Annotated in this window: 47 protein-coding genes and 1 tRNA gene (1 of these 48 cut by a window edge); 32 read left to right on the top strand and 16 right to left on the bottom strand. The window is 64.4% G+C overall.

Annotation, left to right across the window (positions count from 1 at the left end; genetic code table 11):
• Positions 1 to 345 precede the first annotated feature (345 nt).
• From BMI86_RS04025 to BMI86_RS03965, 13 genes are all read left to right on the top strand, one after another.
• Positions 346 to 1965, top strand: a complete 1620-nt coding sequence (locus tag BMI86_RS04025) for a peptide ABC transporter substrate-binding protein (RefSeq protein WP_348638946.1) — start codon at positions 346 to 348, stop codon at positions 1963 to 1965.
• Positions 1966 to 2030: 65 nt separating this feature from the next.
• Positions 2031 to 2954, top strand: a complete 924-nt coding sequence (oppB, locus tag BMI86_RS04020) for an oligopeptide ABC transporter permease OppB (protein ID WP_078519800.1) — start codon at positions 2031 to 2033, stop codon at positions 2952 to 2954.
• A 1-nt stretch (position 2955) separates the two neighbouring features.
• A complete protein-coding gene (locus tag BMI86_RS04015; protein ID WP_078539851.1) occupies positions 2956 to 3879 on the top strand; it encodes an ABC transporter permease subunit in 924 nt (307 codons plus the stop codon).
• Between the two features lies 1 nt (position 3880).
• Positions 3881 to 4858: an oligopeptide/dipeptide ABC transporter ATP-binding protein gene (locus BMI86_RS04010; protein WP_078539850.1), complete on the top strand. Its 978-nt coding sequence runs from the start codon at positions 3881 to 3883 to the stop codon at positions 4856 to 4858.
• Positions 4855 to 5868, top strand: a complete 1014-nt coding sequence (locus tag BMI86_RS04005) for an oligopeptide/dipeptide ABC transporter ATP-binding protein (protein ID WP_078539849.1) — start codon at positions 4855 to 4857, stop codon at positions 5866 to 5868. Before BMI86_RS04010 ends, BMI86_RS04005 begins: the two co-directional genes overlap by 4 nt.
• Positions 5869 to 6018: 150 nt before the next feature.
• Positions 6019 to 7986, top strand: a complete 1968-nt coding sequence (locus BMI86_RS04000; RefSeq protein WP_078539848.1) for a bifunctional 2',3'-cyclic-nucleotide 2'-phosphodiesterase/3'-nucleotidase — start codon at positions 6019 to 6021, stop codon at positions 7984 to 7986.
• 339 nt (positions 7987 to 8325) lie between these two features.
• The gene (locus tag BMI86_RS03995; protein ID WP_078539847.1) at positions 8326 to 9522 is read left to right on the top strand and encodes an efflux RND transporter periplasmic adaptor subunit; all 1197 of its coding nucleotides are present in this window, start codon (positions 8326 to 8328) and stop codon (positions 9520 to 9522) included.
• A 7-nt stretch (positions 9523 to 9529) separates the two neighbouring features.
• Positions 9530 to 12616: an efflux RND transporter permease subunit gene (locus BMI86_RS03990; RefSeq protein WP_078539846.1), complete on the top strand. Its 3087-nt coding sequence runs from the start codon at positions 9530 to 9532 to the stop codon at positions 12614 to 12616.
• 172 nt (positions 12617 to 12788) lie between these two features.
• Positions 12789 to 12974, top strand: a complete 186-nt coding sequence (locus tag BMI86_RS03985; protein WP_078519794.1) for a PLDc N-terminal domain-containing protein — start codon at positions 12789 to 12791, stop codon at positions 12972 to 12974.
• 25 nt (positions 12975 to 12999) lie between these two features.
• A complete protein-coding gene (locus tag BMI86_RS03980) occupies positions 13000 to 14655 on the top strand; it encodes an FMN-binding glutamate synthase family protein (RefSeq protein ID WP_078539845.1) in 1656 nt (551 codons plus the stop codon).
• Position 14656: 1 nt separating this feature from the next.
• The gene (locus tag BMI86_RS03975) at positions 14657 to 16372 is read left to right on the top strand and encodes a thiamine pyrophosphate-dependent enzyme (RefSeq protein WP_078539844.1); all 1716 of its coding nucleotides are present in this window, start codon (positions 14657 to 14659) and stop codon (positions 16370 to 16372) included.
• Between the two features lie 346 nt (positions 16373 to 16718).
• Positions 16719 to 17549 (top strand): fructosamine kinase family protein, encoded by an 831-nt coding sequence (locus BMI86_RS03970; RefSeq protein ID WP_078539843.1) that lies wholly within the window; start codon positions 16719 to 16721, stop codon positions 17547 to 17549.
• Between the two features lie 63 nt (positions 17550 to 17612).
• A complete protein-coding gene (locus tag BMI86_RS03965; RefSeq protein WP_143594674.1) occupies positions 17613 to 18671 on the top strand; it encodes an FUSC family protein in 1059 nt (352 codons plus the stop codon).
• A gap of 52 nt (positions 18672 to 18723) precedes the next feature.
• Here BMI86_RS03965 and ilvD read toward each other — a convergent pair whose 3' ends face one another.
• Positions 18724 to 20559, bottom strand: coding sequence for a dihydroxy-acid dehydratase (ilvD, locus tag BMI86_RS03960; RefSeq protein ID WP_078519789.1), 1836 nt, complete (start codon positions 20557 to 20559; stop codon positions 18724 to 18726).
• 259 nt (positions 20560 to 20818) lie between these two features.
• Between ilvD and BMI86_RS03955 the strand changes: the two genes are divergently transcribed.
• Positions 20819 to 23224, top strand: a complete 2406-nt coding sequence (locus BMI86_RS03955; RefSeq protein ID WP_078539841.1) for a ligase-associated DNA damage response DEXH box helicase — start codon at positions 20819 to 20821, stop codon at positions 23222 to 23224.
• On the top strand, positions 23221 to 23868 hold the full coding sequence (gene pdeM, locus BMI86_RS03950; protein WP_078539840.1) for a ligase-associated DNA damage response endonuclease PdeM: 648 nt from the start codon (positions 23221 to 23223) through the stop codon (positions 23866 to 23868). The genes BMI86_RS03955 and pdeM overlap by 4 nt, the downstream gene beginning before the upstream one ends.
• On the opposite strand, the gene BMI86_RS03945 is transcribed toward pdeM, so the two are convergent.
• The 6 genes from BMI86_RS03945 to BMI86_RS03920 all read right to left on the bottom strand — a co-directional run bounded on the left by BMI86_RS03945 (position 23841) and on the right by BMI86_RS03920 (position 29404).
• Positions 23841 to 24344 (bottom strand): gamma-glutamylcyclotransferase family protein, encoded by a 504-nt coding sequence (locus BMI86_RS03945; RefSeq protein ID WP_078539839.1) that lies wholly within the window; start codon positions 24342 to 24344, stop codon positions 23841 to 23843. The genes pdeM and BMI86_RS03945 overlap by 28 nt on opposite strands.
• Complete coding sequence (locus tag BMI86_RS03940) at positions 24341 to 25192, bottom strand: aldose 1-epimerase family protein (RefSeq protein ID WP_078539838.1); 852 nt, start codon at positions 25190 to 25192, stop codon at positions 24341 to 24343. Before BMI86_RS03940 ends, BMI86_RS03945 begins: the two co-directional genes overlap by 4 nt.
• Positions 25193 to 25609: 417 nt before the next feature.
• Positions 25610 to 26119 (bottom strand): super-infection exclusion protein B, encoded by a 510-nt coding sequence (locus BMI86_RS03935; protein ID WP_078539837.1) that lies wholly within the window; start codon positions 26117 to 26119, stop codon positions 25610 to 25612.
• Positions 26112 to 28067 (bottom strand): DNA topoisomerase IV subunit B, encoded by a 1956-nt coding sequence (gene parE / locus BMI86_RS03930; RefSeq protein ID WP_078539836.1) that lies wholly within the window; start codon positions 28065 to 28067, stop codon positions 26112 to 26114. Before parE ends, BMI86_RS03935 begins: the two co-directional genes overlap by 8 nt.
• A 122-nt stretch (positions 28068 to 28189) precedes the next feature.
• Entirely contained in the window at positions 28190 to 28525 is a 336-nt protein-coding gene (locus tag BMI86_RS03925) for a hypothetical protein (RefSeq protein WP_078539835.1), read from the bottom strand.
• A gap of 219 nt (positions 28526 to 28744) precedes the next feature.
• Complete coding sequence (locus BMI86_RS03920) at positions 28745 to 29404, bottom strand: glutathione S-transferase family protein (RefSeq protein WP_078539834.1); 660 nt, start codon at positions 29402 to 29404, stop codon at positions 28745 to 28747.
• Positions 29405 to 29543: 139 nt separating this feature from the next.
• Between BMI86_RS03920 and ppk2 the strand changes: the two genes are divergently transcribed.
• The 5 genes from ppk2 (at position 29544) to BMI86_RS03895 (ending at position 34020) form a co-directional block, all read left to right on the top strand.
• Positions 29544 to 30557 (top strand): polyphosphate kinase 2, encoded by a 1014-nt coding sequence (gene ppk2 / locus BMI86_RS03915; RefSeq protein ID WP_078539833.1) that lies wholly within the window; start codon positions 29544 to 29546, stop codon positions 30555 to 30557.
• A gap of 92 nt (positions 30558 to 30649) precedes the next feature.
• Positions 30650 to 31252, top strand: a complete 603-nt coding sequence (locus BMI86_RS03910) for a class I SAM-dependent methyltransferase (protein ID WP_078519780.1) — start codon at positions 30650 to 30652, stop codon at positions 31250 to 31252.
• Between the two features lie 262 nt (positions 31253 to 31514).
• On the top strand, positions 31515 to 31958 hold the full coding sequence (locus tag BMI86_RS03905) for a cytochrome c (protein ID WP_078519779.1): 444 nt from the start codon (positions 31515 to 31517) through the stop codon (positions 31956 to 31958).
• Positions 31959 to 31964: 6 nt separating this feature from the next.
• On the top strand, positions 31965 to 32561 hold the full coding sequence (locus BMI86_RS03900; protein ID WP_078539832.1) for a cytochrome b/b6 domain-containing protein: 597 nt from the start codon (positions 31965 to 31967) through the stop codon (positions 32559 to 32561).
• Between the two features lie 100 nt (positions 32562 to 32661).
• Entirely contained in the window at positions 32662 to 34020 is a 1359-nt protein-coding gene (locus tag BMI86_RS03895; RefSeq protein ID WP_078539831.1) for an MATE family efflux transporter, read from the top strand.
• Here the strand turns inward: BMI86_RS03895 and BMI86_RS03890 are convergent.
• The 3 genes from BMI86_RS03890 to BMI86_RS03880 form a co-directional block, all read right to left on the bottom strand.
• Positions 34017 to 35228, bottom strand: coding sequence for a UbiH/UbiF family hydroxylase (locus tag BMI86_RS03890; protein WP_078539830.1), 1212 nt, complete (start codon positions 35226 to 35228; stop codon positions 34017 to 34019). The two genes, BMI86_RS03895 and BMI86_RS03890, sit on opposite strands and share 4 nt — an antisense overlap.
• 204 nt (positions 35229 to 35432) lie before the next feature.
• Positions 35433 to 35660 (bottom strand): hypothetical protein, encoded by a 228-nt coding sequence (locus BMI86_RS03885; protein ID WP_078539829.1) that lies wholly within the window; start codon positions 35658 to 35660, stop codon positions 35433 to 35435.
• 114 nt (positions 35661 to 35774) lie between these two features.
• Positions 35775 to 36476, bottom strand: a complete 702-nt coding sequence (locus BMI86_RS03880; RefSeq protein WP_078539828.1) for a pyrimidine 5'-nucleotidase — start codon at positions 36474 to 36476, stop codon at positions 35775 to 35777.
• A 96-nt stretch (positions 36477 to 36572) separates the two neighbouring features.
• Between BMI86_RS03880 and BMI86_RS03875 the strand changes: the two genes are divergently transcribed.
• Positions 36573 to 37226 carry a GntR family transcriptional regulator gene (locus tag BMI86_RS03875; protein ID WP_078519773.1) on the top strand — a complete coding sequence of 218 codons (654 nt, stop codon included), beginning with the start codon at positions 36573 to 36575 and terminating at the stop codon, positions 37224 to 37226.
• Here BMI86_RS03875 and BMI86_RS03870 read toward each other — a convergent pair whose 3' ends face one another.
• Together BMI86_RS03870 and carA are read right to left on the bottom strand one after the other, a co-directional pair.
• Positions 37227 to 39203 carry a glycosyltransferase family 2 protein gene (locus tag BMI86_RS03870; protein ID WP_246831618.1) on the bottom strand — a complete coding sequence of 659 codons (1977 nt, stop codon included), beginning with the start codon at positions 39201 to 39203 and terminating at the stop codon, positions 37227 to 37229.
• A 214-nt stretch (positions 39204 to 39417) separates the two neighbouring features.
• The gene (carA, locus tag BMI86_RS03865) at positions 39418 to 40581 is read right to left on the bottom strand and encodes a glutamine-hydrolyzing carbamoyl-phosphate synthase small subunit (protein ID WP_078539826.1); all 1164 of its coding nucleotides are present in this window, start codon (positions 40579 to 40581) and stop codon (positions 39418 to 39420) included.
• A gap of 170 nt (positions 40582 to 40751) precedes the next feature.
• Here carA and BMI86_RS03860 point away from each other — a divergent pair, with 170 nt between their 5' ends.
• From BMI86_RS03860 to BMI86_RS03850, 3 genes are all read left to right on the top strand, one after another.
• Positions 40752 to 41216 (top strand): GatB/YqeY domain-containing protein, encoded by a 465-nt coding sequence (locus BMI86_RS03860; protein ID WP_078519770.1) that lies wholly within the window; start codon positions 40752 to 40754, stop codon positions 41214 to 41216.
• A gap of 81 nt (positions 41217 to 41297) precedes the next feature.
• The gene (locus tag BMI86_RS03855; RefSeq protein WP_078539825.1) at positions 41298 to 41483 is read left to right on the top strand and encodes a DUF3008 family protein; all 186 of its coding nucleotides are present in this window, start codon (positions 41298 to 41300) and stop codon (positions 41481 to 41483) included.
• 59 nt (positions 41484 to 41542) lie between these two features.
• Entirely contained in the window at positions 41543 to 41959 is a 417-nt protein-coding gene (locus BMI86_RS03850) for a hypothetical protein (RefSeq protein WP_078539824.1), read from the top strand.
• Between the two features lie 12 nt (positions 41960 to 41971).
• Here the strand turns inward: BMI86_RS03850 and BMI86_RS03845 are convergent, their stop codons facing one another.
• From BMI86_RS03845 to lipB, 4 genes are all read right to left on the bottom strand, one after another.
• Positions 41972 to 42508, bottom strand: a complete 537-nt coding sequence (locus BMI86_RS03845) for a DUF2244 domain-containing protein (protein ID WP_078539823.1) — start codon at positions 42506 to 42508, stop codon at positions 41972 to 41974.
• A 92-nt stretch (positions 42509 to 42600) separates the two neighbouring features.
• Positions 42601 to 44271, bottom strand: coding sequence for a cytochrome c oxidase subunit I (gene ctaD / locus BMI86_RS03840; protein ID WP_078539822.1), 1671 nt, complete (start codon positions 44269 to 44271; stop codon positions 42601 to 42603).
• A gap of 286 nt (positions 44272 to 44557) precedes the next feature.
• On the bottom strand, positions 44558 to 44989 hold the full coding sequence (locus tag BMI86_RS03835) for a c-type cytochrome (RefSeq protein ID WP_078520032.1): 432 nt from the start codon (positions 44987 to 44989) through the stop codon (positions 44558 to 44560).
• Between the two features lie 114 nt (positions 44990 to 45103).
• Positions 45104 to 45778, bottom strand: a complete 675-nt coding sequence (lipB, locus tag BMI86_RS03830; protein WP_078539821.1) for a lipoyl(octanoyl) transferase LipB — start codon at positions 45776 to 45778, stop codon at positions 45104 to 45106.
• 201 nt (positions 45779 to 45979) lie between these two features.
• Here lipB and BMI86_RS03825 point away from each other — a divergent pair, with 201 nt between their 5' ends.
• The 8 genes from BMI86_RS03825 to BMI86_RS03790 form a co-directional block, all read left to right on the top strand.
• Complete coding sequence (locus tag BMI86_RS03825; RefSeq protein ID WP_078539820.1) at positions 45980 to 47644, top strand: peptidoglycan-binding domain-containing protein; 1665 nt, start codon at positions 45980 to 45982, stop codon at positions 47642 to 47644.
• Between the two features lie 142 nt (positions 47645 to 47786).
• A tRNA-Leu gene (locus tag BMI86_RS03820) sits at positions 47787 to 47873 on the top strand.
• Positions 47874 to 48106: 233 nt separating this feature from the next.
• Positions 48107 to 50671, top strand: coding sequence for a hypothetical protein (locus BMI86_RS03815; RefSeq protein ID WP_078539819.1), 2565 nt, complete (start codon positions 48107 to 48109; stop codon positions 50669 to 50671).
• A gap of 121 nt (positions 50672 to 50792) precedes the next feature.
• Positions 50793 to 53525: a Hint domain-containing protein gene (locus BMI86_RS03810; protein ID WP_078539818.1), complete on the top strand. Its 2733-nt coding sequence runs from the start codon at positions 50793 to 50795 to the stop codon at positions 53523 to 53525.
• Between the two features lie 109 nt (positions 53526 to 53634).
• Positions 53635 to 54735 carry an ABC transporter ATP-binding protein gene (locus tag BMI86_RS03805; RefSeq protein ID WP_078519761.1) on the top strand — a complete coding sequence of 367 codons (1101 nt, stop codon included), beginning with the start codon at positions 53635 to 53637 and terminating at the stop codon, positions 54733 to 54735.
• Between the two features lie 115 nt (positions 54736 to 54850).
• Complete coding sequence (locus tag BMI86_RS03800) at positions 54851 to 55927, top strand: ABC transporter substrate-binding protein (RefSeq protein ID WP_078539817.1); 1077 nt, start codon at positions 54851 to 54853, stop codon at positions 55925 to 55927.
• A gap of 68 nt (positions 55928 to 55995) precedes the next feature.
• Positions 55996 to 56487 (top strand): DUF2314 domain-containing protein, encoded by a 492-nt coding sequence (locus tag BMI86_RS03795; protein ID WP_168173772.1) that lies wholly within the window; start codon positions 55996 to 55998, stop codon positions 56485 to 56487.
• Between the two features lie 17 nt (positions 56488 to 56504).
• A protein-coding gene (locus BMI86_RS03790; protein WP_078539815.1) for an ABC transporter permease crosses the window boundary here: on the top strand, positions 56505 to 57671 show its 5' portion. 114 nt of this gene lie beyond the right edge of the window; 1167 of the gene's 1281 nt are visible here — the first part of the coding sequence; its start codon is at positions 56505 to 56507; its stop codon lies off the right edge, out of view.

Genomic DNA, 57671 nt, shown 5'->3' with positions numbered 1-57671 from the left:
CAAAACCGCGCATAACAACTTCCGGGTGTGTCAAAATACATACGTCAGGAGGCGCGAAAGTGGATCCTTCGCGGGAGAAGAGATTCGACGCGGAAGGGTCGTGAGCATGCCTCGGCTCACGCGACGGAGCTTGGCGTTCGTTGCAAATTTCAAGGGCGCCACGCAAGTTTCAGAAAGATTTCGCCGAGGTCCGAGAAATGCGCTCTCACATGGGTGTGAGCACCGTGACGTCAGACTTGCGCCGCGCCGCGATCCTGCCCTTGATGCCCCATCAACGAAAAATCGGGGCCCCGCGCTCACCCCTGCGTTGCGCGCGACCGGACCCCGGAAAACTGGAGGTATCCCTTGAAGTCGATTGCCGCGATTTCCGCTTTCGCCCTTATGCTGGGCAGCGCCGCACCCGTTCTCGCTCAGTCGAGCAAAGTGCCCGAAGGCACCAAGCTCGCCGCTGACCAGACCTTTACCTACTGGCTGCAGGACGATCTGAAGACGCTCGATCCCGATCTGAGCACCTCGAAGGACGGCAACGACGTTCTTCAGCAGATGTTCGAAGGTCTCTACCAGCAGGACGATCACGGTAAACTCGTGCCCGCGCTCGCGACGAGCTACGAGGTGTCCGACGACAAGAAGACCTACACCTTCCACCTGCGCAACGAGAAGTGGTCGAACGGCGACCCCGTCACCGCGCAGGACTTCGTCTATGCATGGCGTCGTCTCGCCGATCCGGCGACCGCCTCGCAATACTCGTGGTATATCGAGCTGATGCAGGTGAAGAACGCCCATGACGTGATCGCGGGCGACAAGAAGCCGAGCGAACTGGGCGTGAAGGCGCTCGACGACCACACGCTGCAGGTGACGCTCGACAGCGCGATACCCTATTTCCGCCAGATGCTCGTGCTGTCGTCGACCTTCCCGGTGCCGCAGAAAGTCGTCGAGGAACACGGTTCCGACTGGACCAAGCCCGAGAACATCGTCGTCAACGGTCCCTACAAGCTGAAAAGCTGGAAGATCGGCAACTCGATCGAGCTGACGAAGAACGACGCCTATTACGACGCCGCGAACGTCACGCTGACCGATCTGAAGTTCATCCCGATGCAGGATAACGACCAGGCGCTGACGCGCTACGAGGCGGGCGAGCTGGACTTCGTGCAGACCCCGGCCGGTCAATATCCGCGCCTGAAGAAGGAATACCCGGATGCGGCCCACGCTCCGCCGCGCTCCTGTGTCTATGCCTACCGCTTCAACGTCGGCCCGAACGGCCCCGAGGCGCTCAAGGACGTGAAGGTCCGCAAGGCGCTGTCCTATGCGATCAACCGCGACATCATCGTCGACAAGATCCTCAAGGGCGGCCAGAAACCGGCCTATACTTGGACCCACTGGGCGACCGCGAACTTCAAGGCGCCGGACGTCGCGTATGCCGACATGACGCAGCAGGAGCGGATGGACAAAGCCAAGGAGCTTCTGAAGGAAGCCGGCTACGGTCCCGATCACCCGCTGAACCTGCGGATCATGTACAACACCTCGGCCGACCACAAGAAAATCGCAATCGCGGTGCAGCAGTTCTGGAAGCAGCTCGGCGTGAAGTCGACCCTCGAGAACTTCGAGTGGAAGGTCTATCTCGACAAGCTCAACGGTCAGCATGACTTCGACGTGGCGCGCACCGCCTGGTGTGCCGACTACAACGAGGCGTCGACCTATCTCGACGTGAACACCTCGTGGTCGGATCAGAACTCGGGTCAGTGGTCGAATGCCGACTACGACAAGCTGATGAAGGACTCGAAGACAGCGGCCGATCCGCAGGAGGACTACACCAAGGCGGAGAAGATCCTCGCGGAGGACATGCCGCTTGCGCCGATCTACGCCTACTCGCTGCCGATGCTGCTGAACCCGCAGATCAAAGGCTACCCGTTCGATAACGTCCAGCTGAACTGGTACGCGAAGAACATGTACAAGGTCGCGAAGTAAGCCGGCTGAAACAATAACGGGCGGGCCGCACGATCGGCCCGCCCGACTTATTTCGGGACACTCTTATGATCGTCTACATTCTCAAGCGTCTCGCCATCGCGATCCCGACGCTTCTGGTGCTCATCATCGCGAGCTTCTTGCTGATGCACACGGCGCCCGGCGGGCCGTTCACCTCCGAACGTGCCGTGCCTCCCGAGGTGCTCGCCAATCTCAACGCGAAATACGGGCTCGACCAGCCGCTATGGAAGCAGATCGCGACCTATCTGTGGAACGTGGTCGCCCATTTCGATTTCGGGCCTTCGTTCTCGTACAAGGACCGCTCGGTGAACGACATCATCGCGCAGGGCTTCCCGGTCACGCTGACATATGGCTTCCTCAGCTTCATCGCCGCGGTTCTGGTCGGCGTCACCCTTGGCGTGACCGCGGCGATCAAGCGCAACTCGTGGCTCGACTATCTCGCCGTGGGTATCTCCATCGGCGCGCAGGTGCTGCCGAACTTCGTGATGGCGCCGATCCTCGTGCTGATCTTCACGCTGTCGCTGCACTGGCTGCCCGGTGGCGGCTGGAGCTTCGACGATCCGCGCTTCTGGATCATGCCGGTGATCGCGCTCTCGACCTCCTACATGGCGTCGATCGCGCGGATCACGCGCTCGTCGATGCTGGAGACGCTGAGCTCGAACCACATCCGCACCGCGCGGGCCAAGGGCCTACCGAAGCGCAAGATCATCATGCGCCACGCGCTGAAACCCGCGCTGCTGCCGGTGATCTCCTATCTCGGTCCGGCGTTCGTTTCGATGATCACCGGCTCGGTGATCGTGGACGTGTATTTCACCACCGGTGGGATCGGCAAAAGCTTCGTGGATAGCGCGCTCAACCGCGACTACGCGGTGATGATGGGGATCACCATCCTGCTGGGCACGCTGACCATCCTGTTCAACCTTGTCGTCGATATCGTCTACGGATGGATCGACCCGAAAATCCGGTACTGACATGGTCATAGATGAATCCAAGATGACCTCGCTCGCCGAGGCAACGAGCCGCGAAGACGTGGCGGGCCGCTCGCTCTGGGCGGATGCGCGCCGGCGGTTCTTCAACAACAAGGCCGCGATCTTCGGGCTAGGGCTGCTGGCCTTCGTCGTGGCCTTTGCGCTGTTCGGCAATCTGATCGCGGCGTGGAACAATTCCGACATCGATTACAACGTGATGGGCGATGCCACGGCCTCTGCGCCGTCCTTCGCCAACGGCCACTATTTCGGTGCCGACGATCTGGGCCGCGACCTGTTCGCGCGCACCGTGCAGGGCACGCAGATCTCGTTGCTGGTCGGCGTGATCGGCACGCTGATCGCGGTTTCGGTGGGCACGGTCTACGGTGCGATCTCGGGCTATTTCGGGGGCCGCGTCGATGGCTTCATGATGCGCCTCGTCGATATCCTACTGGCGATCCCCTACATGTTCGTGCTGATCCTGCTGCTGGTCATGTATGGCCGCTCGATCGGGATGCTGTTCGTGGGCGTCGGGTTGATCTCGTGGCTGGAGATGGCGCGGATCGTGCGGGGGCAGACACTGACCCTGAAGAACCGCGACTACGTGGAGGCCGCGCGCGCCATCGGGGTGCCTGCGCCGACGATCATCCGGCGTCACATCCTGCCCAACCTCGTGGGCGTGGTCGTGGTCTTCGCGACGCTGCTGGTGCCACTGATGATCCTGACGGAGAGCTTCATCTCCTTCCTCGGGCTCGGCGTGCAAGAGCCGCAGACCTCGCTGGGGGCGCTGATCTCGGAAGGGGCGGGGACGATGAGCTACGGCACGCTGTGGCAGCTGGCCTTCCCGCTGTTCTTCTTCGTCACCACCCTGTTCGGTTTCTATTTCGTAGGGGACGGGCTGCGTGACGCGCTCGACCCGAAGGAGCGCTGATATGCCATTGTTGGAAGTCAACGACCTCAATGTTCGTTTCGGAACGCAGGAGGGCGAGGTTCACGCCGTCAATGGCGTCAGCTTCGCATTGGAGCGTGGCGAGGCGCTGGGCATCGTGGGTGAGTCTGGTTCGGGCAAGTCGCAGCTCAGCTTCTCGATCCTCGGGCTACTGGCCGCGAACGGTAAGGCCTCGGGCTCGGTAAAATTCGACGGGCGGGAGATTTTGAACCTGCCCGAGCCCGAGCTGAACAAGCTGCGCGCAGACCGGATATCGATGGTCTTTCAGGACCCGATGACCGCGCTCAACCCCTATATGCGCATCTCGGACCAGATGGCCGAAGTGCTGATGCTGCATAAGGGGCTGAGCAAGCGCGCCGCCGTGGCCGAAGCTGCGCAAATGCTCGAACTGGTGAAGATCCCGGACGCGAAGAACCGCGTGCGACTCTTCCCGCATGAATTCTCGGGCGGGATGCGCCAGCGCGTGATGATCGCGATGGCGCTTCTGTGCAAGCCCGACGTGCTGATCGCGGACGAGCCGACCACCGCGCTCGACGTGACCGTGCAGGCGCAGATCATGGACCTGCTGGGCGAGCTGCGCCGCGAGCTGGGCATGGCGACCGTGCTGATCACCCATGACCTTGGCGTCGTCGCGGGCTTCTGCGAGCGCGCGATCGTCATGTATGGCGGTCAGGTGATGGAGCAGTCGCCCGTCGATCCCCTGTTCGCCAACCCGACCCATCCCTACACCAAGGGCTTGCTGGCCGCGCTGCCGCGTCTGGATGCGGATCGCGCGATGACCCCGATCCGGGGCAATCCGCCGAACATGACCGGCGCGCCGAAGGGCTGCCCGTTCTGTCCGCGCTGCGATTTCGTCGAAGAAAAATGCGCCGACGTGATGCCGCCGCTGGCGGAGTTTGCGCCGGGCCGCGCCCGCGCCTGTCACCGTTCCATTGAAACGATCGAGGAGGCCGCCGCATGACGACCCCGCTGATCGAGGCCCGCGACGTTCGGGTCACCTTCGACATCCGCCGCGCCTCGGACCTGCCTTGGACCGAGCCGCCGAAGCTGCGCGCGGTCAATGGCGTGAGCTTCAAGCTCGAGCAGGGCAAGACGCTCGGCATCGTGGGCGAGTCCGGCTGTGGCAAGTCCACGCTGGCCCGCGCGCTGATCCAGATGCTGCCCGCCGAGGGCGAAATCATCTGGCAGGGCAAGACCGATCTGCTGCCGCTCTCGCCGCGCCAGATGCTGAAATACCGCTCCGACATCCAGATGATCTTTCAGGATCCGCTGGCCTCGCTCGACCCGCGTATGACTGTGGGTGAGATCATCGCGGAGCCACTGCGCACCCATCGCCCGAAGATGGGCCGCAAGGAGCGCAAGGAGAAGGTCCGCGAGGTGATGGAGAAGGTCGGCCTGCTGCCGAACCAGATCAATCGCTACCCGCACGAGTTCTCGGGCGGTCAGTGTCAGCGTATCGGCATCGCCCGCGCTCTGGTGGTGGAGCCGAAGCTCCTGATCTGCGACGAGCCGGTTTCCGCGCTCGACGTCTCGATTCAGGCGCAGGTGATCGCGCTTCTCGAAGACCTGCGTCGCGATCTCGGGCTCACGATCATCTTCATCGCTCATGACCTGAGCGTCGTGCGCCATGTCTGTGATGAGGTGATGGTGCTCTATCTGGGCCAGATGATGGAGGCGGGCGCGACCGAGAAGCTCTTCGCCGAGCCGCAGCATCCCTATACGCAGGCGCTCCTGTCGGCGGTGCCGATCCCCGATCCGGAGATCGAGCGCAACAAGGTGCTGATCGCGCTGGAAGGCGACCTGCCGAGCCCGCTCAACCCGCCATCGGGCTGCCCGCTGCGCACCCGCTGCCCGCGTGCAAGCGAGATCTGCGCCACGACCCCGCCCACCGAAGAGGTCGCCGGACGGCAGGTCTTCTGCCACCATCCCGGCCCTGCCGCGGAAGTGCAGGCGGTGCTCTCGGAGAGCTGAATTCTTGTGCGGCGGGCGGGGTTTTCCCGCCCGCTCACACCAATTTGTGCGAGCTTACGTCGGGATATTTATCCGGACGGTCAAAGCACTGTTACGATCCTCGGATAGAGCGCTCCGGCAAGGAGCCAATTGTCTCGGAGGATCCCCCTTATGTCGCTTATTTCGCGTCGCCAATTCCTGATCACCACCACCGCTGCGGGCGGTCTCACGCTGGTCCACCCGTTCACGGCGCGCGCCGCCGAAGGGCAGGCCCACCTGCGCCTTCTGTGTACCACCGATATTCACTGCCACATCCGGCCCTATGACTATTATGCCGACAAGCCCGTCGACACGGTCGGCCTGTCGTGCACCGCGACGTTGATCGAAGGCGTGCGCGCGGAGGCCGCCAACACGATGATGTTCGACAATGGCGACTACATGCAGGGCAACCCGATGGCCGATTACATCGCCTATTCCAAGGGGATGAAAGAGGGCGACACCCACCCGGTCATCGCGGGGATGAACCTGCTGGGCTACGATTGCGGCACGCTGGGCAACCACGAATTCAACTACGGGATGGATTTCCTCAAGAAGGTGAACGACCGCGCGAACTTCCCGATGGTCTGCGCGAACTTCGCCCATAAGCTCGGGGCTTCCCCGCGAGAGGACAACCTCTACCTGCCGCCCTACCTGATCCTCGATCGCGACCTGACCGACGGGGCGGGGAACAAGATGCCGATCCGGATCGGCGTGATCGGCTTCGTGCCGCCGCAGATCATGCAATGGGACCGCGCGCATCTCGAGGGCAACTACCAGACCCGCGACATCGTCGAGGCCGCGAAAGCCTGGGTGCCGCAGATCAAGGAAGAGGGCGCCGATCTCATCGTGGCGCTCGCCCATACGGGCATCGACAATGGCCCGCAAAGCGACGGGATGGAGAACGCGGCCTTCTACCTCGCAGGAGTGGACGGGATCGACGCGGTGATCACCGGGCACCAGCACCTGAACTTCCCCGGCAAGGATTTCTCCGGCCCCGGCATCGACAACGACAAGGGCACGCTGCAGGGCAAGCCGGCGGTGCAGGCGGGCTTCTGGGGCAACCATATGGGCTTGATCGACCTGATGCTGAGCCGCGACGGCGGCAAGTGGAAGATCGACACCCATACCTCGGAAATTCGTCCGATCTTCGCACGCGGCGAGGATCGTTCGATCACGCCGCTGACCACGGATTACAAGCCGATCCTCGCCGCCACCGATCAGGTGCACGAAGAGACGCTGAAATATGTCCGCGCCAAGGTCGGCGAGACTGAGGCGCCGCTTTACTCCTACTTCGCGCTGGTGGCTGACGATCCGTCGGTGCAGATCGTCTCGAATGCGCAGATCTGGTACGTGAAGAAGCTGCTGGAGGGCACGCCCGAAGGTAAACTGCCGCTTCTGTCGGCGGCGGCGCCGTTCAAGGCGGGCGGGCGCGGCGGCCCGGATTACTTTACCGATGTTCCCAAAGGCCCGGTGGCGATCAAGAACGTCTCCGACCTCTACCTCTATCCGAACACGCTGCAGGCGGTGAAGGTCACCGGCGCGCAGGTGAAGGACTGGCTGGAGCGCTCGGCGGGCATGTTCAACCAGATCGATCCCGGCGCGAAGGATGCCAAGCTGCTGAACCCCGATTTCCCGTCCTATAATTTCGACGTGATCGACGGGGTGACCTATCAGATCGACATCACCCAGCCCGCCAAGTTCGACAAGGACGGTGCGGTGGTAAATGCCGATACGAACCGCATCGTCGAACTGAAATATGACGGCAAGCCGATCGACCCGAAGGCCGAGTTCGTGATCGCCACGAACAACTACCGCGCGTCGGGCGGCGGCAGCTTCCCCGGCGCGGACGGCTCGACGGTGATCTACCGCGCGCCCGACACCAACCGCGACGTGATCGTGCGCTACATCCACGACAAGGGCACGATCAACCCGAAGGCCGACGCCAACTGGTCCTTCGCACCTGCGGATGGCGCGACGGTGCTGTTCGAGACCGGCCCGAAAGCGCAGGACTATCTCGAAGACGTCAAATCCCGCGGTCTGGATATCGAACCGGCGGGCGACGGCGAGGGGGGCTTCGCGCTCTACCGCATCACGCTGTGAACTGCTTAGGACAGGGATCGAGAGGGGCGCCACTGGCGCCCCTTTTTTATGCGCTGCGGTCGTGAGGCGGTTTGTGGCTCTCATCTCGCGAATACGTGAACTCCGAGAGGGGCGCGATCTGACGCTGAAATTGGGGCGCGGATATCTCGAGTGGCTGCGTTGAGGCGGAAATTTTATTTTAAAACAATGGATAAGCCGGTCCCCCATTTCAGTGGCTCTACGGCTCGCGGCATTTGTTTCCGCATTTCCGGCCGCGTGCGAGTGGCGACAGAATAGCGCGGGCCTATCGTAGAAATGGAACAACGCCGGGAAAACCGGGCAGCGGACAGGAGTTTCAGTATGAGCATTGGTCGGATCGCGCGGCGCGCCGCGTTTGGGATGCTGCTTGCGGGCGGGTTCGCTGCGCAGGCGCTGGCGCAGGGAATGCCGGGCGGCACTCAAGGCCCGACCGAGGTCGGCGTGAAGCAGGTCGAGACGCAATCGGTGCCTTACACAGTCACCCTGCCGGGCCGCGCGGTGGCTTTTGAGCAGACTGATATCCGCCCGCGCGTCGCGGGCACCATCGCCTCTATCGACTACGGGGCGGGCCACAAGGTCGCGACGGGCGACGCGCTGTTTCACATCGACGACGACACCTATCAGGCGGAGCTGACCGCAGCCGAGGCCGAGAAGGCGGGCGCCGACGCCAATGTGCAGGCCGCGCAATCGCAAGTGGACCGCTACACCAAGCTGGAGAAGACTTCGATCTCGGTGAGCGATCTGGAGACGGCGAGGGTCGCGCTCGCGCAAGCCAAGGCCTCCGCGCTGAGTGCCGATGCCGATCTGCAGACCGCGCAGCTCAATCTCGACCGCACGGTGATCCGCTCACCTATCGACGGCTACCCGGATGTGGCGAGCGTCTCGGTGGGCTCGCTGGTCACGGCGAACCAGTCCGATGCGCTGACCACGGTGACGCGGCTCGATCCGATCTATGTCGATGTCTCGGAAAGCGCCGCGCGGATCATGCGGGTGCGCCAGCGCATCGACCAGGGCACGTTGCAGCGCGGTGATCAGCTCAAGGTCTCGCTGCTGCTCGAGACCGGCGCGGAATATGACGGCACTGGCACGCTGGTCAGCCCCGGTGCGACCGTGTCCGCGACCACCGGTACGGTCGATTTCCGGTTCAAGTTCGACAATCCCGACCGGCTGATCCTGCCGGGCCAGTTCCTGCGCGCGAAGATCACGCTGGGCACGACGCAGGCGATCCTCGTGCCGCAGCGCGCGACCACGCGGGAAGGGGATGGCACCCTCTCGGCCTTCATCGCGGCCGATGGCGCGGCGAAGAAGGTGAAGCTGACGACGGCGGGTACCTATCAGAACGCATGGATCGTGACCGACGGCATCGAGAGCGGCGATCAGGTGATCCTCGACGGGCTGAAGAACCTGCGCGACGGGGCCGAGATCAAGACGGTGCCGGTGACGATCAACGCGCAGGGCGTGGTGAAGGATGCCGCGGATAGCTCCGACAATACCGCCGACACGGCGAAGGCGGAGTGAGCCCGAGATGATCCGTTTCTTCATCCATCGCCCCGTCTTCGCGATCGTGCTTGCGCTGGTGACGATGCTCGCTGGCGGCTACGCGATCACCCGGCTGCCCGTCTCGCAATACCCGGAAGTCGCGCCGACCACGATCCGCATCTCCGCGAGCTATTCCGGGGCCACCGCGCAGGCGGTCGAGAACTCGGTGACGACCCCTATCGAGGACTCGCTGACCGGGCTCGACGGGTTGCTCTACATGGAGAGTACCTCCAATCAGGGCTCGTCGCGGCTGACGCTGACCTTCGACGGTTCGGTCGATCCGATCGATGCCGAGAACGAGGTGCAGACCAAGATTCGCAAGGTCGAGAATTCGCTGCCCGATGCGGTGCAGACCTCCGGGGTGAGCGTATCGCGCTCCTCCTCGGATATCCTGATGGTCGGCGCGCTGGTCTCGACCGACGGGAAATATTCGACCGTCGAGCTGGGCAACATTCTGGACACCGAAGTGAAAGGCGCGATCGAGCGCACCTCGGGCGTGGGCGGGATCAATGTCTTCGGCTCGGGCTACGCGATGCGGGTCTGGCTCGATCCCTACAAGCTCGAGCAATATCAATTGACGCCGATCGACGTGACCTCGGCCGTGCAGGCGCAGAACACGACCGTCTCGGTCGGCTCGCTCGGCGATCTGCCCACGACCGAAGGCCAGCAATTCACCGCGACCATCACCGCGCAGAGCCAGCTGACCTCGGTCGAGCAGTTCGAGAAGATCCTTCTGAAGACCGAGGCCGACGGCTCTGCGGTCTATCTGGGCGACGTGGCGCGGATCGAGATCGGGCAGGAGGATTACGGCAGCAACTCCAGGTTCAACGGGATGAATGCGGCGGGGTTCGGTGTGAACCTCGCGAACGGCGCGAATGCGGTGGATACGGCCTCGGCGGTGCGTGCGTCGCTGGACCGGATGTCGTCTTCGCTGCCCGAGGGCGTCGAATTCCAGATCGCCTACGATACCTCGCCCTTCGTGCAGCTCTCCATCGAGAAGGTCTATCACACGCTGGCCGAGGCGATCGTGCTGGTGCTGCTGGTGATCCTCGTCTTCTTGCAGAAATGGCGCGCGACGCTGATCCCCATCGTGGCCGTTCCGGTGGTGCTGCTGGGCACATTCGCGGTGCTGCTGGTCGCGGGTTATTCGATCAATACGCTGACGATGTTCGCGATGGTGCTGGCGATCGGCCTGCTGGTCGATGACGCGATCGTCGTGGTGGAGAATGTCGAGCGGGTGATGGAAGAGGAGGGGCTCAGCCCCCTCAAGGCCACCGAGAAAAGCATGTCGCAGATCACCGGCGCGCTAATCGGCGTGGCGCTGGTGCTGTCGGCGGTGTTCCTGCCGATGGCGTTCTTCCCCGGCTCGACGGGGGTGATCTACCGACAGTTCTCGGTGACGATCATCACCGCGATGGTGCTGTCCGCCGTGGTCGCGCTGATCCTGACACCTGCCTTGGCGGCGAAACTGCTGCGGCCTTCGACGGGACGAGCGATTGCGCCTGCGCGCGCCTTCAACACGGGCTTCGCGAAGATGCAGGGCGGTTACGCCAGCGCGGTGGCCCGTATCGTGCGCAAACCTTTCCTGATGGCGCTGGTTCTCGTGCTGGTGCTCGCGGGCGCGTGGGGCGTGATGACCCGGCTGCCCTCGTCCTTCCTGCCGCAAGAGGATCAGGGCGTGCTGATGGCGATGGTGAATCTGTCCGAGGGGTCGACCACGGCGCAGACCTCGGATGTGGTCGACCAGATCACGCAATACCTGCTGACGCAGGAGAAATCGGATGTGTCGTCGGTCTTCGCGACGCTCGGGTTCTCCTTCGGCGGCGGCGGGCAGAACACCGCGATGGTCTTCGCCAAGCTGAAGGATTTCGACGACCGCACCGGCGCGGATCAGACCGCTGCCGCCATCTCGGGCCGGGCCAACGCGCATTTCGCGGGGCTGCGCGCGGGGCAGGTCTTCTTCCTGCAGCCCCCCGCGATCCGCGGTATCGGCAACTCCTCGGGCTTCCAGATGTATCTGGTGGATCAGGGCAATAACGGCACGTCGGCGCTTAAGGAGGCGGGCGAGCAGCTCGTGGCCGCGGCGAAATCCGACAGCCGCCTGACCAATGTCCGCGTCAGCGGCGACGAGAACAAGGCGGCGCTGCAGCTCGATATCGACCAGCAGAAGGCCGAAAGCTTCGGGCTGACGCTGAGCAATCTCAATTCGATGCTCTCGGTGATCTTCAGCGGCAGATCGGTGAACGACTTCGATCTCAACGGAAATCTGCGCCCGGTGATCGTGCAGGCGGACGCGCCTTACCGGATGCAGCCGGAGGATATCGACACTTGGTATGCGCGCAACGCCTCCGGTGAAATGGTGCCGTTCTCATCCTTCGCGACGACGAAATGGGTTTCCGTCGCACCGAGACTGTCGCGCTATGACGCGGCCAATGCGATCGAGATCTCGGGTCAGGCCTCGGACAGCGCAAGCTCCGGTGCGGCGATGGACGCGATGGAGCAGCTGGTCTCCGATCTGCCCGGCGGCTACGCGGTCGCCTGGACGGGGCTGAGCTATCAGGAACGCCAGTCGGGCGATCAGGCGCCCTATCTTTATGCGCTCTCGGTGCTGGTCGTCTTCCTCTGTCTTGCCGCGCTGTACGAGAGCTGGTCGATCCCGCTCTCGGTGATGCTCGCCGTGCCGGTGGGGGTTCTGGGGGCGCTGGTCTCGGCCTGGGTCTTCGGGCAGTCGAACGATGTCTACTTCAAAGTGGGGATCCTCACGACCATCGGCCTAGCGGCGAAGAACGCGATCCTGATCGTGGAATTCGCCAAGAACCTGGAGGCCGAGGGCAAGGAGCTGATCCCCGCGACCATCGAGGCGGCACGGCTCCGCCTGCGCCCGATCCTGATGACCTCGCTCGCCTTCATGCTGGGCGTGGTGCCGCTGGCGATCGCGACCGGGGCAGGGGCGTCGGCGCAGAACGCGATCGGGATCGGCGTGCTGGGTGGCATGGCGGCCGCGACCTTCATCGGCGTCTTCATGGTGCCCGCCTTCTACGTCCTGATCCGCAAGCTGACGCCGGGGCGCTGAGCCGAAGGCGCGATCCCAATGCCAAGGCGGCCGCTCTACGCGCGCGACCGCCTTGGCGATCAATCACTTCCGCTTGAATCGGGGAAAACGGGGAACAAAGCGCTGAAGGCGCAAGTTTCCCTGCCAAGGAACGCCGGTAAGTGCCGGAAAAAACCGATAAAGGAGTGAAGTTATGCTGAGCATGATCGGGGGCCTCGTCGTCCTCATCCTCGATATCTGGGCCATCGTGTCGATCCTTGGCTCGGGCGAATCCACCGGCAAGAAAGTGCTGTGGATCCTGTTGATCGTCATCCTGCCGATTATCGGCTTCATCATCTGGCTGCTCGTCGGGCCGAAAGGCGCCAAGGCGACAGTGTAAGTCATGCAGAGCCGGGAGGGACGATATGAACAGCATCATCCGCAACATCGTCCCTCTCAGCTCGCTCTTGATGTCTGTGCTGGCGCTCGCGCTGGCCGTCTGGATCAGCCCTTGGTGGCTGATCCTTTTGCTTTTGACGGTGCCGCTACTGGCGCTCAGCCTTTATGACTATTTCCAGAAGGACTGGACGATCACGCGCAACTATCCGGGCGCGGCGCGCATCCGCTGGCTCGCCTACGATCTGCGGCCTTTCCTGCGCGCCTATATCGTCGAGGGCGATCTGGAGGGCAAACCCTACCCCTACGAGGCGCGCAACCTCGTGCATGCCCGCGCGCGGGGCCGGACCGATACCCATCCCTTCGGCACTGAGCGCGATGTGGAAGGCGCCGAATACCAATGGGTGAACCATTCCATCGCACCCGCCGAGCATCCCGACAAAAGCCCACGCATCACGGTCGGCAACGATCAATGCGCGAAACCCTATTCGGCGTCGGTGCTCAACATCTCGGCCATGTCCTTCGGGGCGCTGTCGGCCAATGCGGTCGAGGCGCTGAACCTTGGGGCCAAGCTTGGCGGGTTCTACCACGACACGGGCGAGGGGGGCTTCTCGCCCTATCACCAGAGCCACGGTGGCGACATCGTCTGGGAACTGGGCTCGGGCTATTTCGGGGCGCGCGACGATGAGGGGAATTTCGACCCGGAGCTGTTCAAGGATCAGGCCAGCCGCGATCAGGTCAAGATGACCGAGATCAAGCTGAGCCAAGGCGCGAAGCCCGGTCATGGCGGGTTGCTACCTGCGGCGAAAGTCACCGAAGAGATTGCCGAGACCCGCAAGGTGCCGGCGCATCAGGATTGCCTCTCGCCGCGCGGCCACAAGGCGTTTTCGACGCCCGCGCAGATGATGGAATTCGCGGCGAAGATGCGTGATCTCTCGGGCGGCAAACCGGTGGGCATCAAGCTGTGCATCGGTCAGCCGCATGAGGCTTTCGCGGTGGTGAAGGCGATGCAGAAGACCGGCATCTATCCCGATTTCATCGTCGTCGACGGAGCCGAGGGTGGCACCGGGGCCGCGCCGCTCGAGCTGTCGGATCACGTGGGCATGCCGCTGATCGACGGGCTCGTTCTGATGCGCAATGCGCTGGTCGGCGCGGGCGTGAAGGACAAGGTGCGGCTGGCGGCGTCCGGCAAGGTCTATTCCGGCTATGGGCTGGCGGAGAACCTCGCGATCGGGGCGGATTGGTGCAATGCCGCGCGGGCCTTCATGTTCTCGATCGGCTGCATTCAGGCGCAGCGGTGCCATCTGGGCACCTGTCCGACCGGGGTGACCACGCAGGACAAGAGCCGTCAGCGCGGCCTCGTGCCCGAGGTGCAGGGCCCCCGCGCGGCGCGCTTTCATGCCAAGACGCTGGAGGCGCTTGCCGATATCGTCGCAGCCGCCGGGCTGGAGCATCCGAGCGCGCTGCAGCCCCATCACATCGTGCACCGCACTGCCGTGCGCGAGGCTCGCACCATCGACAAGATCTACCCGTTCCTGCCCGCGGGCGTTCTCAACGACGATCCGGGCAGCACCGATTACGCCGACTGGTGGGAAGCGGCCGATGCCGACAGCTTCAAGCCGCGCATCGACCTCGATGCCAAGCGTACCAGCCTGCATCACAAAGCCGAATTGAAAGAGGCCTGACATGAGCAAGAGCGTATCCGAGATCATCGCCGAAACCCTGGTCTCGGCGGGGGCGCAGCGCGTCTACGGGATCGTGGGCGACACGATCAATCATTTCACCGATGCGGTGCGCCGCTCGGACCTGAGCTGGGTCCATGTGCGCCATGAAGAGGTCGGCGCGCTTGCGGCGGGTGGCGAGAGCTACATGACCGGGGAGCTGTCGGTCTGCGCGGGGACCACCGGGCCCGGGAGCCTGCATTTCGTGAACGGTATCTTCGAGAGCCACCGAAATGGGGCGCCCGTGGTGCTGATCGCCTCGAATATCGAGCGCGCGGAGGAGGGCTTGGGCTTCCCGCAGGAGGTCGATCAGAAGAAGGTCTATGAACAGGCATCGGTGTTCTGCGAGCGGATCAGTCATCCCGATCAGGCCCGCCGGATCACCGCGCAGGCGGCGCAGGCGGCGCTGACCAAGGGCGGCGTCGCGGTGGTCATCGTCAATGGCGACATGTTCCGCGAGACGGCGAAGGACGATCTGCACTGGGCGGTGCATCGCCCGCAGCCGGTGATGCGCCCGTCGGAGGCGGAGCTGGACGCGCTGGCGGGCATGATCGCCGAGGCCGAACGGATCACGATCTACGCGGGCATCGGCGCGCGCGGGGCAGCGGCCCAGATCCGGGCACTTTCGGAGCGGCTCGCCGCGCCGGTCGCGCATACCACGCGCGCGAAGGAGTTCATCGAGCCGGACATGCCCAACAATGTCGGCATGACCGGGATCCTGGGCAATCGCGCGGGTATGGAAGCGATGGGCGATTGCGACCTACTCCTCTGTCTGGGCAGCGATTTCGCCTATACGCAGTTCTATCCCGGAAAGGCCAAGATCGTGCAGCTCGACATCGAGCCCACCCGGCTGGGACGGCGCGCGCCGATCCATCTGGGACTAGCGGGCGATGTCGGCGACACGATCGACGCGCTGCTGCCGCGCCTTGTCCTGCGCGAGCCCGGCAAACATCTTGATCGGGCGCTGAAAGCCTATGCCGAGGACCTCAAGGGCTACCTCGATAGCGCGGAAGAACCCGACCCGAGCCTTATCCACCCGCAGCACCTGACCGAGCTGCTCGACCGGTTCGCGGCGAAGGACGCGATCTTCACTGCGGATGGCGGCTCGCCCATGGTCTGGCTGCTGCGTCACCTCTCGGCCAACGGGTCGCGGCGCTTCCTGACCTCGCTGCTGCACGGGACGATGGCCAATGCCTATCCGCAGGCGCTGGGCATTCAGGAGGCATACCCCGAGCGTCAGGTGATCGCGATGTGCGGCGATGGCGGAATGACCATGCTGATGGGCGACTTGCTGACGCTGGTGCAGGAGAAGCTGCCGGTGAAGCTCTTGGTTTATAACAACGCCTCGCTGGGCTTTGTGGAGATGGAGCAACGGGTGGAGGGGATGCTCGACGCCTTCACCGAGCTGCGCAATCCCGACTTCGGCGCGATGGCACGGGCGATCGGCATGGAAGGGATGCGGGTCGAGAGCGCGAGCGACCTCGAAGGCGCGGTGCGCGACTGGCTCGCTGCTCCGGGGCCTGCGCTGCTCGACGTGAAGGTGAACCGGATGGAGCTGGTGATGCCGCCGAAGATCAAACCGGCACAGGTGGGCTCGACCGCGCTCTTCGGCGTGAAGGCGGTGCTCAACGGGCGTGCCGATGAGGTGGTTTCGCTGATGCGCGACAACTTCCTGCGCTGATCGGGGCCGGGGCTAAACGCAGCCGCCGCAAGGGGTTCGCGGCGGCTGCTACCCGACGGAGACGAGTGTGGGGATATCTCCGTCAGGGTCTCGTGTTGCCCCCCGAGGGACAGAAACGGACAAATCCTCCGGCCCGAGCGCGCTGCACGCATTGTCTCGGCACAAAGGCGTCCAAAATGTCTATGCTGCACGAAGGACTGACCCGCCATGGGGAGGCTGATCGACGGCAACATTGGGCATTTGCACCGGATGGAACCCGTCACGCAACCGTAATCCTGTCGTACAGAGCGGATATTCGCCTGTGGTGCCGCAAGAAAAGGCAAACGACCGAAAACAGGAGGGCGACATGGACGAAACGGCGCGGATATTGGCAGAGGCCGCGCGCCTGCTGGAAATCACGCCGCGACGGGCCGAGCCGCTGGCGGGCGGCGATCTGAGCCCGGTGCTGGCGCTAGACCTGCCGACCGGAGAGCGGGTGATCGCCAAGGGCGGGCCTCACCCCGAGATCGAGGCGAGGATGCTGCGGGCGCTGGCCGAGGCGGGCGCACGGGTGCCGAAGGTGATCGCGGTCTCTCGGGTCTGCCTCGTGATAGAGGCTTTGCCGCAGAGCGGTGGGCTGCGGGGCGCGGGGTGGCTGGAACTGGGCGAGATGCTTCGGCGCCAACATCGCGCGCCGGGGGCACGGGATGATGCGCCCTACGGCTGGCCCGACGATTACGCCTTCGGCCCGGTGCCGATCCCGAACGCAGCGCACCCGACATGGCCTGAGTTCTGGGCCGAGGCACGGCTGCGCCCGTCGCTGCCTGCCTTGCCCGTGCCACTCGCCCGCCGGGTCGAGACGCTCGCCGCGCAGATTGACGAGCATCTGCCGCCACGCCCGTTCCCGTCCTTGCTGCACGGCGATCTCTGGGCGGGCAACGTGCTGGCCGACCAAGGGCACCTGAGCGGGCTGATCGACCCGGCCTGCTATTTCGGCGACGGCGAGGTCGATCTCGCGATGCTCCACCTTTTTGGCGCGCCGGGGCCGGAATTCGCCGCTGGTTACGGCGCGCTTGAACCCGGCTGGCAGGCGCGGCGGGCGATCTATCAGCTCTGGCCCGCGCTGGTGCATCTGCGCCTGTTCGGTTCGGGCTATCACGGACTAGTGGCGGGGCTTCTGGACCGGATCGGCGTCTAGCGGGGAACCAGCGCGTCGGTAAGGCGCTTTGCCTGCATCGAAAGGTGTTACACGGTGCAATTTGTGACTATCTCCCCTACGCAACTTCAGAAGCTGAACTGGTCGCGCGGCTTGCCCGCGGCGCTTGCACTGAGCGGGCTCGTCGCGATCGTGCTGTCGCTCGATCTGCCGCGGGGGCAGGAACTCGCGGCGCTTGGCGCGGGCTTCGCCACCTCGACAGGGCAGGGCAAGTCGATCCGCAATCGGCGCTGGCCGGTCACCTTCCTCGATATTGCGGGCAAACTGGTCGGGATCTTTGCGGGAATGATCGCGGCAAAGGTCATGATCGGTGGCGTCGCGCTGAGCGTGCCGGGAATGCTGCTTGGCGCGTTCGCCGTTGGCCTGCTCTCGCGCCGCGATATGAGCCTGTGGTGGCTGTTTCTGCAAAGCTGGCTGTTCTTCTCGCTCTCGACCTTTCTCGTGCAGTTCATTCCGTCGCCCGGGCCGGTGCTGCTTGCCGTCGGCGGTGCGATGGTCTGGGTCCTGGCGGTGGAAGAGGCGGTGCGGGTGATCTGGAAACACTTCGCACCGAAGACGGGGCCGAAGCTCGACGGGCAAGTGCCGCCCGATGGCGTTGCGCCGCTCAACTCGCTGATCGGTCAGGGGCTGCAGGCGATGGGCGCGGTGGGCTTGTCCTACGGGATCGCAGTGGCTTTCTCGATCAATCACCCCTACTGGGCGCCGCTCTCGGCGCTGTTGATGCTGCGCCCGCGTCCCGGCATGACATGGGACCGGGTGCTGGTGCGCAGCCTTGCGACCCTCGCAGGCGGGCTGGGGGCGAGCCTGCTTGTGCTGTGGCTCGGGCCGGACAGTGTCGTGATGCCGGGGCTCTATGTGATCTTCGGCGTGACTGCGATCCTGTTCGCACCGCCCGCGCATTACCCGACCTTCGTGGCCTTCCTGACCGCGCTGATCGTCGTGATGGTCTCTATGGGCAATGATGCGCCGCTGTCGAACGCATGGGGCCGGGTCGCGGGCACGGTGCTGGGCGGCGCCTCAGCCCTGGCGATGAGCTATCTCGCCCATGCGATCCGCAAGCGGCTCGGTTGGGAAGAAAGCCTGCCCGAAAGCGATGTCGCCTGAACGAAAACGGCCGCCCCGAGAGGCGGCCGTTCCAATTCGCGTGAGGGTGCGATCACTCGGGCAGGATGCGCACGCCGCCCTTCGCCGCCGAGCTGGCCAACAGCGCATAGGCCTTGAGCGCGGTCGAGACGGCGCGCTTGCGCGGCTCTGCCGGTTTCCACGGCAGCGGCCCCATCGCCTCACGCCGCGCGGCCAGCACATTGTCGGCCACGGCGAGGTTGATCGTGCGGTTCGGGATGTCGATCTCGATGATATCGCCCGTCTCGACGAGGCCGATCGTGCCGCCTTCTTCCGCTTCCGGGCTGACATGGCCGATGGACAGCCCCGAGGTGCCGCCCGAGAACCGCCCGTCGGTCAGCAGCGCGCATTTCGCGCCGAGGCCCTTCGATTTGAGGTAGGAGGTCGGGTAGAGCATTTCCTGCATCCCCGGACCGCCGCGCGGGCCCTCGTAGCGGATGATGACCACCTCGCCCTCGACAACCTTGCCGGTCAGGATGCCCGACACCGCGTCGTCCTGGCTCTCGAACACTTTCGCAGGGCCCGAGAATTTCAGGATCGAGTCGTCGACGCCTGCGGTTTTCACGATGCAACCCTGCTCGGCGATATTGCCGTAGAGCACCGCCAGACCGCCATCCTGCGAGAACGCATGTTCCGCGGTGCGGATCACGCCGTTTTCGCGGTCGCGGTCGAGCTCCTTGTAGCGGTTCTCGGTCGAGAAGGCCTGCGTGGTGCGCACGCCGCCCGGGGCCGCGCGGTAGAACTGATCGGTGGCGTCGTCATTGGCGACCATCACGTCCCATTTCGAGAGCGCCTCGGCCATCGTTTCCGAATGCACGGTGCGCACGTCCTGATGGATCAGACCGGCGCGGTTCATCTCGCCAAGGATGCCCATGATGCCGCCCGCGCGGTGGACGTCTTCCATGTGGACGTCCTGCTTCGCCGGCGCCACCTTGCAGAACACAGGCACCTTGCGCGAGAGGCGGTCGATGTCTTCCATCGTGAAGTCGACCTTGCCCTCATGCGCGATCGCCAGCAGGTGGAGCACGGTGTTGGTGGACCCGCCCATCGCGATATCGAGGCTCATCGCGTTCTCGAAGGCTTCAAACGTCGCGATCTCGCGCGGCAGCAGGCCCTTGTCTTCCAGCTCGTAATGGCGGCGCGTGATCTCGACGATCTTGCGGCCCGCCTCGAGGAACAGCTCCTTGCGGTCGGCATGGGTCGCCAGCATCGAGCCATTGCCCGGCAGCGCCAGACCCAGCGCTTCGGCGAGGCAGTTCATCGAGTTCGCGGTGAACATGCCCGAGCACGACCCGCAGGTCGGGCAGGCGGCCTTCTCGATCGCGAGCACGTCCTCGTCGGAATACTTGTCGTCGGCCGCAGCCACCATCGCATCGACCAGATCGAGGTCGTGACCGATGATTTCCGCGCCTTCCTTGCCGGCCTCCATCGGGCCGCCGGAAACGAAGATCACCGGAATGTTCAGGCGCATCGCGGCCATCATCATGCCGGGGGTGATCTTGTCGCAGTTCGAGATGCAGACCATCGCATCGGCACAATGCGCGTTGACCATGTATTCGACGGAGTCCGCGATCACTTCGCGCGAGGGCAGCGAATAGAGCATCCCGTCATGGCCCATCGCGATCCCGTCATCGACCGCGATGGTGTTGAATTCCTTCGCAACGCCGCCCGCGCTCTCGATCTCGCGCGCGACCATCTGGCCGAGGTCCTTGAGGTGGACGTGACCGGGCACGAATTGGGTGAAGGAGTTCACGACCGCGATGATCGGCTTGCCGAAGTCGTCATCGGTCATGCCGGTGGCGCGCCACAGACCGCGCGCACCCGCCATGTTGCGGCCATGGGTGGATCTACGGGAACGATAAAAGGCCATAAGTTTTCCGTTTCTGTCGCGCCCGAGGTGACTCGGGCAATTTCCTGTCGCGGGCCTGAATATAACATGGATCGCCCGATGAACAGTGGCGAGATGGCGCGGGTGGGGTGTGCGATGGTGCGAGATGTTGAGGAGAGCCGCGTCGCGGCGCAAAGGCTGACTGCTTTAAAGAAGGGGCGGGCGCGGCCCGGGCAGGCCGCCTGTGCCAAGAGGTGCCGCAAAGCTTGCGCATCCGCTCCTCACGCCTACCTTTCACGCGATGCCTGACACCGCCGCCACGCCCCTCCTGCCGCAACGCTTCGCCGACTGGTTCGCCAGCCGCGGCTGGCAACCGCACAGGCATCAGCTCGACGTGCTGTCGGCGCGCGAAGATACGCTGCTGATCGCGCCGACCGGGGGCGGCAAGACGCTGGCGGGGTTTCTGCCGTCGCTCGTCGATCTGGCCGAGGGATACGAGGGGCTGCACACGCTCTATGTCTCGCCGCTCAAGGCGCTGTCCAAGGATATCGCCCGCAACCTGCGCGCGCCGGTGGACGAGATCGGGCTGGACCTGCGGATCGAGGATCGCACTGGCGACACCTCGGCCACGCAGCGTCGTCGTCAGCGGGTCGATCCACCGCAGATCCTGCTGACGACGCCGGAGAGCCTCGCGCTGATGCTGTCCTACCCGGAAGCGCCGAAGATCTTCGCAGGGGTCAAGCGGATGGTGCTCGATGAAATCCACGCGCTGGCCGAAAGCAAGCGTGGCGATCAGCTGATGCTCGGCGTCGCGCGGCTGCGCAGCCTGTCGCCCGACCTGACCGTCACCGGGCTCTCGGCCACGGTCGAGGCCCCGGATGCGCTGGCCGATTTCATGGGCGGCGCGCGGGTGATCATGGCCGATCCCGGTCCGCCCCCCGATATCGAGATGCTGCCGACCGAGCGCCCCGCACCTTGGGCAGGCGGCGGTGGGCGGCACGCCGCGCGCGACGTGATGGCGGCGATCGAGGACGCGCGGCTCAGCCTCGTCTTCCTCAACACACGGGCCCAGGCGGAGCTGTTCTTTCAAGCGCTCTGGGAGGTGAACGACAACGCATTGCCGATCGGGCTGCATCACGGCTCGCTCTCGCGCGACGCCCGCCACAAGGTCGAGGAGGCGATGGCCAGCGGCGAGCTGCGCGCGGTGGTCTGCACCGGCTCGCTCGATCTGGGGCTCGACTGGGGCGATGTCGATCTAGTGCTGCAGGTCGGCGCGCCGAAGAACGTCAAGCGCCTCGTGCAGCGGATCGGGCGCGCCAATCACCGCTATGACGAGCCCTCGCGCGCGCGGATAGTGCCCGCCAATCGCTTCGAGATCGTCGAATGCGCCGCCGCCTTGGAGGCCGTGCGCGCGAACGATCTGGACGGCGGGGGGCGGCGCTGGCGCGGACCGCTCGACGTGCTGTGCCAGCATATCCTGCTGACCGCCAGCGCCGGGCCGTTCGAGGCGGATGCGCTTTACGCCGAGGTGCGGCGGGCGGGGCCTTACGCGAATTTGCCACGTGCGGATTTCGACGCCTGTCTCGAGTTCTGCGCGACGGGCGGTTACGCGCTGCGCGCCTATGACCGCTGGCAGCGTCTGTTGCAGCGTGATGGCAAATGGCAGCTCCGCGATCCCCGCGCGACCCGCGATCTGCGGATGAATATCGGCACGATCACCGAGACCGAGAAGCTGAAAGTCCGCCGCATATCCCGGCGCGGCGGCACGCCCTTGGGCGAGGTTGAGGAAGGCTTCGCCGCGTCTCTCACCCCCGGCGACACGTTCCTGATCGGCGGGCAGGTTGTCCGCTACGAGGGCCTGCGCGAGATGGTCGTGGAGGTGACGAATGCCGCCACGCGCGAGCCGAAGATCGCCGTCTTCTCGGGGCTGAAGATGGCGACCTCGCTGGAGCTGTCGCAAAGGGTGCAGCGCCTGATCGCCACGCCCGAGGACTGGGATCAGCTGCCGCCTGACACCCGCGACTGGCTGGCGCTGCAGCGTGAGATTTCCACGCTGCCCGCCCCCGGCACGCTGACCTGCGAGACCTTCCTGCGCGGCGGGCGAGCTTTCTTCTGTCTCTACGGATTTGCGGGGCGCAACGCGCATCAGACGCTCGCGCTGCTGCTGACCCACCGGATGGAGCAGGCGGGGCTCGGGCCGCTTGGTTTTGTCGCCACCGACTACGCGCTGCTGATCTGGTCGATCGATCCGGTCGAAGACCCCGCGCCGTTGCTGTCGGCCGAAGGGCTACGCGAAGGGCTTCGCGACTGGCTTGAGAGCAACGCGGTGATGAAACGCGCGTTTCGCTCCATCGCGACGATCGCGGGCCTCATCCAGCGCAACCTGCCGGGGCAGCGCAAATCGGGCAAACAGGCGACGTTTTCGTCCGATATCCTTTACGACACGCTGCGCCGCTACGACCCCGAGCACCTTCTGCTGCGTATCACCCGCGAGGAGGCGAGCCGCGGTCTCGTCGATTTCGAGCGGATCGAGGAGATGCTGGCCCAAGGGCAGAGAATCGTGCATATCCGCGCCCCGCATGTGACGCCGCTGGCCGCGCCCTTGTTGTTGGAGCACGGGCAGGTTGGCATTCGCGGCGGCACGGGCGAGGCGCGGCTGATGGAAGAAGAGGCGCAGGCGATGATGCGCGAGGCGGGGCTGGAATGAGAGAGATCACCTTCGCGGGGCAACGGTTCATCGCGCAACCGTCGGGCGCGCTCTATTGGCCCGGGGAAGACGCGCTGATCGTGGCCGATCTGCACTTGGGCAAGTCCGAGCGGATGGCGCGGCGCGGGGGCGCGTTGCTGCCGCCTTTTGAGAGCCTCGACACGGTGATCCGGCTGGAGGCCGAGGTGCTGCGGCTGCGGCCTTCGCGGCTGATCAGCCTAGGCGATGCGTTCGACGACGATGCGGCGGCGGGAGAGATCGCGCCCGAGATCGCCGGGCGTCTAACACGGATCGCGGCCCAGACCGAACTGCTATGGATCGCGGGAAACCATGATCCGATCGGCTTGGGCCGGACCGTGGAAGAGACGCAAATCGGCCCGCTCACCCTGCGCCATATTGCAGGCACCGGGCCGGACCTCTCGGGCCATTACCACCCCAAAGCGCAGATCGCGCGGCGGTCGTATCGGGCGTTTCTGGTGGGGCGCGATCACCTGATCCTGCCCGCTTTCGGCACCTATACCGGCGGCTTGGATTGCGACGGGCCGGAGCTGTCGTCGCTGGTCGGGGCAGGGGTCGCCGTGCTGACCGGGCCTGGCATGCCCGTGCGCCCGATCGGTCAGAGCGCCGCGCGCCAGTCTCTATAGCCCGCGCGGACCAACGCTTCGCGGGCGGCGATGAATCCGGGGCGGTCGGGCTCGGGGTCGGGGATCGGCGTGACGTCCGCCAGATCGTCCAGGCCCAGCCCGTGCTCGCGCCGCCCCGCCCGGATCAGCGCGAGATACCATTCGAACGGTGCGATCCCGTCCTGTCGCTGTAGCGCGCGATAGGTGAAGGCGCGCTGGCCATCCTCGAGCGTGAGCGCGATCTTCTCGTAGTGCAGCCCCGCGCCCTCTGCGGCATCGAGCGCGGGGATGTCGGTCTCCGTGATCTCGAACAGCACACCTTGGGTGCGCGCGTCGCTTTCGGTGATCGTAGCCTTCGCGCTCCCGTCGCGCCCGCGTTTCGAGAAATCGAGCGCATGTCCGGGAACCTCCGCCAACCCGAGCACGCGCGCCGAGGGGCAGCGCGCGGCAAGCCGCGAGGTCAGCAGGTTGGAGCCATAGGCGAGGTAGGGGATCATCCGCTCACCTGTAGGGTCATCGCGAATGTCTCCTGCGCGCCGGGGGGCAAGATCATGCTGTCGGGCCGCGCGGCCAGTTCCGGCCCGGCCCCTTCCGCGGCAGGCAGCCCATGCCACGGCTCGATGCAGATATAGGGCGCACCGGGTTTCTGCCACAGCGCGAGATTGGGCAAGTTGGAAAAGCGGAAATCGAGCACCGGCGCCCCGTCGGCGCGGTAGCGCAGCCCGTCGCCCGCGCCTTCGGGGAAGATCATCGCATCGTCCTCATACTGCGCCGGATCGAGGGTCAGCGCGCCCGCCGTTAAGGGCGAGGGCATCCGCGCGCGCCCCAGCATCCCATCCGCGAGCCGCGCCAAGGCAGGCTCCGCCCCGTTGCGCAGCTCGATCCGGTGCGGGCCGGTCGCGCCGGGCAGCGGCCAGCGGAACGCGGGGTGAAAGCCGAAGGAAAACGGCATCTCCCGATCGCCCGTATTGCTGACCGTGGCGGTGACGCGCAGCTCCGCCCCCAGGACCTCGTGGACGATCTCGAGCCGGAAATCGAACGGATAGGCCGCGGTCTCCTGCGAGGGTTCGAGCAGGTGGCAGCAGCGGCTTTGCGTCAGCTCGGTCACGCGGAAGGGCAGACGGCGGGCGAAGCCGTGCTTGGGGATTGCGTGGGGCGTGCCGTCGATCGTCACCCCTTCGGGCGCGGGAAGGCCGACGATGGGAAACAGGATCGGGGCCTGCCCGCTCCACCAGGCCGGGTCACCCTCCCAGAGCAGTTCCTGCCCCTGATAGCTCAGCCCCTGCATCTCGGCGCCCAGATCGGCGATGGTGACGCTGAGGCTTTGGGAAGAAATCTGGGGCATGTGTCGGGATCCGAAGGTTGTGACGTATCGCGCCTTGGTATCGCGCCGCCGGAGATGATCCAAGCCCGTGTCCGTTTCGTGCCACGCGAGGAGGGGTGAGCCGGGACTAGCGGCCTTCCAGTGGAAGGACGCCCCGGCGAACGCCCGGAGCGCGAGCGGAGGGCCGGACGGGCGCGTGTGGCGAGAGACGAGGGCAGCGCCCGACCCTTGGGGTGAGCCGCGTCTCGGAAGGCTTCCAGTGGAAGCCTTCAGCGGCGAACGCGCCGCGGGTCGCGGCGCAGGGGGCGCTTTGCTCTCGTCTGGTTTGAGCGGTTTATCTTGCAAGCCCGGAGGACGGGGAGGCTGCGGGCTGTGTCGCCAATGCGCCCTCCCTGGGGGAGGGTCGGGCGCTGCCCGGGCTGGTCGCCCGGGCGGACATCAGTCCAGAAAATCCGGGTGCTTTCTTAGTATCTTCAAAGCTACTGGCTGGATTGAGAATGCAAAAAGATCGCCTGCCCCGGGAATGCCGAGGTGGGAGGACCGAGTTAGTATCTTCTTCCCCTCCAAGAAATTTGGGGTGCCAGATGAAAGAGGAAACACAGCCGTCGAACGATCTTCCGATATGAAACTACGAAGTATCTGTTTCTCGTCATTCGACAGATTGGCGAGGTGGTGCTTCAAAAAGCGATAGTGGCGCCGATTGACGATGGCCTGGGTGACACTCTTCTTAAGCCAGTCAAAGACCTCCACAGCTAAAATACCAAGCGACAGAAGAAACAACAGTCCGACTGCAGGCCGAGATGTTGATAAAATTTTGGCCAAACCAAAGGTTTCTCTAATGTTCCCGGGAAGAAATAAGACTGCACCAGAAACAACGAGAAATGCCAGAGCTGTCCGCCAAGCAAAAGGTCTTAGAGCTGAAAGGCCCGCCAAGAGGCTCTCAAACATCCAGCTCCTCCACGAACTGCGCGTTCTCCTGAATATACTGGAACCGCAGTTCAGGCTTTTTCCCCATCAACCTTTCCACCAGATCGCCGGTCTCGTTCGGCTCGTCGTCGTGGATCGTCACCCGGATCAGCTTGCGGGTCTCGGGGTTCATCGTGGTCTCTTTCAGGTCCTTCGCGTCCATCTCGCCCAGACCCTTGAAGCGCTGCACGTCGATCTTGCCTTTGCCGCCCAGACCTTTCTCCAGCATCGCGTCCTTCTCGGCGTCATCGGCCACATAGACGCGCTTGGCGCCTTGGGTCAGGCGATAGAGCGGCGGGCAGGCCAGATAGAGGTGCCCCTGGTCGATCATCGGGCGCATCTGGGTGAAGAAGAAGGTCATCAGGAGCGAGGCGATGTGGGCTCCGTCCACGTCCGCGTCGGTCATGATGATGATCTTGTCGTAGCGCAGATCGTCGACGTTAAACTTGGTGCCGAGCCCCACGCCGAGCGCCTGCGTCAGATCGTTGATCTCCTGGTTCGAGCCGAGCTTGGAGCTTGCCGCGCCCAGCACGTTGAGGATCTTGCCGCGCAGGGGCAGCAGCGCCTGGTTCTTGCGGTCGCGCGCCATCTTGGCCGAGCCGCCTGCCGAGTCGCCCTCGACGATGAACAGCTCCGTGCCCGAACGGTTCGTGGCCGAGCAGTCGACCAGCTTGCCGGGCAGGCGCAGCCGCTTGGTGGCCGATTTGCGCTGGGTCTCTTTCTCCTGCCGACGCTTGAGGCGTTCTTCGGCGCGCAGCACGAGGAAATCGAGGATCGCACCGGCGGATTTCGTGTCCGAGGCCAGCCAGTTGTCGAAGTGGTCGCGCACCGCGCCTTCGACCAGACGCTGCGCCTCGACGGTGGCGAGGCGGTCCTTGGTCTGGCCCACGAATTCCGGCTCGCGGATGAAGCACGAGACCAGCGCACAGCCGCCTGTGATCAGGTCGTCGCGGGTGATCTGCGCGGCCTTCTTGTTGTTCACCAGCTCGCCATAGGCGCGGATGCCCTTGAGGATCGCCGACCAGAAGCCCGCCTCATGGGTGCCTCCCTCGGGGGTGGGCACGGTGTTACAGTAGGACTGGATGAAGCCGTCGCGCGACGGCGTCCAGTTGATCGCCCATTCGACCGAGCCCGGCACGTTGAACTTCTCGCGGAACTCCACCTTGCCCGAGAAGGGGCGGTCGGCATAGGTGCTCGCGCCGCTCAGCGTCTCGGTCAGGTAATCTGCGAGGCCGCCGGGGAAGTGGAAAGTCGCCTCGGTCGGGGTCTCGCCATCGTCGACCTCGGACTTCCAGCGAATCTCCACGCCCGAGAAGAGATACGCTTTCGAGCGCACCATCTTCAGCAGACGTGCAGGCTTGAACCGGTGGTGGCCGAAGATCTGCTCGTCGGCATGGAAGGTGACGGTGGTGCCGCGACGGTTGGGCGCCGCTCCGATCTTCTCCACCGGACCTTCGGGGATGCCGCGCGAGAAGCGCTGTTCATACAGCTCCTTGTTCTTGGCGACCTGAACGACCATCAGGTCCGACAGCGCGTTGACCACCGAGGCGCCCACCCCGTGCAGACCACCCGAGGTCTCGTAGGCGTCGCCCGAGAATTTGCCGCCCGCATGCAGCGTGCAAAGGATGACTTCCAGCGCGGATTTGCCGGGGAATTTCGGGTGCGGGTCGATCGGGATGCCGCGCCCGTTGTCGCGGATGACGACGGAATGATCGGCGAGCAGTTCGACCTCGATGCGGTTGGCGTGACCGGCCACCGCTTCGTCCATCGAGTTGTCGAGCACCTCGGCCACCATGTGATGAAGCGCGCGCTCGTCCGTGCCGCCGATATACATGCCGGGGCGTTTTCGCACGGGTTCGAGACCTTCGAGCACCTCGATCGAGGAGGCGTCATAGGAATCGGTCTGGGGCGTCAGAAGATCGTCGGCCATGCTGCTCGCTTTCTCTTGTAGTTTTCTAAACAAGAGATACCGCAGGTTGGGGCGGAGGAGCAAGAAGACCCCACCGCCCCGATCCGCTTCGAAAGCCCCACACCCCCGAAAACGTCCGGCCCTTACGCGACGCGCGCCATGAGCAGCATCGACCCCACCGCCATCGCGATACCGAAGACTTCCCGCAAGGCGAGTTTTTCACCGAACAGGACGACTCCCATCGTCACCAGAGCCATCAATGTGAAAAGCGCCGAGGCCACGCCCGTTTGTGCCAGCGACACATGCCGCATAGCCAGAAACCAACCTGCTGCCGAAGCGGCGTAAAGCACGCAACCTAGGAAGACAGACGGCGAATGCAGCGCGTGACCTTTATCAACGGCGGATTTCAGAACGAAATCTCCCGCGATCACGATCAGCGTCGCACCCAAACACAGGCCGTATCCAAGCAAAGCAGACATGGTTACCTCGAACCCTCTTCACCCCGACAAAATGACGTAAGGGAAGCTGCATTGCTAAGAGGAATTCACCCCGCTGCGGAAAACCCGACCACTTGGTCAGGGAGACCTGACTGAAAGGCGAAGTTGGGTTGAGCGCCTGCCCATCGCTTGAGCAGAGTGCGTATCCGCGCCGTCTTCGCATACACCTTTCGAATTAGGCGCGACGCGAGGTTCGCCGAATCAAACCGCCTCGGCTTCGCGCTTCTCCCACATCGCGCGGAAGGCTTTCCGGCTCTGGCACAGCTTGATCCAGCTTTGCAGGCGCGGGTAGGGGGCGAGGAAATCCGGGTGGTCCTGTCCGTAGCGCAGAACCTCGGCCAGATTGAGATCGGTCACGGTGAACCGGCCGCCCACGATATGGCTATGCGTCTCCAGATGGGTCTCGAGCGTGGTCAGCGGTCGGGCGAGCTTCGAGCATAGAGAAGCAATCTCGGCCTTGCCCTCGGGCGTGTCCTGCTCCTTGCGGCGATAGACGAAGCTCAGCGCGAGCGCGTCGGTCTCGATCCAGGTCGCGGCGAAGAGCGCCCATTGCTCCATTTGCGACAGTTCGCGCTCGTGCGCAGGGGCGAGCGGCCCTCCCGCCTTACGTGCGAGATGCAGGTTGATCGCGAGCGACTCCGTCAAGATCAGCCCGTCTTCCTCCAGCACCGGGATCGCGCCCATCGGCGAGAGCTTGCGAAATTCGGGCGAGCGGGTGTTGAGCGGAACCTCCGGCGCGAGCGGATCCTTGAAACGGTTCGCCTGCACGACTCGGCGCAGACGGAACGGCAGGCCCAACTCCTCGAGCAACCACAGCGCCCGGCTCGCCCGCGAATGATAGTTGCCGTAGATCGTGATCATGTCCGTTCCTTCGTTTCGCTCGATTTTGTGGCGTTTTTGCCGACGGAGGCCCAGCAGACACGGGTTTTTGATGCGTATCAAGGCACATCACGCGGGATTGCGCGATGCTCCGCAAGGTTCAGCCAACGGAGGGATACGCATGAAAGATCAGCTCATGAGCGACGCGACGAAACCGGCCAAGGCCGCAGCCGGGAAGGCAGAGGCTGTCGTCAAGCCGATCGATCCCGCCGAGGCGCATCCCGCGATCACCCCGCCAGAGCCGAAGACGACCGGCCCGAAGAGCTTCCCGCGCGTCGATCCCAGTGCGGTGCGGCTGGCTTTCGAGACCGGGAAATACCCCTACAAGCGCAAGATGGCGCGCGCCGCCTATGAGAAAGAAAAGGCGGAGCTTCAGGCCGAGTTGCTGAAGGTCCAGAAATGGGCGCAGGAGAGCGGCGAGAAATTCGTGATCCTTTTCGAGGGCCGCGATGCGGCGGGCAAGGGCGGTACGATCAAGCGCTTCACCGAACATCTCAACCCGCGCTTTGCCCGGGTCGTCGCACTCAACAAGCCCTCGGAAGAGGAACTCGGTCAGTGGTATTTCCAACGCTATGTCGAGCATCTGCCGACCGCGGGTGAGATGACCTTCTATGATCGCAGCTGGTATAACCGCGCGGGCGTGGAGCGCGTGATGGGGTTCTGTAAGCCCAACGATTATCTCGAATTCATGCGCCAGACCCCGGAACTGGAGCGTATGTTCGTGCGCTCGGGCATCCGGCTTTACAAATACTGGTTCTCGGTCACCCGCGAGGAGCAGCGCCGCCGCTTCCAATCGCGCGAAACCGATCCGCTCAAGCGCTGGAAGCTGTCGCCGATCGATCTGGCGAGCCTCGATCGCTGGGACGATTACACCGAGGCGAAAGAGGCGATGTTCTTCTACACCGACACCGCCGATGCGCCATGGACCATCGTGAAGTCGAACGACAAGAAGCGCGCGCGGCTGAACTGCATGAAGCATTTCCTGTCGACGCTGGACTATCCCGACAAGGATCCCACGATCGCAACTCCGCCCGATCCGCTGATCGTGGGCCATGCGAGCCATGTCGTGCATTCGTCCGAGCATATTCTTGGCGCATCTCTTCATCCCGATCAGCGCCGCGTGACCAAATCCTGAGCATGTGATTGCCGATGGCGATTTCGGTGACCGGTGGGGCTTGTCCCTCCGCCGGTTGCATTCCATGTGAAGGGTAACAACCGGAGGAGAGTATGGGCTGGAACGAAAGATTCGCCGGAGAAGAATTTCTCTATGGCACGACCCCGGCGGATTTCGTGGCGCGTCAGGCATGGCGTCTCGCTCCGGGGGCGCGGCTTCTGAGCATCGCTGACGGCGAAGGGCGCAACGGCACCTATCTCGCCAGCCTCGGAGTGCAGGTCACAGCCCTCGAACCGTCGGAAAACGCGCGCCGCAAGGCCGCTGAACTGGCGCAGGAGCGGGGCGTGTCGATGCAGACGATCGACGCCGATCTTCGCGGCTATGACTGGCCACGCGGCGAATATGACGCCGTTCTCGCCTGTTTCATCCAATTCGCCGATACCGCCTTTCGGGCGGAGATTTTCGACGGCATCGCGACCGCGCTCAAACCGGGCGGGCTCGCATTGATCCACGGCTTCGCGCGACGCCAGCCGCGCTACGGGACCGGCGGGCCGGGGGTCGTGGAGCAGCTCTACGATCTCGATCTCCTGCGCGACGCCTTCCCGCGCTGGGAGGTGCTGCATCAGGCCGATTACGATGCCGATCTCGACGAGGGCGCGGGCCATTCCGGCCGCGCCGCCCTGATCGATTTCGTCGCCCGCAAACCCGAGCGCTGATTCCGCAGATTTCGGCATAAAGTCAGGGTTTCGCGCGGCTTATACGCGGGGTGCCTGACGTTCCGTCGCAACTTAAGTGCGATTTCTAGGCGATTTGCGCGTTCGATCGGCAATAGGCCGGAACCTGCCTAAGACCCGGTGCCTCCCTATCGTCCCGGTAGGGGAAATGTGTGCCTGCGCACATAGGAGTGTCTTCGGATTGACACGAATGCGTGTAACCTCAAACCTGTACGTTTCTTGCCATCGCAGATTGGAGTTCCACATGCGTAAGCCTCTCCTCGCCCTGACCTTCACCCTCGCCGCCAGCGCCGCCTTCGCGCAGTCGCCCAAAGACGCTGTCGAAGCGCGCCAAGGTTTCTTCGATTTGCTCGGCGCCCAGATGGCCGTGCTCGCGCCGATGGCGCAGGGCAAGATGGACTTCGACGCCGCCAAGGCACAGACCGCCGCCAACAACATCGCGGCGCTCGCGAAGGTCGATATCTCGCCGCTCTTCGTCGAAGGCACCTCGGTCGACGACATGATGGAGACCCACGCGAAGTCGGAAATCTGGTCGAACATGGACCTGTTCATGGAAAAGGCGGACGCCCTCCATCAGGCCGCGGCGGAAATGCCCGATGCGGCGGGCAGCCTCGAGACGCTGCAGCCGGCGGTTGGCAAGCTCGGCGGCACCTGCAAGAGCTGCCATGACGAGTTCCGTTCGAAGTAACGCAGAATGAAAGACACCGCCGCCTCCCCCGCGAAGAAAACCGTCACGGTCTGGGACCCTGTCGTGCGTCTGTTCCACTGGCTTCTGGTGCTGGCCTTTGCCGCCGCCTGGGGCCTCGGGGAATGGGGGCCGAACCAGATGACGTGGCATTTCTATGCCGGCTACGCGATCGCGGGGCTGCTGGCGGTGCGTCTGATCTGGGGGTTCGTGGGGTCGCGCACGGCGCGGTTCTCGCATTTCCTCTATGGACCCAAGGCGGTGGCGGATTATCTTCGCCACCTGCCATCCAAGGAAAGCTCCGGCCATGTCGGGCATAATCCGCTGGGCGGCTGGTCGGTTCTTGTGATGCTCGGGCTGCTGATCGTGCAGGTCGTGACCGGGCTGACCTCCGATCCGCAGGATTACATCAATGTCGGTCCCCTTGCGGGCTCCGTGCCCGACAGCATCAGCACGAGCTGGGCGCCGAAAATCCACGAATTCGTGGCGACCCTGCTGCTGATCGTCGTCGGTATCCATATCGCGGCCATCGTCTATTACCGGACGTGGAAGGGTGTGAACCTGGTGAAGCCGATGATTACGGGTAAGAAAGAAGTGGGCGAGTAACCGCTCTCTTGACCGCCGCGTCGGGCGGGGCTAGCGCTCGCCCATGACGAGCACCGACCCATCCCAGAGCGCGCCACCGCCTCAGCCGCAAAACCAAGCGATGCCTCTCGCCCGCCACGTGCGGGCGATCTTCACTTTGGGTCTGCCGCTGATCGGCTCCAACCTCGCGCAGATGCTGCTCAACGTGACCGATACGGTGATGGTGGGCTGGTATGGCGTCGAGGCGCTGGCAGCGCTGGTGTTGGGCACCTCCTATTTCTTCTCGATCTTCATGCTGGGCAACGGGATCGCGCTGGCGGTGATGGGGCGCGTCTCGGCAAGCTTGGGTGCGGATGACGAGGTGCAGGCGCGGCGCGACACCCGGATGGGGATCTGGCTGTCGATCCTGTTCGGGCTCGCGATGCTGCCGGTCTTCTGGAATTCCGGCGCGGTGCTGGAGATGCTGGGCCAGAAGCCCGAGATCGCGGCGCTCGCACAAGATTACCTGCGCATCCTCGGCTTCGCGCTCGCGCCCGGCCTCGCGATGATGGTGATCCGTTCGTATCTGTCCGCGCAGGAGCGCACGGCGGTGCTGCTCTGGATCACGCTGGGGGCGGTTTTGCTGAACGCGGGCGTCAACTGGATCCTGATCTTCGGCAATTGGGGCGCGCCGGAACTGGGCGTGCGGGGGGCTGCCATCGCCTCGCTGAGCGCGATGGTGCTGAACCTTGTCGCGCAGGCGATTTATGCCGCGCGTGCGCCGGGCCTGACCCATATCCGGCTCTTCCAGCGGTTCTGGCGGCCCGATTGGGAGGCCTTCTGGATCGTCGCGAAAATGGGCCTGCCGGTGGGGCTGACCTCGGTGGCGGAAGGCTCGATGTTTCAGGCCTCGGCGCTGATGATGGGCTGGATCGGCACGATTGAACTCGCCGCGCACGGGATCGCGCTGCAGGTCTCCTCGATCACCTTCATGGTGCATGTCGGCCTGTCGAACGCGGCCACCGTGCGGGCAGGGCGGGCGCATGGGAAACGTGACCCGCGCCTTCTGCGTGACGGGGCGCGGGTGGTGACAGGGCTCTCCGTGGGCTTCGGTCTGCTGACGGTGGCGGTCTTCGTCTTCGCCGGTCCTTGGCTCACGCGGCTGTTTCTGGACGCGGAGAATCCCGCCACCCCGGAGATCGTCCTTTACGGCGTGCGCTTCCTGATGGTCGCGGCGATCTTTCAGCTGTTCGACCTGATGCAGGTGATGGCGCTGGGCCTATTGCGCGGCGTGCAGGATACGCGCGTGCCGATGTGGATGGCGGTGGCGAGCTATTGGCTGATCGGTATCCCGGCCAGCTACTTTCTCGCCTTCACGCTGGATTTCGGCGGCGTCGGGCTTTGGCTCGGCCTCGTGCTTGGCCTTGCCTCGGCAGGGGCGATGATGATGCGGCGGTTCTGGCGCGGGCCGTGGTTGCAGCCGCGCCAGTCAGTCGCTTAACGCACGCCAAGACCCGCCTTCATCAGCGTCTTGCGCACCGGCCCGAGCGAATAGAGCGCGCCCAGAACGCCAGCGCGCAGGTCGCGCAGCGGCTGGGCTTCGACCATCGAGGCGCGGTTGAGCAGGTCGATCCCCACTTCGCGCGCCTTCACCTCCGGCCAGCGGCGGCGGTGATAGGCATCGAGCATCTTCGCCTCGCCCAGATGCACCGGGTCTTCCTCGGCCAGCTTCAGAAGGCAGGCGAGATCGGCGAGGCTCATGTTCAGCCCCTGCGCGCCGATCGGTGGAATGACATGCGCAGCCTCGGCGATCAGGGCCACGCGCTGGCCCGAGAACCGATCCGCGATCTGCGTCATCATCGGCCAGACCGCACGGCGGGTTTCCAGCTTCAGCGGCCCGAGAAGCCCGGTCGAGCGTTCCATGATCGCCGCTTCGAATTCCTCCGTGGGCAGCGTGGCGAGGCGTTCGGCCTCGGCGGCGCGCTCCATCCAGACGATCGCCGAAGAGGATTTGCCGTCACGGTCGGGCAGCGGGACCAGCGTGAAAGGCCCGCCCGAGCGGTGAATTTCGGTGGAGACGTTGTCATGCGGGATCGGGTGGGTGACCGCGAAGGCCAGCGCCTTCTGGCCATAGCGGATCGTCTTGACGCCAAGCCCCGCCGCTTCGCGCACGAAGGAATTGCGGCCATCGGCCCCGATCACGAGACGCGCGCGCACATGGGTGCCGTCGGAGAGCGTCACCTCGGCACCGCTTTCGCGGGTCACGAGGCCGGTCGTCGCGACGCCGGGGCGGAAATCGACGAGCGGGTTATCGGCCAGCGCGGCCACCAGCTCGCGGCGCAGCAGCCAGTTCGGGAAATTCCAGCCGAAGGGCTCGTCGGACAGGTCGGCCGCGTCGAAATCGCGGGTCAGGCGCGCGGTCGGGCTTTCGCCTCCCGCATCCACGATCCGCATGATCTGCAGCGGCGCGGCATAGGGCAGGAGCCGATCCCAGATACCCGCCGCCTGCAGCACCTCGCGCGACGGGCGCAGGAACGCGGTCGAGCGCATATCCGCGCCCTCTGCCGCCTCTTCCGTGACCGGCGGCGTGGGGTCGACGCAGATCGTGGTGAAGCCCGCCTGCCCGAAGGCTGCGGCTGCCGTCAGACCGGCGACGCCGCCGCCGGAGATCAGGATATCGGTGTCGATGGGTGTGCGGGTCTCGGCCATGGGGCGCCTCCGTCAATGTCCGTGCCACTTTGCCCTCCGGCGCGGGCAGGTGCAATGATCCGCCGCCGGGATGCGACGCGGCGACACAGCGAAACGCAAGCCGAGCGCGTGCAGGTCCGGCAATGCGGGGCGCAAAAAGAAACGGCCCGGATCGCGCGGATCCGGGCCGTGTTCGCCAAGGGCGAGAATTCTTCTAATGCGACGTCAGCCGCCTGCGGTCATCACCACGATGAGGGCGAGCATGATCCAGGTGGCGCCCACGGCCCAGAGGATCAGGCCGCCAAGGCCCATGATCGCGACCATGCCCGCGGCCAGAGCCACGACGACAAGCGCGAGGGTGAACATGAAAGCCGGCGAAATCTGCTTGTGCTCGGTTTCGGAATGATCGGCCACATAGGCCGCAACGCCGGAATCGGCGGTCGTCATGGTCATAATCGATTCTCCCGTTTGCTGTCTCCCTGACAGGCCACCGTGACTTAAAGATGCATCTCGCTCCGATAAAGATGCGAAGCCGTGCCATATTGTCGCAGCGCCGTCACTTTCCCTTCAATCGCGCGTGATTTTGCGCAGGAACCCAGCGAGATCGGCAGTGTGATAGTGGATGTGATCCTCTGGCGCGGGAGCGGGGGCGACATGCACGGTCTTCATCCCGATCGCATGGGGATGGCGCAGGTTGCGGGCGTCGTCCTCGAACATCGCACCGCGGTCGGGTGCGATCCCGGCTTGCGCGAAAACCCGGTCGAAGGCCTCGGCGCGCGGCTTGGGATGGAACTCGGCATGCTCGACGCCATAGACCCCGTCGAACAGCCCGGTCAGCCCGCGCGCCGCGATCACCCGCGTCGCATAGGGGGCCGAGCCGTTCGTGTAGACGATCTTGCGGCCCGGCAGGGCTTCGATACCTTCGCGCAGCGCCTCATCCACCATCAGATGGTCGAGCGAGATCTCGTGCACCTCGTGCAGATAGGGGGCCGGGTCCACGTCGTGCTCGTGCATCAGACCCGCCAGCGTGGTGCCGTAAAGCTGCCAGTAGTGGTTGCGCAGATGGTCGGCCCGCGCGCGATCGACGCCCAGCGAGCGCATCACGAAATCGGTCATCTTCACTTCGATCTGGTCGAAGAGCCGCGCCTCTGGCGGGTAGAGCGTGTTGTCGAGATCGAACACCCAGGCGTCGACATGCGCGAACTCGGCGGCGAGATCGCGGTCGGCAGGGGTGGCGGAGGCGGGGGCAGGCGCGGAGCTGTCTGTCATGGGCTGCAAGCTAGGTCGCGGGGCGCGCAGGTGCAATCTGCTTGTCACCGGGGGCGGCCCGCGCCTAATCTCTGGCAGAACGCGAAAGCAGGTTGCATGCAAAAAGACGCCTACACTCTCATACTCGACGCCATCGACGAAGGCGTTTACCGCCCCGGGGACCGTTTGGTCGAATCCGAATTGGCGGAGCGGTTCGGAGTGTCACGCACCCCGGTGCGCGAGGCGCTGCAGCGGCTGGAAACCCAGCAAATGCTGGCCCGCGACGGGCGGTCGCTGATCGTGGCCTCGCTCGATCACAACCAGCTGGCGGAGCTCTATATCGTGCGCGCCGAGCTGGAGGCGCTGGCCGCGCAACTGGCGGCGAAACATGCGGCCCCCGAAGAGGTCCGCGTGCTGCAGAACATGATCGACGAGGATCGTGGTCAACTCGACGATCCGGAGGCGCTGAGCCGGGCAAATCGCCGGTTCCACCACCAAATTCACCTCGCCTCGCATAATCGTTACCTCGTCCAGCAGCTCGACCTCGTGCATCGCTCGATGGCGCTTCTCGCGACCACCTCGCTTGCGGTGAAGGGCCGGGGCGAGGCGGCGCTCGACGAGCATCAGGCGATTGTCGATGCGATCCGCGAAGGCAATGGCGATGCGGCGGCCTCGGCGCTGCGCGCCCATATCTCGCGGGCCTTCGAGACGCGTCTCACGCTCGACGCTGCGCATCACGGCACGGCGGGCCACTGGGCCGAGGCGCTCTGATCAGCCGATAAGCGGCGCATGCGCCAGACGCTGCGGTCCGGGCTTTGCCCCGGCCTGTGCGGCTGCGATTTCCTCGAGAAGCCTGTGCTGCGCGCTGTCCGGCGCTGTGCTGCTATGGGCATCGAAAATGCCGTGGCTCGTCTTGTCCCAGTAGAAGGGCCGCGCGACCAACTCATACAGCGCCTTCCAGCCCGCTAGCGCGCCCAGCGGATAATAGAGATGCAGCGTCGGAACCCATTTGATCAGATGGCGATGTTCCGCACCGCGGCAGGCCCAGGCCGAGGTCGTGATCGCGATCAGCTCCGACAGGAGGAAGGTGGCCATGACAAGCGCGAAGGCCGGGTCGGGCAGGGCACTCGCAATCGGATGCCAGACCCCGAACAGCGCTAGCCAGAAACTCCACAGCACCGGGGCCAGCACGTATTGCGAGAGCGATCCGAGGATCAGGATCTGCACCCCGATGAAGCGTTTCGTTCCGAGATCGCGCCAGAGCTGCACGGGATCGCGCATATGGACCGCCCAGGTCATCGCATAGCCCTTGAGCCAGCGTGAGCGTTGTTTGACCCAGGGCACAGCGCGGCAGTTGGCTTCCTCGTAGGTAACCGCCGGGATCAATTCGGTGCGGTAGCCGTGTCGCGCGAGGCGCACGCCGAGATCGGCATCTTCGGTCACGTTATGGGCGTCCCAGCCGCCCAGCTTCTCCAGCGCGTCGCGGCGGAAGAACAGGGTCGTGCCGCCCAGAGGCACGACGAAACCGAGCCGCGCGAGCCCCGGCAGGAACATCCGGAACCATGTCGCATATTCCACGGTGAAACAGCGTGCGAGCCAGTTGGTGCGCGGATTGTAATAGTCGAGGATGCCTTGCAGGCAGGCGGTCTCGGGTGGGGCCGCGAGGAAGCGTTGGGCGGCGATCTGCAGCTGATCCGGTTCGGGCGCGTCCTCGGCATCCCAGATCCCGATCACCGATCCGCGGCAGAAGTTCAGCGCGTAGTTGAGCGCGCGCGGCTTGGTCTTGATCGGCCCGTCCGGCACCGTGACCACCCGCATCCAGCGCGGCAGATCGGCGCCGGAAAGGGCTGCCAGAGTCATTGCGTCGGTCTGCTCGACGACGAGGATCACGTCGAGCAATTCGCGCGGATAGCGCAGCTTGCCGAGCCGTTCGACCAGTCGTGCGGCGATGTCCGTTTCGCGAAAAAGCGGGACCATCATCGAGATGATCGGGAGCCGGCCCCTTGGCGCGCTACGGTCGCACGGGTCAGGGGCGGGACGGCGGCGGGCGGTGAGTTCGCTCGCGAAAGCGGCCAGTTTGAGCGCTATGGAGCCTACGAGCGTGAGCATCACCCATGCGAAGAGAATGCCGATCAGGAGAGAAGGTGCGAGCCACAGGCCGAGACCCGTCACCACGAGAAACCCCGCCGCAATCCGGCTTGCACGCTTTTCGCTATGGTCACGGCAGCTCTCGGCCGGGTCGACCTTGATCTCGGCGCGGCGGATCAGGGCGGTCTGGCGGCGGGCCAACAAGCTGTCATGGATGCAGCGTTCCGGCGCCAGCACCAGCCTGTAGGGCGCATGGCGCGCGGGCAGGGCGTCGCGCAGCGCTTCGAAATCCTCGGGCCGTGCAGTCGCGATGAGGGTTACGCCGCCCACGCGCCGCCACGGCACCATCGCATGCCTCAGGCACAGTTCCGCCCCGACAGCGTCGATCAGACGTGGATCGGGCGGGCAGGCCTGCAGATCGACGACCGAGGCGTGCCATTGCTCGGCCAAGGCAGCTAGCAGATCGGCCTCGCGCACCCAGCCATTGGCCAAAAGAATGTTGCCCAGCCGCACATCCTCGCGTTGCCGCAATGCTGCGGCCTTGAGCAGATCGCCCGGGTCGATCGCACCTCGTTCCAGCAGGATTTGCCCCAAAGGCGGTCGGTCGGCACGGCTGGGTTTGCGGTCGGGCGTGCCCAGCGGATCACGCTTGGATCGCACCAGCGCGCCAGACGAATTCGCCGGTGAAGCGCGCTGCGCACGTTCCGCTGGTTCTGCTATCGCCGCCGGTATTTCGAGAAGCTGTCGCCGCGCGCCGCCCATGCCAATCCTCGCATCTGTCCCGCAGGGCAGAATGCGAACGCTTGGTTAACATGGTGTTAACGCCCGCCGGGGCCGGTTAGGCATCACGGCGAGCGATTGGTCGGAGTGCAGCTTACACCTTGCGCGCGCGCATCGCGGTCGCGAAGCGCTCGAAAAGGTAATAGCTGTCCTGCGGGCCCGGGCTCGCCTCGGGGTGATACTGCACCGAGAAGACCGGGCGATCGGATATGGCGATCCCGCAGTTCGAGCCGTCGAAGAGCGACACGTGGGTTTCCGAAACGCCCTTGGGCAGGGTCTGGCTGTCGACCGCGAAGCCGTGGTTCATCGAGGTGATCTCGACCTTGCCGGTGGTCAGGTCCTTCACCGGGTGGTTCGCCCCGTGGTGGCCGTGGTTCATCTTGATCGTCTTCGCGCCAAGCGCGAGCGCCAGCATCTGGTGGCCGAGGCAGATGCCGAAGACCGGCAGCTCGGTTTCCAGAATGCCCTTGATCATCGGCACGGCATATTCCCCGGTGGCCGCCGGATCGCCCGGACCATTCGACAGGAAGACCCCATCGGGCTCGAGCGCGAGCACGTCCTCGGTGGTCGCAGTCGCGGGCAGCACGGTCACGTCGCAGCCAGCCGAAGCGAGGCAGCGCAGGATGTTGCGCTTTGCGCCGTAGTCGATGGCGACCACTTTCAGATCGTTGCCTTCGGCTTTCTTGTAACCCTCGGGCCAGGCCCACCGCATCTCGTCCCAACGGTAGCTTTGCGCGCAGGTCACGTCCTTCGCGAGGTCGAGCCCTTCGAGCCCGGACCATTCGCGCGCCTTGCGCACCAGAGCCTCGATGTCGAAGACGCCATCGGGGTTGTAGGCGAGCGCGACATGCGGCGCGCCTTGCTGGCGGATCGCGCGAGTCAGGCGGCGGGTGTCGATGCCGCCGATGCCGATCCGGCCACGCTTTTCGAGCCACTCGACCAGCGTCTCGGCCGCGCGCCAGTTCGACGGCTCGGTCGGATTCCATTTTACCACCATGCCGGCGGCGACGGGATCGTTCGTCTCGTCATCTTCCGGGTTCACGCCGGTGTTGCCGATATGGGGGAAGGTGAAGGTCACCACCTGACCCGCATAGGAGGGGTCGGTCATGATTTCCTGATAGCCAGTCATCGAGGTGTTGAAGACCAGTTCGGCCACTGTCTCGCCCGGGCGGCCGAAACCCTTCCCGTAAAACAGCGATCCATCAGCGAGCGCGATCAACGCAGTGGGCTTTTCCGATGCGGACTGGCTTGCAGGCATGGCGCGACTCCCCGATGTCAAAATTCGCCGGAACCTAGACGCGCTGAACGCGGGGGTCAAGAGGCCATGAGATAATTACGAATTGCTTATTTATCAATGACTTGCGGATGTTGTGCGCGTTTCGCAATGCCGCTATTCTGGCGCCTTCACTGAAGTAGGGACACGATGTGATGCAAATGCGCGATAAGATCGCCGCCGCGTTGAAAGCGGCGATGAAGGAAAAGGATCAGGAGCGGCTCTCGACGCTGCGACTGGTCAACGCTGCCATCAAGGACCGCGAGATCGCGATGCGCGCCGAAGGCGAGGGCGAGGGCACTGTCGGCGACGCCGAAGTGCTTGCGATCATGGGAAAGATGGTGAAGCAGCGTCAGGAAAGCGCACGCGCCTATGAAGAGGGCGGCCGGCTGGAGCTGGCCGAGAAGGAACAGGCCGAGATCCGCGTGATCGAGGATTTCCTGCCGCGTCAGCTGAGCGAAGATGAGGTGAATGCCGCCATCGAAGCCGCCATCTCGAAACTCGGCGCGGAATCGATTCGCGACATGGGGCGCGTGATGGGCGAGCTGAAGGGCCAATACACCGGACAGATGGATTTCTCGAAGGCCGGCCCGATGGTGAAGGATCGTCTCGCCTCCTGATCTGATTTGGGTCTCTCGAGACTGGGAACAGCGCCCCCTTGTGGGGCGTTTTCTTTTGAGCGTTTGTCAAAGGAGAGGGCGATGCCGGCGCAATCGAAAGCACAGCAGAAAGCAGCGGGCGCGGCGCTCGCCGCCAAGCGCGGCGAGACCAAGGTCGGCGATCTTCAGGGCGCGTCGAAGGAGATGTATGACAGCATGTCCGAAAGCGAGCTTGAAGACATCGCGAGCACCAAGCGCGAAGGCCTGCCCGACACCAAGGACGACTGAGCGGTGCCGCCAAGGCTGTGCCTGATGTCTAGTGACGAGTAATGTGTTTGGAGAAATGGATGGGGCGTCTTTCGGGATTGGCCGTGATTGGGGCGGTTGTCGGGCTGGCGGGATGTGTCCCGGAACCGGGCCTGCATGATCTGAAGCGGAGCTATCCCGACCGCACGCTTTATCATTTCAATTCCTCTGCCTTGGGTGGCGAGGTGAGCTATCTCTGCGCGCCGGGCAACACGCCGAGGGCCACCAAGGCTCGCGCGCGCAAGGCCCATGCCGCCTATGAGGCCGAAATACAAAGCTACGGCGACAGGTTCGCCGAGACGCTGGTCTCCGCTCTGGAAGCCGGAACCGGGGCGAGTTCCGCCGCGCAAGAGGTCAACCGTGACAGCGACGCCTGGGCGCGTGAAGCCGCGTTGAAGATCGAAGGTCAGTATGAGTGCCTGCCCGTGGCCGCGCCGGGGGTCGGTATCTCGAAGTGAATTTCACGGTGGTCAGGGCGCGACAGGCGCACGTGCGGCAGCAAGCCGGATCACCAGTTCGCGGTGCAGCTGGCGGCGCTCTTCCGGGGTGAGAAAGGCGCCGATCTCCACCTCGCGCGGGCCGCCGCGCAGGGTGAGGTAGGCTTCGACCGGCCCGCCCTTTCCATGCAGATCAGCCTGCACCCAATGCGGATTGGCCGCCCAGTCGCGCGAGGGTTTGCCCGGTTCGTGGCGGATCAGGTGCAGGTCCGGCCCGTTGAAGGTCAGAACCTCGAGCACCTCCCCGGTGCGATAGCTATGCGAGATCGCCCACCAGACGCCTGCGATGGCGAGCGCGATGAAGGGCAGCAGCCCCCACAGCTCCACATGGCCCAGCAGCGACAGCAGCGGCAGGCTGACCATGACCACCGTGGCCGCGATGAAGAAGACGAAGCCTTTGCGCGGCAGGGAACGGTAGGGCCACAGGTGCAGCTGATCGGGCAGGGGCGCCGCCTCGGAGCGGGGCGCCTCCATGGTTTGGCCTTCGGTATCTGTCCAGCGATAGGGCATGATCCGCCCGGTCCTTCCTGCAACCTCTCGCCCTTTTGCAAACGGCCCCGGATCGCTCCGGGGCCGTTCTCGTTATCAGGAGATCTAGATCACTAGTGCGCGTGGGCGTGATCCCAATCCTCGCGCTTCGGGAGCTCCTCGAAAGTGTGCTCCGGCGGCGGGGAGGGCAGGGTCCACTCCAGCGTGTCGGCATACTCGTTCCAGTAGTTGTTCTCGGTGACCCGCTTACCCTTGAACAGGGTGTAGAACACGATGCCGATGAAGAACACGAAGCTGGCGAACGAGATGAACGCGCCGATCGAGCTGATGTAGTTCCAGGTGGCGAAAGCCTCCGGATAGTCGATGTAACGGCGCGGCATGCCCTGACGGCCCAGGAAGTGCTGCGGGAAGAAGATCAGGTTCGACCCGATGAACATCATCCAGAAGTGCAGCTTACCGGCCCATTCCGGGTATTGGCGGCCCGACATCTTGCCGATCCAGAAGTAGACGCCCGCGAAGATCGCAAACACCGCCCCAAGCGACATCACATAGTGGAAGTGCGCCACGACGTAATAGGTGTCGTGATAGACCCGGTCGAGCGGCGCCTGCGACAGCACCACGCCGGTCACGCCGCCGATGGTAAACAGGAACAGGAAGCCGATCGCCCAGAGCATCGGCGTCTTGAACTCGATCGAGCCGCCCCACATCGTCGCGATCCAGCTGAACACCTTCACGCCCGTTGGCACCGCGATCACCATCGTCGCCACCATGAAGTAGCTCTGCTGGGTCAGCGACAGGCCCACCGTATACATGTGGTGCGCCCAGACGACGAAGCCCAGCACGCCGATCGCCACCATTGCATAGACCATCGGCAGGTAGCCGAAGACCGGCTTCTTGGAGAAGGTCGCGATGACGTGGCTGATGATGCCGAAGCCCGGCAGGATGATGATGTAGACCTCGGGGTGTCCGAAGAACCACAAGATGTGCTGATAGAGGATCGGATCGCCGCCGCCCGACGGATCGAAGAAGGTGGTGCCGAAGTTACGGTCCATCAGCAGCATGGTGATCGCGCCCGCCAGAACCGGCAGCGACAGCAGGATCAGCCAGGAGGTCACGAAGATCGACCAGGCAAACAGCGGCACCTTGTGCAGCGTCATGCCCGGCGTCCGCATGTTGAGGAAGGTCGTGATCATGTTGATCGCGCCGAGGATCGAGCTGGCGCCCGAGACGTGCACGGCGAAGATCGCGAGATCCATCGAATAGCCGCCCTCGTTCACGGACAACGGCGGGTAGAGCACCCAACCCACGCCCGAGCCTGCGCCGCCACCGCCACCGGGGGCGAGCAGCGAAGCGATCCCGAGCGAGGTGCCCGCGACATAGAGCCAGTAGCTTAGGTTGTTCATCCGCGGGAACGCCATGTCCGGCGCGCCGATCTGGAGCGGCATGAAGTAGTTGCCGAAGCCCCCGAACAGCGCCGGAATGACAACGAAGAACATCATCAGGACGCCATGATAGGTGATCATCACGTTCCAGAGGTGCCCGTCGGGGGTGCATTCCTCGGCCGAAGCGATGAAGCGCGCGCCCTCGGCGCACATGTATTGCACGCCCGGCTCCATCAGCTCGAGGCGCATGTAAACTGTGAACAGGACCGAGATCAGCCCCACCGCGCCTGCGGTGAAGAGATACAAGATCCCGATATCCTTGTGATTGGTCGACATGAACCAACGGGTAAAGAACCCGCGCGTGTCATGTGCGCCCTCGCCGTGAACGGCTGCGTCCGCCATAGTGATCTCCCATTTCTCCCGTCAGACCCGGGTCTCCCGTCCCTTTGGGCCTGAATGAACGGAGGTTATGAATATTTCGATGGCAGGGCAAGAATTCTGCACACGCAGCCGTGAAAAAATGTCGCAGCTCTGTCAGGCGTGAGTGATGTGTGATCTCACGCCCTTTGCGGGCTGTGCGAGCGTCGGGGTGGCGCCGCGCGGGCGTTGCGAATCCGCGACGCTGGCACAAAAAAAGCGGACCCCCTAAAGGGTCCGCCAACGAACGCGTGATGCGTTTATGTCGCGATCAGGACGCGGGCGCGTCGGGCGACACTTCTGCCGAACCGAGGTAAGCGGCGATGTCTGCCTGGTCCTTGCGCTGTTTGTAGGCCATGCCCGATTTCGCCTTGGGATCGCCGGTCTGCTCCTCGAGGAACTTCGACGGATCGGTGATGTATTCGGCGAGCAGCTCTTCGGTCCAGACGGCGCCGGTATCGGCGTATTCCTTGATCCCGTCCTTGTATTTATAGCCATCCACGGATGCGACCTTGCGACCGATCACGTTGTAGAGGTTCGGGCCGACCTTGCCGCCTTTGTAGATCGCAGTGCCATCGGGGGCGACGATCGAGTGACAGGCCTTGCACCGCTTGAATTCGTTTTTGCCTTTCTCGACGTCCTGCGCAAGCGCGGGGCTCGCAACGGTGACGGCGGTGATCATGGCAATAAGGCTGAGTTTCATCGCGTCTTCCTTGTTCATTTTGAGACGAAGCTCGGGCCCTCCCGACCCGGCTTTCACAGGGCAGTCACGCTGCCTTGAAGGGCGTTCTAACATGCATGATTGCCTATGTGTCCACTAAACTTCTGAGGTCGCATTTAGTTTACTCACAAAAATGCGACAGAATGTCGCACGTAGCGCGAGATCAAGATCGGCCATTTCGACCGGCAGGCCGAGATCGACGAGGCTGGTCACCCCGTGATCGCGAATCCCGCATGGCACGATTCCCTCGAAATGCGTCAGGTCCGGCTCCACATTGATCGAGATGCCGTGGAAGCTGACCCATTTGCGCAGCTTCACCCCGATCGCGGCGATCTTGTCCTCGCGCAGGCTGCCATCCGCCGCCTTCGGCTTGTCGGGACGCTGAACCCAGACGCCGACGCGACCGTCGCGAATCTCGCCCTTCACGTTGAATTCGTCGAGCGCAGCGATCACCCAATCCTCGAGCTGGCGCACGAAGCAGCGTACGTCGCGCCCGCGCTTGTTCAGGTCGAGCATGACATAGGCGACGCGCTGGCCGGGGCCGTGATAGGTGTATTGGCCGCCGCGCCCGGCCTCGAAGACGGGAAAACGGTCGGGATCGACGAGATCTTCGCGCTTGGCCGAGGTTCCCGCCGTGTAGAGCGGCGGGTGCTCGAGAAGCCAGATCATCTCCTCGGCCTCGCCCGAGGCGATCTTGGCCACGCGGTCCTCCATGACGGCCAGCGCCTCATGATAGGGGACCGGGCTGTCACTTACGCGCCATTCGACCATTTCTTAACCTCACCCGCCGGAATTCCTCACCCGGCGTCAATATTCCTTGCCACATCACCGATTCGGAGCGCAAACTTGACCTATTGGTAAGGTCGCGCACCCCCCGCGCCGGTCACATTCCGACCGGTCCTGTCGTGCAGAAACATGGAATTTGCGGGGCAACAGGCAAGACCGGAAGTTATTTGATTGGAGGGTTCAGGGATGAAACACAAGTTCGTTCTGGCGGGTCTTGCGCTCGCTGTCGCTACGGGCGGACCGGCAGGGTCGGCGCTGGCGGGCGGCTCGGATATCGTAGGCGGGGTGATCGGTGGGATCATCGGCGGCGCGATCGTGAACGAGGCCAACCGTCAGCCGCGCAGGGTCACGAAGCGCACCTATTACAAGAAGCCGACCATGTCGTCGGCGCAGCGCGAGGCCAATCGCGAAGTGCAGGTCTCACTCAATCACTTCGGATGGAATGTCGGTACGCCGGACGGGGTGCTGGGGCGCAACTCGCGCGCGGGCATCTCGCAATATCAGGCCTTCATGGATTTCCCGATCACGGGCAAGCTGACCGATCTGGAGCGCACCATCCTGACCACGTCGTATCAGAAGGCGAGCTTGGGCGGCGCTGCAGTCACGCAGACGATCTCGACCCATCCGCAGGGGATGCGCGGGCTTCTCTTGCAGACGCGCGAGCAGATGCTGGGCACGGGGAAATCGACCTATGCCGGAAATTCGATCGGAGGCTTGCCGCCGCAGATCTCCGAGGCCGTGTTCGAAATCGCACGCAGCTCCAACGTGGAGCCGCAGCAGCTGATGGCGCGGTCTGGCTTCGTGCAGCTGGCCGATCTGAACAATGACGGGCGTACCGATTATCTGCTCGACACGTCGGTTCTGGGGCCGGGCTTCTGGTGCAACGACAAGAGCTGTGCGGTGCGGGTCTTCGCCTCGACGCCGAGTGGTTTCTCGCGCAACGACTTCCAAGCCTATAACGCGACGCCTGCGATGTTCACCTGTCAGGCGGGTACGTGCCAGAAGACCGGCGCGAGCGCCCAGAGCAACGCGCCGGTAACGGCTGCCGCGCCTGCGCCTGCTCCGGCGCCAGCCGCGCCGTCCTTCGCGACGCAGATGGCCTCGCAGCCGGCGCCCGCGATGCCGTCCTTTGTTGCACCCGCGCCGGTTACGGAACCGGTGCCGGTGTCGCTTGCGTCTTTCTGCGCGAAGACCAGTCTCGTCACCTCGTCCAATGGCGGCTTCGCCACCGAGGCGTCGCTCACCGATCCGGGGCAGGCCCTGGGCGAGCAGTTCTGCCTCGCACGCGGCTATGCGCTGGACGAAGGCGCGGAGCTCGAGGCCAATATCGGGGGCTTCTCGCCCGAACAGATCGCCGCGCAATGCCGCGATTTCGGCGCGCTTCTCTCCGAGCAAGTGGCCGCTGTCGGAACCACCCCGCGCGAGGCGACGCTTGCCAAGGTGAAAAGCTTCATCGACGGCTCGGGGATGAGCCCGGCGCAGCTATCGGGCACCGCGAAGGTCTGCCTGTCGGTCGGCTACCGCACCGACGACATGGATGTGGCGCTGGGCTCGGCGCTGGTTCTGGGCGGTCTGGGCGAGGGCGCCTATGACGAATTGGTCGGCCATCACCTGATGCAGGGAATCGGCACGACTGAGCGCCCCGATCTCGCGATGGGCTGGTACGAGAACGCGCTTTCGGCGCAGCCGGTCTTTGCCCCCGCGCAGCCCGAGCGCAGCGGTCTGATCCGCAAGGCGGCCCTGATGATGAACGGTCGCGCCGACGCCGCCACCGCGCCGAAGCCCGCGATGGCGCTGCCGAGCTTTGCGGCGAAGGCCGCGGAACTCGTGGAAACCGCAGCACCGCAATAATCTGCATCCTGCGCAGGCCGGGACCGCCCGGCCTGTCGCAACGGCAAGAGCGCGAATGCGAAAAATTCTCGCCAATCCCGAAATACCCCCTTTTCATCCCCCAAGCCTTTGGCTAATACGCGCCACACCAAGCCTAGACAGTGCGGTCGTGGCGGAATTGGTAGACGCGCAGCGTTGAGGTCGCTGTGGGGTAACTCCCGTGGAAGTTCGAGTCTTCTCGACCGCACCATTTCTCTCCTGAAGAGAAACCTGACAGACCCGAGGCGGGTATCCCCTAGATCGAAAATCTCACGTTGCAGCGCAGATGCGCGCGCAGGCCTGTATGTCTCTCGCTTTGTTGGTTTTCATTTGATTTCAAATGCCTGATGGGCTCGGGCGGGCGCCGTGCGCTCGGTTCAAGGCTCGGTAGGGCCTCTTGCTGATCCTATCCCTCGACAGTGGCTTACCCTGAGCGAGGATCGCATGACCTGCCATATCACCGGAATCGTCACATCCCCCGACGGGATCATCTGCGCCAATTGCACCGTCAGCTTCGAGCGGCTGGGCGGAATCGTCTCGACCGTCGAGCAAGGCGGAGTCACGGTCCGGGTGCCCAGGGTCGTCTCGGCCCAGACCGATGCGGAGGGGGCGCTCGCGATCGACCTGCCTGCGGGCGACTATCACGGCACCTGTTTCGGTGACGCGTGGGAGTTGCATTGGGAGTTTCTGGCCCGTGTGCCCGATGCGCCAAGCGAGAGTTTCGGCAATTGTATCGGTGCAGCCCCCGAGGAAGCGCCCGCAGATACGCCGCCCTCGGAGGCGAGCGCGGTCTATGTCGCGCTGGCGCAGGCTTGGGCGGAGGGCGCGGACCCGGGCGGTCCGGGGACGCGAAGCGCACAGACCTGGGCGGAAGCGGCGCAGGCCGGGGCACAAGCGGCGGGCGCAGGGGCGACGGCGACGGCGGCGGCCAGCGCGTCCGCTGCGGAAAGCCGGGCGGCGGCGGAACTGGCGCGTGATGCGGCGATGCTGAGCGGCGGAGTTCATGCGAGCGTTGCCGACGGGCTCGGGGCCACGGCGGAAGGCGCGCATTTCAGTGTGGCGGGCGAGGGCGCGCGTTTCGCGACGCTCTACCGTCACGCGGTCGGAGGCATCGCCGAGGAGGTCGCGAGCTACCCGTCAACCGAGGCGCTGGCGGCGCGGAGTTTTACAGAAATGCGCTCGGTCTTCGGCGGTAACGACTTTCGTGACGGCGCTGCGGGATGGGCCATCTCGGGGGCGGACACCGTAAACTGGGCCCTCGAGGGCGCGGAGGTCGCGCGCAACCTGTCGGGGCAAAGCTTCGGCGCGATGCTGATCTACAAGGACGTCCCCGGCGCGGGCGTCGAACTGGTCGCGGGGCACCGCTACGCGCTTTACGCCGATTTCGACGCAGAGGGCGATGTCGCCGCAAGCGGTATCCACACGCTCGGCTGGCGTCCCTTCGTGCTGCAATCGACGGCCGGATCGGCGATGGACGCGCTGCGCGTGCAGGTGGGCGAGAGCGGTGCGCCGATCCGCCACCGTGTCGCGCGGTGTTTCACCGCCGAGACGAGCGCCACGCGCGGCAATCCCTATATGGAGTTCGCGAGCCCGCGCGACGGGAGCGATCAGAACCTCCTGACCCTGTCGCTCAAGCTCACGCTGCGCTGCTTCATGCTGGTCGATCTGGGCGTGGCCGGGGAGCCTGCTTTCGACCTCAGCGAGGCAGAGGTGGCGGAGGCGCTGGCGCGGCTTGGTGCCCCCTATCATCCGCTGCCCGAGACCGCGCAGGCGATCAGTTTCGACGCGGTGCGTGCGGTCCAGACGGGCTACGCGCAGCAGGCGGGGCAGGCGACCCGCGCCGATCTTGCGGACATGGCAGAGGCGCTGCGCTCTCCTTGGGCGGGCAAGCGGGTCATCACCTTGGGTCATTCGCTGGTCTCGCAGGTGATGTGGCAACCGCATCTGCGCGAGATGCTGGCGCTCGAAGGGCACTCGGTGCGCGGAATTTCGGGCGGCACCTTGCAGCCCAAGCCGGGCGAGGCTGTGACGGGTATGTTCTCACGCGACTATATGGCGGGGCTCGCGAGCGACCTGATCAATTTCAGCGACGCCAGCGCCGGGAATACGACGACGCTGGGCCTGAGCGCGGATATCCGGGCCCGGAGTGCGGCGACGATCTTCTGGCTCGGCGCGAATGACGGGGTGACGGATCTGGCGAATGCCGGGTATCAGACCCTCGCGCTCGATGGGGCGCAGATCGCAGGGCTGGCGGCGAAGGCGGCGGCGCTCTCCGTGGGGAGCTTCGCAGAACCTGCCGAGGGCCTCGCGGCGACGCAAGCCGGGGCCTATTTCACGACTCCCGGCACGCAGCCGGGCTTCGATATCCTCTATGAGCATCGCAATACCGGCAGCGCCGAGGCGCGCGCGGTCTACCACCTTCCGCAACCCGGCACCGCCTATAGCTGCGACCGGATCATGACCGAGGCCGAGCAGGACGAGTTCGAGGCGCGCAACGCCGCGGATGGCGCGGCGGCCTTCCTCTCGGCGCCGCTGAGCACCGGGCATATCGTGACCTATGAAGGACTGTGGCACACGATGATCGCCAATTATTTTGTGGCGAGCGGCTTCGCGGCGCAGCCCGATCATCGGCTGTTCATCGTGCGCGAGCCGCAGGCTTTCTGGTCCTTCGATGGGACGCTCGACTGGCCGCAGGGCCATTTCGAGCGCAACGCGGTGCATGCGCGCGTGGCTGATCGTTGGGGCATTCCGCTGATCGATCTCTGGGGCGAGAGCGGCATCAATCTCGCGACGCGCGGCTGGTATCTCGCGGTCGAGGCAGGGGGCGATCTTCTGATCCATCTCAACGACCGCGGCGGGCGGCTGTGCGCGAGCCGGGTGGCGACACGGATGGCGCAGTTTCCGCCGCTCGATCCGGCGGGGGCAACGGATGGGGCGGCGCTGTCGCTGCCCGTGGATGCGTCCGGCCGCGCACCTTGGCAACCCGACAACACGGTCACGCCGGGCTGAACCCGGACCGATTTATCTCAAATCGCATGAACTCTCTCGCGCGCGTTAACCCTGCCTTGGGGCGCGCGCGGGATGATCGCCCCGGGTGAAACCGTTTTGGGGCTGATCGGACGATCGTGCGATGACGAGTTACGTCTTTCATGGCTATTTCCGGTCGGATTTTCTGATCGAGGGCGGCGGTTTGACCGTCGTCACCGGCAGCCGTTTGATGATCGACCCGAACTGGGACGTCGATATCAGCGGACGCATCTTCACCTTCACCGACGACGGCGCGAACCTCTCGGGCGACAGTTTCAACGACGAGGTCGGCAACGACAGCACGCAATCCGTCTCGGTGACCGATGCCACTGGCACGCCGATCGCCTCCGGGCAGGTGTATATCGAGAACGCGTTCACGCTGCTCGCCCCGGACGGCTCGACGATCACCGTCTATATTATCGAGATCGGCGGGACGATTGTCGGCGAGGTCGCCGATCAACCGCTGCAGCCCGGCGTCACCTACGAAGTCACTTCGATTTTCGACGTCTCGACTGGCCCCGCCTATACCGCGCTCTTCGACGCAACCTACGACCCCGACGAGGCCAACGCGATCCAGGGCGGAAGTCTGGATGACTCGCTTCAGGGCGGCGCGTTGAACGATCTGATCGACGGCGGTGCCGGGGCCGACACGATCGATGGTGGCACGGGCGACGACACGATCTACTACGGCGCTGGCGGCAGCAATCAGGCTGAGGGCGATCTGGTCTATGGTGGCGATGGCAATGATCTGATCGATGACGCCTCGGGAATTTCCTACGACTTCGACGACACGATCGACGGCGGGGCCGGAAACGATACGATCTGGGCCGGGGGTGGTGCGGATTCCATCGACGGCGGCGCCGATGATGACAGTGTTCATGGCGAAGCCGGAGACGACACGATCCTCGGGGGCGCGGGGGATGACTATCTCTACGGCGACGAGGGAAATGACTCGATCCTGGGCGAGGCAGGGGCCGATACGGTCCTCGGCGGCATCGGGGATGACACGCTCGCGGGCGGGGATGGGGACGACCACCTCGCGGGCGAGTGGGGCAGTGACCTTCTCTATGGTGATGCCGATGCCGATACGGTCCACCTGAGCGACGCGTGGGGCAGCGACACGGTCTTCGGTGGCGAGACTGTCACCACGGGTAGCGATTTCGACCTGCTCAACTTCACCTATTACTCGACGGGCGGCGTGGCCGTCACCTTCTCCGGATCGGAGAGCGGCTCCGCCAGCGCAGACGGCAACACGGCGAGTTTCAGCGAGATCGAAGGGGTCGTCGGATCGGCGCAGGGCGATCTGATCGACGCCACCAATGATGCGAGCGGGGTCTCTCTCGACGGTGGCGGCGGCGATGACACGATCACCGGCGGATCGGGCGCGGACACGCTTTCGGGAGGCGACGGCAACGACACGATCTGGGCGGTGGGCGGCGACGACCTGATCTCGGGTGGGGCGGGCGACGATACGCTACAGGGCGTGGGCGGCAGCGACACGCTGACCGGCGGGGCAGGGGCTGACGAGCTGCATGGCGGCGACGATGCCGACACTTTCCTGCTTTATGCCGGCGACGGGGCCGAGACGATCTTAGGCGGCGAAGGCGGCACCGATTGGGACGTGATCGAGCTTGGTCCGGGTGAGGCCGTCGTCCTCTGGACGGGTTGGGAAGCCGGCGCGATCAGTTATGACGGCGGCATTACCGTCACCTATTTCTGGGAGGTCGAGGAGGTTCGGGGCTCCGCCGACGCAGAGGCATTCGATGCCTCCGCCGCGGGGAATGCCGTCTCGATCGAGGCAGGCGACGGGGCCGATACGCTGACCGGCTCGGCGCTGGGCGACACGCTCGATGCGGGCGCTGGCGATGACGTCATAGATGCGGGTGCAGGGGCCGATACGATCACTACCGGGCTCGGGGCCGATACGCTCAGCTTCGGTGATGGCGACGGGCAGGACATCGTCACCGATTTCGATCTGACGGATGACGGGACGGGTTTCACGCTCGATCAGCTCGACGTCTCTGACCTGACCGATGGCACTGGCAATCCGGTCAATGCCTGGGATGTGACGGTCAGCGACGATGGCGCGGGCAATGCGGTTCTCAGCTTTCCCAATGGTGAGAGCCTGACGCTGACCGGTATCGCGCCCGCGCAGGTGGCGGGGGCGCCGCAGCTTTACACGATGGGCATCCCCTGTTTCACCGAAGGCACGCGGCTCGCGACGCCGCGCGGGCCGCGCCGGGTCGAAACCCTGAAGCCGGGCGATCTGGTCACGACGCTGGATGATGCGCCGCAGCCGGTCCTGTGGCATGCGCGTCGCCGGTTCGGCGCAGCGGCGCTGGCCGCTAATCCGCGGCTTTGTCCGGTGCGACTGCGGCCCGGCGCCTTCGGCAATCGCGAGGCGCTGGTTCTCTCCGGGCAACATTGCATCTGGGTGCCGGAGGGGCAGGGCGCGCTCGCGCGCGCGCGCCACTTAGAGGCAACGGGATGGGGCGGGGCGCGGGTGATGCGGGGGTGCCGGGAGGTGATCTATCACCACTTGCTGCTGCCGCGTCACGCATTGGTCAATGCCGAGGGCGCCTGGGTCGAAAGTTTCTGGCCCGGACCGCAGGCGCTGCGCGCGCTGACCCCCTCAGATCTGACCGATCTGCTGCGCGCCCACCCCGCCTTGGCGAAGGTCCATTTCCTCGGCGCGGCGCCGGAAGCGGTCTACGGTCCACGAGTTCGTCCGCCACTTACGTTGCGGAAGCTAGATCGTTCCAAATGCAAGTCGTGGTCGCTCCTTGCGCGACAAGCGACGCAAAACGGCAATTTTTCAGGCGAAACCGTGCTGTGATGCGTCGGTGACGTGGGTTTTTGATTTCCGGGTTGAAAAACGCAAATGCCCTTGCTTTAGTCACATGCACGGGAATTGACCAACGACAAAAAACAACGGGGAGCCCGCTTTGAACAACGCAGCTAGCGACGATGGATTCGTCGTATTCGACCGCGTGCAGAAGAGCTATGACGGCGAAACGCTCGTCGTGAAGGATCTCAATCTCTCGATCGGTAAGGGCGAGTTTCTGACGATGCTCGGACCGTCCGGTTCAGGGAAAACCACCTGCCTGATGATGCTTGCAGGTTTCGAAACCGCCACCAACGGCGAGATCCGCCTCGACGGCCAGAACATCAACATGGTGCCTCCGCACAAGCGCGGCATCGGGATGGTGTTCCAGAACTATGCACTCTTTCCACATATGACCGTGGGCGAGAACCTCGCCTTCCCGCTCGAAGTGCGGGGCATGGGCAAGGATGAGCGCGAAACCAAGGTTAAGCGCGCGCTGGACATGGTGCAGATGGGGAGCTTCATCCATCGCCGCCCGGCGCAACTTTCGGGCGGTCAGCAACAGCGGATCGCACTGGCCCGCGCGCTGGTCTTCGACCCCGAGCTGGTCCTGATGGACGAACCGCTCGGCGCGCTCGACAAACAGCTTCGTGAACATATGCAGTTCGAGATCAAGCACCTGCACGAAAGCCTCGGGATCACCGTGGTCTACGTGACCCACGATCAGGGTGAGGCGCTGACGATGTCGGATCGCGTGGCCGTGTTCAACGATGGGCGCATCCAGCAACTCGCACCGCCGGACGAACTTTATGAACGTCCGCAGAACAGCTTCGTCGCGCAGTTCATCGGCGAGAACAACAAGCTTCCGGGTCGGGTGGAAACGCTGAATGGCGACACCTGCACGGTGCGTCTGGAAACCGGCGAGATCATCGACGCGACGGCGGTGAACATCCGCGAGGCGGGGCAGGAGACGCTGGTTTCCATCCGTCCCGAGCGGGTCGAATTCAAGCCCGAGATGATGCCTTCGGGCGCCCATACGATCAACGCCGACGTGCTCGAAGTGATCTATATGGGGGACATCCTGCGCACGCGAATGAAGGTTGCCGGGTCGCCGGAATTCGTCATGAAATCGCGCAACACACTCGATCAGGTGCGACTGACGGAAGGCCAGACGGTCAAGATCGGCTGGCACCCGCAGGACGCGCGCGCGCTCGATCTCTAAAGAATGCGGAACGTGCGGTCCAAGCGCTGCACGCTCCGAACTGCCGCAAAAAGCGGCCAAGCGGCGAAAACGTCGCGAAACCACAAAAGCTCAACCAACTGGGAGTAAGACCAAGATGAAAAAAGCAATGATCCTGAGCACCGCGCTCGTCGGCCTCGTGGCCGGTGCGGCGCAGGCCGAGGAAGTCACTGTCCTTTCCTGGGGCGGCGCTTACGAGAAAAGCCAGGTCGAAGCCTATAACAAGCCCTTTGCGGAAGCGACCGGCATCGACGTGAACATGGAAGCCGCCGACAACCCGGCGACCCCGATCAAGGCGCAGGTCGAAGCGAACAACGTGTCGGTCGACGTGGCCGATGTTGAGAAATCCGACGCGATCCGCCTGTGCGACGAAGGTCTGCTCGAGCCGATCGACCCCGACACCGATCTGGCCGCGTCGCCCGACGGCACCCCGGCGAGCGAAGACTTCATCGATGGCTCCTTCACCGATTGTGGTGTGGCGAACATCGTGTGGTCGACCGTGATGTCCTACAACTCGGACAAAGTTAACGGTGAGCCGACCTCGATCGCCGACTTCTTCGACACCGCGAAGTACCCGGGCAAGCGCGGTCTGCGTAAGTCGGCCAAAGGCACGCTGGAATTCGCGCTGATGGGCGCAGGCGTTCCGGCTGCGGACGTCTACAAGGAACTCGGCACCCCCGAGGGCGTCGACAAGGCCTTCGCCGAGCTCGACAAGATCAAGGGCGACGTCGTCTGGTGGGATGCCGGTGCGCAGCCGCCGCAGCTTCTCGCCGATGGGGAAGTCGTGATGTCGACCGCCTATAACGGTCGTATCTTCAACGCCGAAGTCGCCGAAGGTCAGCCCTTCAAGATCGTCTGGGACGGCCAGCTGATGGACTTCGACTTCTTCGTGATCCCGAAGGGCGCGCCCCATATGGAAGCCGCGAAGAAATATCTGAAGTTCGCGACCGAGACCCAGCAGCTCGCCAACCAGGCGAAGTGGATTTCCTACGGTCCGGCGCGTAAGTCCTCGGCTCCGATGGTCGGTATGTATCAGGACGGCAAAACCGAGATGGGCCCGCATATGCCCACCGCGGAAAACAACATGCAGAACGCCCTGGTCAACGACTCGGAGTTCTGGGCTGACCACGACACCGAACTGAGCGAGCGCTTCAACGCTTGGCTCGCTGGCTAAAGCCAATAGGGCCGCGCGGCATTCCGGTGCCGCGCGGCTCGACCTGTTCGATGTCAGGAGCCCCGCGGATGTCAGCTTTCCGGTCGTCACTGGCCTGTTTGTGCATCGGTCTTTGCCTGTCGTTACCCGCTGCCTTGCACGCTCAGGCGCAAGACGATGCGGTCGTCGGCTACGAGACCGGCGATACGAAGATGAACGCGGCGATCGGTCAAGCCCGCGCGACCTATGAAAGTGTCTTCATTCCTGCGGTGCGCGCCCGGTCTGGCTCGCAATTCATGCTCAAGGCGGGGATCGATACGCCCGCCGATGGCCTCGAACATATCTGGATCGCGCCGATTTCGATCTCCGCGCAGAAAATCACCGGCATGCTGATGAACGAGCCCGTGCATTTCAAAGCGCATGCTGGGGACGAGATTACCTTCGCGCCGAACCAGATTTCCGACTGGAGCTTTCGCCGCGATGGCAAGCTTCACGGCAATTACACGACGCGGGTGATGCTGCCCGATATTCCCGCCGAGCAAGCCGCGAATTTGCGCGCGCAGCTCGCCCCGCTGCCCTGAGGGGCCAAGGAGACACGATGAGCGACGCAACGATGGATGCGAGCCTGAACGGCCCCGAACCAACACAGTTGAAGACCGCCGACGGGCTGCCGCTGAAGGCCGCCCTTGCGAAATCGCAACTCCGCGCAAAACGCCGCGCCTTCCTTCTGGTCGCGCCGCTGTTCCTCTTCGTTCTGATTACCTTCGTCGTTCCGATCGGGCAGATGCTGCTGCAGTCGGTCTATAACGACGGGTTCTCGAAGAACGCGCCGGCGCTGGGGCAATGGTTCAACGAACACCCCCTTGGGTCGCCGATCGACGAGAGCGCCTATACCGCGCTCGCCTCGGACCTCAAGCAGATGAAGGAAAACCGCACGCAGGGCGAGGCGGGGACCCGGATCAACTATGACGTGGCGGGCACGCGCTCGCTGTTCACCTCGACTGCGCGCAAGATCGAACGTCTCGAGCCGCCATGGAAAGAGTCGATCCTCGGCGTGAACGAGGGGTGGAGCGACCCGAACCTGTGGCGCGCGATGCGCTCCGCGTCGAGCCCCTACACGGTGGATTTCTACCTCGCCGCGACCGACCACACCCGCGACAAGGACAACAATATCGTGCCCGTCGATCCGCAGCGCGCGATCTACGGCAAGCTGTTCATCCGCACCGCGATCCTGTCGCTGGTGATCACCGTGCTCTGCATGTTCCTCGCCTTCCCGATCGCGCATCTGCTGGCCTCGCTGCCACTGGCGAAATCGAACCTTCTGATGATCTTCGTGTTGCTGCCCTTCTGGACATCGCTGCTGGTGCGGACGACCTCGTGGATGGTGCTGTTGCAGCAGCAGGGCGTGATCAACCACCTGCTCGTCTGGTCGGGTCTGATCGGCAACGATAACCGGCTGGAGATGATGTATAACCAGACCGGCACGATCGTCGCGATGACCCATATCCTGCTGCCCTTCATGGTGCTGCCGCTCTACTCGGTGATGCGGACCATCCCGCCGAGCTATGTCCGCGCGGCCCGCAGCCTTGGCGCGACCTCGCGGACCGCCTTCCGCCGGATCTACCTGCCGCAGACGCTGCCGGGGATCGGGGCAGGGGCGCTCTTGGTGTTCATCCTGTCGGTCGGCTACTACATCACCCCCGCTCTTGTCGGTGGTGCCGATGGTCAGCTGATCTCGAACATGATCGCCTTCCACATGCAAAAA

The organism is Thioclava sp. DLFJ5-1 (genome assembly GCF_002020115.1).
GTDB lineage: Bacteria > Pseudomonadota > Alphaproteobacteria > Rhodobacterales > Rhodobacteraceae > Thioclava > Thioclava sediminum.
The sequence above is the reverse complement of the archived record's forward strand: the minus strand, read 5'-3'. Positions and strand labels throughout refer to the sequence as shown.

Excerpts from the sequence above, each read along its gene's own strand:
- oppB (WP_078519800.1), top strand. The coding sequence starts at position 2,031 with ATGATCGTCTACATTCTCAAGCGTCTCGCCATCGCGATCCCGACGCTT.
- BMI86_RS04015 (WP_078539851.1), top strand. The coding sequence starts at position 2,956 with ATGGTCATAGATGAATCCAAGATGACCTCGCTCGCCGAGGCAACGAGC.
- BMI86_RS04010 (WP_078539850.1), top strand. The coding sequence starts at position 3,881 with ATGCCATTGTTGGAAGTCAACGACCTCAATGTTCGTTTCGGAACGCAG.
- BMI86_RS04005 (WP_078539849.1), top strand. The coding sequence starts at position 4,855 with ATGACGACCCCGCTGATCGAGGCCCGCGACGTTCGGGTCACCTTCGAC.
- BMI86_RS04000 (WP_078539848.1), top strand. The coding sequence starts at position 6,019 with ATGTCGCTTATTTCGCGTCGCCAATTCCTGATCACCACCACCGCTGCG.
- BMI86_RS03995 (WP_078539847.1), top strand. The coding sequence starts at position 8,326 with ATGAGCATTGGTCGGATCGCGCGGCGCGCCGCGTTTGGGATGCTGCTT.
- BMI86_RS03990 (WP_078539846.1), top strand. The coding sequence starts at position 9,530 with ATGATCCGTTTCTTCATCCATCGCCCCGTCTTCGCGATCGTGCTTGCG.
- BMI86_RS03985 (WP_078519794.1), top strand. The coding sequence starts at position 12,789 with ATGCTGAGCATGATCGGGGGCCTCGTCGTCCTCATCCTCGATATCTGG.
- BMI86_RS03980 (WP_078539845.1), top strand. The coding sequence starts at position 13,000 with ATGAACAGCATCATCCGCAACATCGTCCCTCTCAGCTCGCTCTTGATG.
- BMI86_RS03975 (WP_078539844.1), top strand. The coding sequence starts at position 14,657 with ATGAGCAAGAGCGTATCCGAGATCATCGCCGAAACCCTGGTCTCGGCG.
- BMI86_RS03970 (WP_078539843.1), top strand. The coding sequence starts at position 16,719 with ATGGACGAAACGGCGCGGATATTGGCAGAGGCCGCGCGCCTGCTGGAA.
- ilvD (WP_078519789.1), bottom strand. The coding sequence starts at position 20,559 with ATGGCCTTTTATCGTTCCCGTAGATCCACCCATGGCCGCAACATGGCG.
- BMI86_RS03955 (WP_078539841.1), top strand. The coding sequence starts at position 20,819 with ATGCCTGACACCGCCGCCACGCCCCTCCTGCCGCAACGCTTCGCCGAC.
- pdeM (WP_078539840.1), top strand. The coding sequence starts at position 23,221 with ATGAGAGAGATCACCTTCGCGGGGCAACGGTTCATCGCGCAACCGTCG.
- BMI86_RS03945 (WP_078539839.1), bottom strand. The coding sequence starts at position 24,344 with ATGATCCCCTACCTCGCCTATGGCTCCAACCTGCTGACCTCGCGGCTT.
- BMI86_RS03940 (WP_078539838.1), bottom strand. The coding sequence starts at position 25,192 with ATGCCCCAGATTTCTTCCCAAAGCCTCAGCGTCACCATCGCCGATCTG.
- BMI86_RS03935 (WP_078539837.1), bottom strand. The coding sequence starts at position 26,119 with ATGTTTGAGAGCCTCTTGGCGGGCCTTTCAGCTCTAAGACCTTTTGCT.
- parE (WP_078539836.1), bottom strand. The coding sequence starts at position 28,067 with ATGGCCGACGATCTTCTGACGCCCCAGACCGATTCCTATGACGCCTCC.
- BMI86_RS03925 (WP_078539835.1), bottom strand. The coding sequence starts at position 28,525 with ATGTCTGCTTTGCTTGGATACGGCCTGTGTTTGGGTGCGACGCTGATC.
- BMI86_RS03920 (WP_078539834.1), bottom strand. The coding sequence starts at position 29,404 with ATGATCACGATCTACGGCAACTATCATTCGCGGGCGAGCCGGGCGCTG.
- ppk2 (WP_078539833.1), top strand. The coding sequence starts at position 29,544 with ATGAAAGATCAGCTCATGAGCGACGCGACGAAACCGGCCAAGGCCGCA.
- BMI86_RS03910 (WP_078519780.1), top strand. The coding sequence starts at position 30,650 with ATGGGCTGGAACGAAAGATTCGCCGGAGAAGAATTTCTCTATGGCACG.
- BMI86_RS03905 (WP_078519779.1), top strand. The coding sequence starts at position 31,515 with ATGCGTAAGCCTCTCCTCGCCCTGACCTTCACCCTCGCCGCCAGCGCC.
- BMI86_RS03900 (WP_078539832.1), top strand. The coding sequence starts at position 31,965 with ATGAAAGACACCGCCGCCTCCCCCGCGAAGAAAACCGTCACGGTCTGG.
- BMI86_RS03895 (WP_078539831.1), top strand. The coding sequence starts at position 32,662 with ATGCCTCTCGCCCGCCACGTGCGGGCGATCTTCACTTTGGGTCTGCCG.
- BMI86_RS03890 (WP_078539830.1), bottom strand. The coding sequence starts at position 35,228 with ATGGCCGAGACCCGCACACCCATCGACACCGATATCCTGATCTCCGGC.
- BMI86_RS03885 (WP_078539829.1), bottom strand. The coding sequence starts at position 35,660 with ATGACCATGACGACCGCCGATTCCGGCGTTGCGGCCTATGTGGCCGAT.
- BMI86_RS03880 (WP_078539828.1), bottom strand. The coding sequence starts at position 36,476 with ATGACAGACAGCTCCGCGCCTGCCCCCGCCTCCGCCACCCCTGCCGAC.
- BMI86_RS03875 (WP_078519773.1), top strand. The coding sequence starts at position 36,573 with ATGCAAAAAGACGCCTACACTCTCATACTCGACGCCATCGACGAAGGC.
- carA (WP_078539826.1), bottom strand. The coding sequence starts at position 40,581 with ATGCCTGCAAGCCAGTCCGCATCGGAAAAGCCCACTGCGTTGATCGCG.
- BMI86_RS03860 (WP_078519770.1), top strand. The coding sequence starts at position 40,752 with ATGCAAATGCGCGATAAGATCGCCGCCGCGTTGAAAGCGGCGATGAAG.
- BMI86_RS03855 (WP_078539825.1), top strand. The coding sequence starts at position 41,298 with ATGCCGGCGCAATCGAAAGCACAGCAGAAAGCAGCGGGCGCGGCGCTC.
- BMI86_RS03850 (WP_078539824.1), top strand. The coding sequence starts at position 41,543 with ATGGGGCGTCTTTCGGGATTGGCCGTGATTGGGGCGGTTGTCGGGCTG.
- BMI86_RS03845 (WP_078539823.1), bottom strand. The coding sequence starts at position 42,508 with ATGCCCTATCGCTGGACAGATACCGAAGGCCAAACCATGGAGGCGCCC.
- ctaD (WP_078539822.1), bottom strand. The coding sequence starts at position 44,271 with ATGGCGGACGCAGCCGTTCACGGCGAGGGCGCACATGACACGCGCGGG.
- BMI86_RS03835 (WP_078520032.1), bottom strand. The coding sequence starts at position 44,989 with ATGAAACTCAGCCTTATTGCCATGATCACCGCCGTCACCGTTGCGAGC.
- lipB (WP_078539821.1), bottom strand. The coding sequence starts at position 45,778 with ATGGTCGAATGGCGCGTAAGTGACAGCCCGGTCCCCTATCATGAGGCG.
- BMI86_RS03825 (WP_078539820.1), top strand. The coding sequence starts at position 45,980 with ATGAAACACAAGTTCGTTCTGGCGGGTCTTGCGCTCGCTGTCGCTACG.
- BMI86_RS03815 (WP_078539819.1), top strand. The coding sequence starts at position 48,107 with ATGACCTGCCATATCACCGGAATCGTCACATCCCCCGACGGGATCATC.
- BMI86_RS03810 (WP_078539818.1), top strand. The coding sequence starts at position 50,793 with ATGACGAGTTACGTCTTTCATGGCTATTTCCGGTCGGATTTTCTGATC.
- BMI86_RS03800 (WP_078539817.1), top strand. The coding sequence starts at position 54,851 with ATGAAAAAAGCAATGATCCTGAGCACCGCGCTCGTCGGCCTCGTGGCC.
- BMI86_RS03795 (WP_168173772.1), top strand. The coding sequence starts at position 55,996 with ATGTCAGCTTTCCGGTCGTCACTGGCCTGTTTGTGCATCGGTCTTTGC.